General features: G+C 37.5%; 58 protein-coding genes and 3 tRNA genes (1 of these 61 running past the window's edge). 42 read left to right on the top strand and 19 right to left on the bottom strand.

Annotation, left to right across the window (positions count from 1 at the left end; translation table 11 throughout):
- A protein-coding gene (locus ABS768_RS14635; RefSeq protein ID WP_408075688.1) for a translocation/assembly module TamB domain-containing protein crosses the window boundary here: on the bottom strand, positions 1 to 2,114 show its 5' portion. The gene continues 2,338 nt to the left of window position 1, outside the view; 2,114 of the gene's 4,452 nt are visible here — the first part of the coding sequence; its start codon is at positions 2,112 to 2,114; the stop codon falls past the left edge of the window.
- A 180-nt stretch (positions 2,115 to 2,294) separates the two neighbouring features.
- Between ABS768_RS14635 and tsaD the strand changes: the two genes are divergently transcribed.
- From tsaD to ABS768_RS14620, 3 genes are read left to right on the top strand one after another with little or no spacing between them, the layout of a single operon-like run.
- Entirely contained in the window at positions 2,295 to 3,317 is a 1,023-nt protein-coding gene (gene tsaD, locus ABS768_RS14630; RefSeq protein ID WP_035133636.1) for a tRNA (adenosine(37)-N6)-threonylcarbamoyltransferase complex transferase subunit TsaD, read from the top strand.
- A 1-nt stretch (position 3,318) separates the two neighbouring features.
- On the top strand, positions 3,319 to 4,026 hold the full coding sequence (locus ABS768_RS14625; protein ID WP_408075686.1) for a 16S rRNA (uracil(1498)-N(3))-methyltransferase: 708 nt from the start codon (positions 3,319 to 3,321) through the stop codon (positions 4,024 to 4,026).
- A 43-nt stretch (positions 4,027 to 4,069) separates the two neighbouring features.
- The gene (locus ABS768_RS14620; protein WP_408075684.1) at positions 4,070 to 4,426 is read left to right on the top strand and encodes a DUF2200 domain-containing protein; all 357 of its coding nucleotides are present in this window, start codon (positions 4,070 to 4,072) and stop codon (positions 4,424 to 4,426) included.
- Positions 4,427 to 4,431: 5 nt separating this feature from the next.
- Here ABS768_RS14620 and ABS768_RS14615 read toward each other — a convergent pair whose 3' ends face one another.
- A complete protein-coding gene (locus ABS768_RS14615; RefSeq protein ID WP_408075683.1) occupies positions 4,432 to 5,037 on the bottom strand; it encodes a hypothetical protein in 606 nt (201 codons plus the stop codon).
- A gap of 245 nt (positions 5,038 to 5,282) precedes the next feature.
- Here ABS768_RS14615 and ABS768_RS14610 point away from each other — a divergent pair, with 245 nt between their 5' ends.
- Genes ABS768_RS14610 through ABS768_RS14595 form a run of 4 tightly spaced genes read left to right on the top strand, consistent with a single transcriptional unit; the run spans position 5,283 to position 8,762 of the window.
- Positions 5,283 to 5,921, top strand: a complete 639-nt coding sequence (locus ABS768_RS14610) for a DUF4159 domain-containing protein (protein ID WP_408075682.1) — start codon at positions 5,283 to 5,285, stop codon at positions 5,919 to 5,921.
- The gene (locus ABS768_RS14605) at positions 5,921 to 6,430 is read left to right on the top strand and encodes a TrmH family RNA methyltransferase (RefSeq protein ID WP_408075681.1); all 510 of its coding nucleotides are present in this window, start codon (positions 5,921 to 5,923) and stop codon (positions 6,428 to 6,430) included. Before ABS768_RS14610 ends, ABS768_RS14605 begins: the two co-directional genes overlap by 1 nt.
- A gap of 60 nt (positions 6,431 to 6,490) precedes the next feature.
- Positions 6,491 to 7,582 carry an AI-2E family transporter gene (locus ABS768_RS14600; RefSeq protein WP_408075679.1) on the top strand — a complete coding sequence of 364 codons (1,092 nt, stop codon included), beginning with the start codon at positions 6,491 to 6,493 and terminating at the stop codon, positions 7,580 to 7,582.
- A 1-nt stretch (position 7,583) separates the two neighbouring features.
- A complete protein-coding gene (locus ABS768_RS14595; protein ID WP_408075678.1) occupies positions 7,584 to 8,762 on the top strand; it encodes a THUMP-like domain-containing protein in 1,179 nt (392 codons plus the stop codon).
- On the opposite strand, the gene ABS768_RS14590 is transcribed toward ABS768_RS14595, so the two are convergent.
- Positions 8,763 to 10,202 (bottom strand): PQQ-dependent sugar dehydrogenase, encoded by a 1,440-nt coding sequence (locus ABS768_RS14590; RefSeq protein ID WP_408075676.1) that lies wholly within the window; start codon positions 10,200 to 10,202, stop codon positions 8,763 to 8,765.
- Between the two features lie 159 nt (positions 10,203 to 10,361).
- Here ABS768_RS14590 and ABS768_RS14585 point away from each other — a divergent pair, with 159 nt between their 5' ends.
- The 4 genes from ABS768_RS14585 to ABS768_RS14570 all read left to right on the top strand — a co-directional run bounded on the left by ABS768_RS14585 (position 10,362) and on the right by ABS768_RS14570 (position 11,351).
- Positions 10,362 to 10,931: a hypothetical protein gene (locus ABS768_RS14585; protein WP_408075675.1), complete on the top strand. Its 570-nt coding sequence runs from the start codon at positions 10,362 to 10,364 to the stop codon at positions 10,929 to 10,931.
- Between the two features lie 157 nt (positions 10,932 to 11,088).
- Positions 11,089 to 11,172, top strand: a tRNA-Ser gene (locus ABS768_RS14580).
- 8 nt (positions 11,173 to 11,180) lie between these two features.
- A tRNA-Pro gene (locus ABS768_RS14575) sits at positions 11,181 to 11,255 on the top strand.
- Positions 11,256 to 11,277: 22 nt separating this feature from the next.
- Positions 11,278 to 11,351: transfer RNA gene (locus ABS768_RS14570), tRNA-Arg, on the top strand.
- A gap of 55 nt (positions 11,352 to 11,406) precedes the next feature.
- Here the strand turns inward: ABS768_RS14570 and ABS768_RS14565 are convergent.
- Both ABS768_RS14565 and ABS768_RS14560 read right to left on the bottom strand, forming a co-directional pair.
- The gene (locus tag ABS768_RS14565; protein WP_408075674.1) at positions 11,407 to 11,742 is read right to left on the bottom strand and encodes a Cif family virulence factor; all 336 of its coding nucleotides are present in this window, start codon (positions 11,740 to 11,742) and stop codon (positions 11,407 to 11,409) included.
- 12 nt (positions 11,743 to 11,754) lie between these two features.
- Complete coding sequence (locus tag ABS768_RS14560) at positions 11,755 to 12,552, bottom strand: SDR family oxidoreductase (RefSeq protein ID WP_408075673.1); 798 nt, start codon at positions 12,550 to 12,552, stop codon at positions 11,755 to 11,757.
- Positions 12,553 to 12,673: 121 nt separating this feature from the next.
- On the opposite strand from ABS768_RS14560, the gene ABS768_RS14555 reads away from it, so the two are divergent.
- Positions 12,674 to 13,021, top strand: a complete 348-nt coding sequence (locus ABS768_RS14555) for a winged helix-turn-helix transcriptional regulator (protein WP_408075672.1) — start codon at positions 12,674 to 12,676, stop codon at positions 13,019 to 13,021.
- Position 13,022: 1 nt separating this feature from the next.
- On the opposite strand, the gene ABS768_RS14550 is transcribed toward ABS768_RS14555, so the two are convergent.
- A complete protein-coding gene (locus ABS768_RS14550; RefSeq protein ID WP_408075671.1) occupies positions 13,023 to 13,796 on the bottom strand; it encodes a phosphatase PAP2 family protein in 774 nt (257 codons plus the stop codon).
- Between the two features lie 66 nt (positions 13,797 to 13,862).
- Positions 13,863 to 14,633, bottom strand: a complete 771-nt coding sequence (locus ABS768_RS14545; protein ID WP_408075670.1) for a phosphatase PAP2 family protein — start codon at positions 14,631 to 14,633, stop codon at positions 13,863 to 13,865.
- A gap of 242 nt (positions 14,634 to 14,875) precedes the next feature.
- Here ABS768_RS14545 and ABS768_RS14540 point away from each other — a divergent pair, with 242 nt between their 5' ends.
- On the top strand, positions 14,876 to 15,193 hold the full coding sequence (locus ABS768_RS14540; protein WP_408075669.1) for a hypothetical protein: 318 nt from the start codon (positions 14,876 to 14,878) through the stop codon (positions 15,191 to 15,193).
- A gap of 72 nt (positions 15,194 to 15,265) precedes the next feature.
- Here ABS768_RS14540 and ABS768_RS14535 read toward each other — a convergent pair whose 3' ends face one another.
- From ABS768_RS14535 to ABS768_RS14525, 3 genes are read right to left on the bottom strand one after another with little or no spacing between them, the layout of a single operon-like run.
- Positions 15,266 to 16,486, bottom strand: coding sequence for an RNA polymerase sigma factor (locus ABS768_RS14535; protein WP_408075668.1), 1,221 nt, complete (start codon positions 16,484 to 16,486; stop codon positions 15,266 to 15,268).
- A gap of 41 nt (positions 16,487 to 16,527) precedes the next feature.
- Positions 16,528 to 16,866 carry a YciI family protein gene (locus ABS768_RS14530; protein ID WP_408075667.1) on the bottom strand — a complete coding sequence of 113 codons (339 nt, stop codon included), beginning with the start codon at positions 16,864 to 16,866 and terminating at the stop codon, positions 16,528 to 16,530.
- 47 nt (positions 16,867 to 16,913) lie between these two features.
- Positions 16,914 to 17,390, bottom strand: a complete 477-nt coding sequence (locus ABS768_RS14525) for a carboxymuconolactone decarboxylase family protein (RefSeq protein ID WP_408075666.1) — start codon at positions 17,388 to 17,390, stop codon at positions 16,914 to 16,916.
- Positions 17,391 to 17,549: 159 nt separating this feature from the next.
- Here ABS768_RS14525 and ABS768_RS14520 point away from each other — a divergent pair, with 159 nt between their 5' ends.
- Positions 17,550 to 18,026: a GNAT family N-acetyltransferase gene (locus ABS768_RS14520; RefSeq protein WP_408075665.1), complete on the top strand. Its 477-nt coding sequence runs from the start codon at positions 17,550 to 17,552 to the stop codon at positions 18,024 to 18,026.
- On the opposite strand, the gene ABS768_RS14515 is transcribed toward ABS768_RS14520, so the two are convergent.
- Positions 18,018 to 18,989: a hydrogen peroxide-inducible genes activator gene (locus ABS768_RS14515; RefSeq protein WP_408075664.1), complete on the bottom strand. Its 972-nt coding sequence runs from the start codon at positions 18,987 to 18,989 to the stop codon at positions 18,018 to 18,020. The two genes, ABS768_RS14520 and ABS768_RS14515, sit on opposite strands and share 9 nt — an antisense overlap.
- A gap of 112 nt (positions 18,990 to 19,101) precedes the next feature.
- Here ABS768_RS14515 and ABS768_RS14510 point away from each other — a divergent pair, with 112 nt between their 5' ends.
- From ABS768_RS14510 to ABS768_RS14475, 8 genes are all read left to right on the top strand, one after another.
- The gene (locus ABS768_RS14510) at positions 19,102 to 20,127 is read left to right on the top strand and encodes an alpha/beta hydrolase (RefSeq protein WP_408075663.1); all 1,026 of its coding nucleotides are present in this window, start codon (positions 19,102 to 19,104) and stop codon (positions 20,125 to 20,127) included.
- 44 nt (positions 20,128 to 20,171) lie between these two features.
- Complete coding sequence (locus ABS768_RS14505) at positions 20,172 to 20,588, top strand: OsmC family protein (RefSeq protein ID WP_408075662.1); 417 nt, start codon at positions 20,172 to 20,174, stop codon at positions 20,586 to 20,588.
- A 555-nt stretch (positions 20,589 to 21,143) separates the two neighbouring features.
- Positions 21,144 to 22,322 carry an acetyl-CoA C-acyltransferase gene (locus tag ABS768_RS14500; protein WP_408075661.1) on the top strand — a complete coding sequence of 393 codons (1,179 nt, stop codon included), beginning with the start codon at positions 21,144 to 21,146 and terminating at the stop codon, positions 22,320 to 22,322.
- Positions 22,323 to 22,493: 171 nt separating this feature from the next.
- Positions 22,494 to 23,255: a C40 family peptidase gene (locus ABS768_RS14495; RefSeq protein ID WP_408075660.1), complete on the top strand. Its 762-nt coding sequence runs from the start codon at positions 22,494 to 22,496 to the stop codon at positions 23,253 to 23,255.
- 102 nt (positions 23,256 to 23,357) lie between these two features.
- The gene (locus tag ABS768_RS14490) at positions 23,358 to 24,206 is read left to right on the top strand and encodes an alpha/beta hydrolase fold domain-containing protein (RefSeq protein ID WP_408075659.1); all 849 of its coding nucleotides are present in this window, start codon (positions 23,358 to 23,360) and stop codon (positions 24,204 to 24,206) included.
- 82 nt (positions 24,207 to 24,288) lie between these two features.
- Entirely contained in the window at positions 24,289 to 24,978 is a 690-nt protein-coding gene (locus ABS768_RS14485) for a carboxypeptidase-like regulatory domain-containing protein (protein WP_408075658.1), read from the top strand.
- Positions 24,978 to 25,886, top strand: coding sequence for a carboxypeptidase-like regulatory domain-containing protein (locus ABS768_RS14480; protein ID WP_408075657.1), 909 nt, complete (start codon positions 24,978 to 24,980; stop codon positions 25,884 to 25,886). Before ABS768_RS14485 ends, ABS768_RS14480 begins: the two co-directional genes overlap by 1 nt.
- Positions 25,887 to 25,936: 50 nt before the next feature.
- Positions 25,937 to 27,178 (top strand): glycoside hydrolase family 5 protein, encoded by a 1,242-nt coding sequence (locus tag ABS768_RS14475; RefSeq protein WP_408075656.1) that lies wholly within the window; start codon positions 25,937 to 25,939, stop codon positions 27,176 to 27,178.
- 338 nt (positions 27,179 to 27,516) lie between these two features.
- On the opposite strand, the gene dnaK is transcribed toward ABS768_RS14475, so the two are convergent.
- A complete protein-coding gene (gene dnaK, locus ABS768_RS14470) occupies positions 27,517 to 29,427 on the bottom strand; it encodes a molecular chaperone DnaK (RefSeq protein ID WP_408075655.1) in 1,911 nt (636 codons plus the stop codon).
- A gap of 222 nt (positions 29,428 to 29,649) precedes the next feature.
- On the opposite strand from dnaK, the gene ABS768_RS14465 reads away from it, so the two are divergent.
- From ABS768_RS14465 to ABS768_RS14455, 3 genes are all read left to right on the top strand, one after another.
- Entirely contained in the window at positions 29,650 to 30,297 is a 648-nt protein-coding gene (locus ABS768_RS14465) for a hypothetical protein (protein ID WP_408075654.1), read from the top strand.
- Between the two features lie 257 nt (positions 30,298 to 30,554).
- Positions 30,555 to 32,570 (top strand): PAS domain S-box protein, encoded by a 2,016-nt coding sequence (locus ABS768_RS14460; RefSeq protein WP_408075653.1) that lies wholly within the window; start codon positions 30,555 to 30,557, stop codon positions 32,568 to 32,570.
- Entirely contained in the window at positions 32,521 to 32,949 is a 429-nt protein-coding gene (locus tag ABS768_RS14455; RefSeq protein WP_408075652.1) for a response regulator, read from the top strand. The genes ABS768_RS14460 and ABS768_RS14455 overlap by 50 nt, the downstream gene beginning before the upstream one ends.
- Before the next feature lie 205 nt (positions 32,950 to 33,154).
- On the opposite strand, the gene ABS768_RS14450 is transcribed toward ABS768_RS14455, so the two are convergent.
- The 4 genes from ABS768_RS14450 to ABS768_RS14435 are packed head-to-tail and all read right to left on the bottom strand — an operon-like array spanning position 33,155 to position 38,219.
- Complete coding sequence (locus ABS768_RS14450) at positions 33,155 to 34,159, bottom strand: endo alpha-1,4 polygalactosaminidase (RefSeq protein ID WP_408075651.1); 1,005 nt, start codon at positions 34,157 to 34,159, stop codon at positions 33,155 to 33,157.
- A 32-nt stretch (positions 34,160 to 34,191) separates the two neighbouring features.
- Complete coding sequence (locus ABS768_RS14445; protein WP_408075650.1) at positions 34,192 to 35,214, bottom strand: tetratricopeptide repeat protein; 1,023 nt, start codon at positions 35,212 to 35,214, stop codon at positions 34,192 to 34,194.
- 22 nt (positions 35,215 to 35,236) lie between these two features.
- The gene (locus ABS768_RS14440; protein WP_408075649.1) at positions 35,237 to 35,707 is read right to left on the bottom strand and encodes a hypothetical protein; all 471 of its coding nucleotides are present in this window, start codon (positions 35,705 to 35,707) and stop codon (positions 35,237 to 35,239) included.
- 10 nt (positions 35,708 to 35,717) lie between these two features.
- Positions 35,718 to 38,219, bottom strand: a complete 2,502-nt coding sequence (locus tag ABS768_RS14435; protein ID WP_408075648.1) for a M14 family zinc carboxypeptidase — start codon at positions 38,217 to 38,219, stop codon at positions 35,718 to 35,720.
- Between the two features lie 184 nt (positions 38,220 to 38,403).
- On the opposite strand from ABS768_RS14435, the gene ABS768_RS14430 reads away from it, so the two are divergent.
- The 5 genes from ABS768_RS14430 (at position 38,404) to pheT (ending at position 44,062) form a co-directional block, all read left to right on the top strand.
- On the top strand, positions 38,404 to 39,957 hold the full coding sequence (locus ABS768_RS14430) for a hypothetical protein (protein WP_408075647.1): 1,554 nt from the start codon (positions 38,404 to 38,406) through the stop codon (positions 39,955 to 39,957).
- Between the two features lie 38 nt (positions 39,958 to 39,995).
- Positions 39,996 to 40,394, top strand: a complete 399-nt coding sequence (locus ABS768_RS14425; protein WP_408075646.1) for a hypothetical protein — start codon at positions 39,996 to 39,998, stop codon at positions 40,392 to 40,394.
- Positions 40,395 to 40,421: 27 nt separating this feature from the next.
- Positions 40,422 to 40,898, top strand: coding sequence for a hypothetical protein (locus ABS768_RS14420; protein WP_408075645.1), 477 nt, complete (start codon positions 40,422 to 40,424; stop codon positions 40,896 to 40,898).
- 347 nt (positions 40,899 to 41,245) lie between these two features.
- The gene (locus ABS768_RS14415; protein ID WP_408075644.1) at positions 41,246 to 41,434 is read left to right on the top strand and encodes a hypothetical protein; all 189 of its coding nucleotides are present in this window, start codon (positions 41,246 to 41,248) and stop codon (positions 41,432 to 41,434) included.
- Positions 41,435 to 41,635: 201 nt separating this feature from the next.
- Entirely contained in the window at positions 41,636 to 44,062 is a 2,427-nt protein-coding gene (gene pheT / locus ABS768_RS14410) for a phenylalanine--tRNA ligase subunit beta (protein WP_408075643.1), read from the top strand.
- A gap of 48 nt (positions 44,063 to 44,110) precedes the next feature.
- Here the strand turns inward: pheT and ABS768_RS14405 are convergent, their stop codons facing one another.
- The 3 genes from ABS768_RS14405 to gyrA all read right to left on the bottom strand — a co-directional run bounded on the left by ABS768_RS14405 (position 44,111) and on the right by gyrA (position 48,384).
- Positions 44,111 to 44,482: a hypothetical protein gene (locus ABS768_RS14405; RefSeq protein WP_408075642.1), complete on the bottom strand. Its 372-nt coding sequence runs from the start codon at positions 44,480 to 44,482 to the stop codon at positions 44,111 to 44,113.
- A gap of 69 nt (positions 44,483 to 44,551) precedes the next feature.
- Complete coding sequence (locus ABS768_RS14400) at positions 44,552 to 45,817, bottom strand: tetratricopeptide repeat protein (RefSeq protein WP_408075641.1); 1,266 nt, start codon at positions 45,815 to 45,817, stop codon at positions 44,552 to 44,554.
- A gap of 20 nt (positions 45,818 to 45,837) precedes the next feature.
- Complete coding sequence (gyrA, locus tag ABS768_RS14395; protein ID WP_408075640.1) at positions 45,838 to 48,384, bottom strand: DNA gyrase subunit A; 2,547 nt, start codon at positions 48,382 to 48,384, stop codon at positions 45,838 to 45,840.
- A 257-nt stretch (positions 48,385 to 48,641) separates the two neighbouring features.
- On the opposite strand from gyrA, the gene ABS768_RS14390 reads away from it, so the two are divergent.
- From ABS768_RS14390 to ABS768_RS14335, 12 genes are all read left to right on the top strand, one after another.
- A complete protein-coding gene (locus tag ABS768_RS14390) occupies positions 48,642 to 51,194 on the top strand; it encodes an ATP-dependent Clp protease ATP-binding subunit (RefSeq protein ID WP_408075639.1) in 2,553 nt (850 codons plus the stop codon).
- Between the two features lie 232 nt (positions 51,195 to 51,426).
- A complete protein-coding gene (rimK, locus tag ABS768_RS14385) occupies positions 51,427 to 52,791 on the top strand; it encodes a 30S ribosomal protein S6--L-glutamate ligase (protein WP_408075638.1) in 1,365 nt (454 codons plus the stop codon).
- Between the two features lie 12 nt (positions 52,792 to 52,803).
- Positions 52,804 to 53,169 carry a DUF1304 domain-containing protein gene (locus ABS768_RS14380; RefSeq protein WP_408075637.1) on the top strand — a complete coding sequence of 122 codons (366 nt, stop codon included), beginning with the start codon at positions 52,804 to 52,806 and terminating at the stop codon, positions 53,167 to 53,169.
- Between the two features lie 2 nt (positions 53,170 to 53,171).
- Complete coding sequence (locus tag ABS768_RS14375) at positions 53,172 to 53,369, top strand: GldL-related protein (protein WP_408075636.1); 198 nt, start codon at positions 53,172 to 53,174, stop codon at positions 53,367 to 53,369.
- A gap of 3 nt (positions 53,370 to 53,372) precedes the next feature.
- Entirely contained in the window at positions 53,373 to 53,792 is a 420-nt protein-coding gene (locus tag ABS768_RS14370) for a hypothetical protein (protein WP_408075635.1), read from the top strand.
- 75 nt (positions 53,793 to 53,867) lie between these two features.
- Positions 53,868 to 54,665: a hypothetical protein gene (locus ABS768_RS14365; protein ID WP_408075634.1), complete on the top strand. Its 798-nt coding sequence runs from the start codon at positions 53,868 to 53,870 to the stop codon at positions 54,663 to 54,665.
- A gap of 19 nt (positions 54,666 to 54,684) precedes the next feature.
- Positions 54,685 to 55,263, top strand: a complete 579-nt coding sequence (locus tag ABS768_RS14360) for a GNAT family N-acetyltransferase (RefSeq protein WP_408075772.1) — start codon at positions 54,685 to 54,687, stop codon at positions 55,261 to 55,263.
- Positions 55,260 to 55,688 (top strand): hypothetical protein, encoded by a 429-nt coding sequence (locus ABS768_RS14355; protein WP_408075633.1) that lies wholly within the window; start codon positions 55,260 to 55,262, stop codon positions 55,686 to 55,688. Before ABS768_RS14360 ends, ABS768_RS14355 begins: the two co-directional genes overlap by 4 nt.
- 8 nt (positions 55,689 to 55,696) lie before the next feature.
- On the top strand, positions 55,697 to 56,104 hold the full coding sequence (locus ABS768_RS14350) for a DUF1801 domain-containing protein (protein WP_408075632.1): 408 nt from the start codon (positions 55,697 to 55,699) through the stop codon (positions 56,102 to 56,104).
- Entirely contained in the window at positions 56,101 to 56,499 is a 399-nt protein-coding gene (locus ABS768_RS14345) for a hypothetical protein (RefSeq protein WP_408075631.1), read from the top strand. The genes ABS768_RS14350 and ABS768_RS14345 overlap by 4 nt, the downstream gene beginning before the upstream one ends.
- An 18-nt stretch (positions 56,500 to 56,517) precedes the next feature.
- Entirely contained in the window at positions 56,518 to 56,928 is a 411-nt protein-coding gene (locus tag ABS768_RS14340; protein ID WP_408075630.1) for a hypothetical protein, read from the top strand.
- A gap of 17 nt (positions 56,929 to 56,945) precedes the next feature.
- On the top strand, positions 56,946 to 57,596 hold the full coding sequence (locus ABS768_RS14335; protein ID WP_408075629.1) for an XAC2610-related protein: 651 nt from the start codon (positions 56,946 to 56,948) through the stop codon (positions 57,594 to 57,596).
- Positions 57,597 to 57,671 lie beyond the last annotated feature (75 nt).

Below are 57,671 nucleotides of genomic sequence, written 5' to 3'. Positions count from 1 at the left end.
ATATTAATAAGTTCAAAATCAGAAATTTTATATCTCTTCACTCTCATGCTATCCACGTTTACATAAGCATTGTAAAGCGGATTCCTGTTATCTACATCCAGGTTAATATTATAGAAAACGTTTTTAAACGCCTCAATGTTTGGCGAATCAAAATCAAGTTTAAATATACCTTCATCTCCATTTATTCTTCCCTTTAAATGTGTATCCTTACTAATGGAAACTCCCGGCAACAGTATGCCTACAATCTTATCGTAAATATTAAAATGGAAATTTAAAAACTGTCCCGGTTTAATTTTATTTGGCGAATAGTTGGCATAAAGGCTACCCAATGCATTTTCTACCAAATCAGGTATTTCCTTTGTATAAAATTTACCTCTTATCCTACCTTCAATAATATCAGGTGAATTAATAGTAATTGTCCTTACAGCATCTTCATCAAAAACCGACTCTACCTCAAAATCTTCAAAAAAGTAATTACCATAGCTGTTTTGGTATGATAGCTGGGTTACTTCTAACTTACCGGCAAGATCGTCAAGATTATTACCTTTTGCCATAAAGTTAAAATCTCCTTTAAATATGGAAATAGTATCGTTTTTAACCAGTTTAAGCAAAGCTAAGTCGGCATAATCAACAATGGCATGGAAATCATACTCCTTCGTTTTTTTACTCATGTCTACAAGTCCGTTAAACGACATGCGTAAATTTTCATCATTACTGTTTACTATCCCTTTAAAGTATGGCCATTTCATACGGCCATTTATATCTACTTTTTTGTAGTTATAGCCGTTAAACACCATTTGTTTAATATCTCCCTTAACAATGGTATTAAGGGATTGCTTATTAAAACCCCTACCCTCTACTTCTAAATGAGCTGTAGTGCTTTTTAATCCTTTTTGATCAAACAGTCTCCCCAGGTTCAGTCTGTCGGTATCAATAGTACCTGTATAAGTAGCAATATCGGGGTTATTAAAATCTTTGATAGAAAGGTTTGTGGTTGCTTCTCCCAGTTCACTACCCATATACAGGTTAGTAGTAAGATCGGTTTTGGTAAGCACCACATTACCTGTTAGGTTAACCATACCAAGGTTTTCCAGTACCGGAGGCAAACTCTTACCCAATATTCTAGGCATTATATCCCTAAGGTGAAGATAGTTTGATGTGATTCGGTCAAAATCACCATTCATATAAAACCCCGGTCCCGTTTTATCAAACAGATTCCTGAAGTTTACCGTACCTATAATTTCCGACTGCTGTGCATCCAGCAGCTTTAGGTTGTATAATATAAAGTTGTTAAGCGGACCTTTTAGTGTGGTTGACAGATAGAACTTTTGATTCTCGCCAAACTCATCATAAAAATAATTAAGCTCGTTAGACGATACATTTGCCCTGTCTACCTTAAAGTCAAACTCTACCTGATTAAGGAAGTCGCGCATTTTCTCCCGGGTGTAGGTCAGGGTCACATCGCCTTTTAAGGCCGACTCTGCCGTTACAAGCTCCAGTTCTTTTAGTTTTATATTGGTTAAGGTATACGAGAACTGTGCCTTTAGGTTCTTCACAAAAAGCCCCCTGTGGTCCAGTAACGATAACTTTTGAATATCTGCCGATATATCACTCCCCTTAATATAGAAGTCTTTTAGTTCTCCGCTAAGTTTTTTAAAATCGAGTGCTTTTGGAGTATTGGTGTTTTCGTTGGTGAGACGGAATCTGCCGTTTTCAACATACACCTTACCTGATTTAAGCCTGAATTTACCCGATCCCGGTTTTCCATTATCAAACGATTTTACAAAAACATCAAGGCTTGAACTGTCTTCCCCCTTGTAGGTTTTCATGTGCACATTAAGGGCATCGGCTTTTATTTCTCCAAATTCAAGCCTGCTATTAGCTACATTTTTAAAGCTAAGGAGATTAGTTTGTAACCTGTTTGCCGATATAAGCGTATCATTATGGTGATCCATAATAAGTACCCCCTTAAGCTTAACACTACCAAAAATAGTTATGGCAATCTTATCTACAGTAATATGGGTTCCAAACTGTTTATTAAGGCTGTTAGTAGCAATGCGGCCTATTTGTGTTTGTACAAAAGGAAGCGATAACGCAATGGCGAGCAGTAACAAAAACAGGATTATTCCTATTATAGTACGAATAAGTATTTTTTTAAATTTTTTGATACTGCTATTTGTTTTAATTTTGCGTCTGAAAAGGGATTTGTGCAATTTACTGCAAAAGTAGGAATTTTTAACCTTTGTTTAAATTGCTTTAACCCAATTTTGTAATTCAAAATCCGTGCCTAAATTATGCAGGAAAAACCCACATATATATTAGCCATAGAAAGTTCGTGCGACGATACGGCTGCCGCTATATTAAAAAACGACAAAGTACTCTCTAATGTTGTGGCCAGACAGGCCGTGCACGAAGAATATGGCGGTGTAGTACCCGAACTGGCTTCGAGGGCTCACCAGCAAAACATTGTACCCGTTATAGACGTAGCTTTAAAAAAAGCCGGAGTGAAACGCGAAGAGCTATGTGCTGTGGCTTTCACACAGGGTCCCGGGTTAATGGGATCACTGCTTGTAGGTAGTTCATTTGCCAAGTCGATGGCTATGGCTTTAAACGTGCCTCTTATAGCGGTAAACCACATGCAGGCACATATACTTGCCCATTTTATTACCGAGGAAGGCTTTGATAAGCCTGAATTCCCTTTCCTGGCTATGACCATAAGCGGAGGACACACACAAATCGTTAAGGTAACCGATTATTTTACTATGGAAGTAATTGGCGAAACTACCGATGATGCCGTGGGTGAGGCTTTTGATAAAAGCGCCAAAATATTAGGACTGCCTTATCCGGGCGGACCGTTGATTGACAAGTATGCGCAGGAAGGTAATCCAAAAGCATTTCAGTTTACTAAACCAAAGGTGCCGGGACTTAATTTCAGTTTTAGCGGCCTGAAAACCCAAATCCTGTATTTTGTACAGAAACAAACTGCGGAAAATCCCAATTTTATTGAGGAAAACCTACAGGATATTTGCGCATCTATACAGTATACCATTATAAATATCCTTATGGATAAGATAAAACTTGCCGTTAAGGAAACCGGAATTAAAAGCGTTGCCATAGGCGGAGGGGTTTCGGCAAACAGCGGTATACGAAAAACCCTAAAGGATGCCGAAAAGAAATACGGATGGAAAACCTTTATTCCTAAATTTGAATATACTACAGACAATGCTGCCATGATAGGCATTGTAGGTTACCATAAATATCTTAAAAACCAGTTTAATGATGCCACTGTGGTATCTAAAGCAAGGATAGAACTTTAATATGCAGTTATTTTATACCCCACAGCTTACAGCAGAAGATACTTCTTTCTCTTTTGATAAGGACGAAAGCCGTCATATTGTTAAAGTATTACGCAAAAAAGAAGGCGATACCATTAACATTACCAATGGAGAAGGTATTTTATTTATTGCCGAAGTTGCTTTTGCCAACGAAAAAAAATGTGAGGTTAAAATAACCAAAAGGGAGTTTTTTGAACCTATACCCTATTACCTGCATCTTGCCGTAGCGCCTACCAAGATGAACGACCGCTATGAATGGTTTCTGGAAAAGGCAACCGAAATTGGTATCAACGAGATTACCCCTATTATTTGTGAGCACAGCGAACGTACCAATGTAAAGACCGACAGGTTTGAAAAAATACTGCATAGTGCCATGAAACAGTCGGTACAGTTTTATATGCCGAAACTAAACGAACCTATATCGTTTAACGATTTTGTGGAAGCTACCGAAAAGGACTGCAAGCTATACATAGCCCATTGTGAGGAAACCGAAAAGAAACTCCTTAAAAACGAGCTTTCCCCAAAGGAAAAGATTACCATACTTATAGGCCCCGAAGGCGATTTCTCTCCAAAGGAAATTCAGCTTGCCTTAAGCCGTGGTTTTATACCCATATCGTTGGGTAATACCCGCCTGCGTACCGAAACTGCTGCTGTAGTAGCCGCACACAGTGTAGCATTTGTAAATGAGTAGTTAAGTTTTTATATCTTAGCTTAAACAAGAAAACACATTCCAAATGAACGATAAGAACTACCAAAAGATACTTAAAATGTCGTTTGCAAGCGTATATCCTCATTATATAACCAAAGCTGAGAAAAAAGGACGTACTACACAAGAGGTGAACCAAATTATACATTGGCTAACAGGCTACGATGAAAAAACACTACAGCAACACCTCGATAATAAAACCAATTTTGAGGATTTTTTCACTCAGGCAACCATTAACCCAAACGCATCAAAAATTACAGGTGTAATTTGCGGTTACCGTGTTGAGGATATTGAAGTACCCCTAATGCAACAAATACGCTACCTTGACAAACTGATAGACGAACTGGCTAAGGGTAAGGCTATGGAGAAGATTTTGAGAGAGTAAACTATCTAATCGGTATCTGTTATATCAATAAACAGTAATTCATAATTTATTCTGTCAAACAATACCATTGAGTAATCCCATATAACATTATAAAACCACTCAGCCCTCGGGATTACGTTTACAGAGTCAAGCGTCACATCCTGAAACCTGTTTTGAAACTCACCCTCAATAAAGTTTAGCGTAGTTTGCCAGGCGGTGTGTTGATTAACACTGTTATAAGCCCCCCCCTTTCCCATAATTCTGGAAAGCATTCCCGGTAAATCATAAATATCACCCCAACTATTATAGCAGCTTATTCTTGGTTTATCTTCGGTTATCTCTAAATCTTCCCTGTAATTTTTTAAATCAGGGTGCTTAATAACATTCTTTAAAAATTTAATTTGATGCAATTTGTTGTTTTGCACAAACCATTTAAAATCATCATTACCTATAACTTTATACTTATGTAGTTGTACTCCGCCATTACAGTGGGTATAGTTTAAGGTATCCTCAAGTTTCTTTGCCTCTGCACTCCATTGGTCACAAGGCTCAAAACGAATGGTTTTCCATATTTTTGAAATCCTGTCGGCATCAGGCATTTCATCATTATTATTTATATGTAGATTACTCATTTATTTACCATTTTACAGTATGCAATATACTATAAACATTAATAAGAAGCTATGGCATTAGGCTCCGTGGCGTATAGAAAATTATGAATGAAGCGTTAAGAAGCATCCGCTGTTTGAGCGCAGCGAGTTCGGATGGTTTAGCTGAATGATATAATTTTTAGCCTAAGGAGTCATAGCCTTGACTTTTTGGTTCTTTTGTGTCAAGACAAAAGAACACTTAAACCAACTTTCCTTATATTTACATCATGAAAAAACTCCTTACACTACTATTGCTGTCCCCTGCACTGTTAATAGCGCAGGATATTGCGGTATTAAAATATTCGGGTGGTGGCGACTGGTATGGTAACCCAACATCGGTACCTAACCTTGCCAAATTTTGCAACCAGAACATCAATACCAAAATAAACACCAAAATAGCAACGGTAGAACCGGGAAGCCCTGATTTGTTTTCCTATCCCTTTATACACATGACGGGACACGGTAACGTGGTATTTAGCGATAATGATATTACCAACCTTCGCAATTACCTTACCTCGGGCGGTTTTTTACATATTGACGACAACTATGGTATGGATCAGTACATACGTAGAGAGATAAAACGTATTTTCCCTGATAAGGAACTGGTTAACGTACCCATAACACACGAAATATTTAAAGGTCCGTTTAACTTCCCTAACGGAATGCCTAAAATACACGAACACGATAACAAGCAACCCGATGCTTTTGGTATTTTTATAGAAGACAGGCTGGTATTACTGTACACTCATGAAACCGACCTTGGTGACGGATGGGAAGATCCCGAGGTGCACAACGACCCTAAGGAAGTAAGGGAAAAGGCGCTTAAAATGGGCGCTAATATCGTTAACTACGCTTTTAATAATTAATGTCGCAACAGCTTACCCACAACGAATCTGTTTTCAGTAAAAAAACATTTCCCGTAACACTGGTTTGCGATAATATTGTATTCCAGCCTAATATCGGTTCGCTGTTCCGTATAGCAGAGGCTTTCGGTGTAAGCGAAATTATTTTTGTAGGTGAAGATATTGCCCTTACCCCGCGCAAAATAAACCGGACTTCACGCAGTACGCACAATATGGTAAAGCACCGTGTTATCGAAAAAACCGAAGATGTTATTAACCTCATCTCCCAAACCGACAGCCACATTGTAGCACTGGAAATTACCAATAAGAGTATACCTCTTACCAAAGCACATTTTAGTACTGATAAACCAATTGTACTTATTGCCGGGAGCGAAATATCGGGCATTAGTGAAAGCTTCTTAAAGGTGGCGCATCAGGCAGTACATATAGAAATGTTTGGCGATAACAGCAGTATGAATGTAGTACAGGCTGTAGGCATAGCGCTATATGACATAACCTCAAAAATTGGTTAAAGGCTATCGGCATTAGGCTTTTTTTTCTTACATTCACGCTAACAAATCAATCATCAAACAATGATCACATCAAAAACTATAGCTAACGGTATTGTAAGGGCGGTACTTATACTGTCTGTAATCTTTTTAGCCCTGCTGTTTGTATACAAGATAAAACTGTTGTTTGTTTATCTCTTTATAGCTCTTATTGTAAGCCTTATAGCATCGCCGGTGATACACTTTTTGGAAAGGAGACTCAAGTTTAAGCACACACTTGCCGTGATAACTACACTTGCCTTTTTCCTGCTGTTACTAATTGGTTTTATAATGCTTTTTGTTCCGCTTATCATTACACAAAGCCACAACCTTTCCCTGCTTGATACAGCACAGCTGCAACAGGACCTCAACAGTGTGGTGATGCAGGTTAAAAGCTATTTTTCTGATTATAATATAGACACCAGTAAACTGATGAAAGAGGCAGACATTACATCAAGCATCAACTTTAAGTTCATACCAGATTTTATTAATTCACTGGTGGGAATACTTAGCGGATTTGGTGTGGGGTTGGCGTCTGTGCTGTTCATTACCTTTTTCTTTTTAAAGGACACCGAACTGTTTACTAAAAGTTTCAGGAAAATACTTCCGGACGAACACGAAGAAAAAATATTACATTCAATAGGTAAGGTAAATCATCTGTTAAGCCGTTATTTTATTGGACTTATACTGCAAATGAGCATATTGTTTGTAATGTACCTTATTGTACTGCTTATTTTTGGCGTTGAAAATGCCTTTATTATCGCCTTTATTACGGCATTGCTAAATATTATACCATACATTGGCCCGTTAATCGCTACCGTACTGGTTATAGTACTTACCATGCTGGGACACATAGGCCCAGAAACTCAGGGAGAAATGCTTTCTACAACCATTTATGTACTTATAGGGTATAGCATTGCTCAGGTAATAGATAACAATGTGAGTACGCCTCTTATATTTTCTAACAGCGTAAATTCGCATCCGTTGGAAATATTTATAGTAATTTTGGGCAGTGGTTTTGTTTTCGGGATACTGGGCATGATAATCGCCGTACCTATGTACACCATAATTAAAGTGGTTGCAAAAGAGTTTTTCCCACAAAACCCGATAGTAAAAATACTAACGAAAGATTTATAGTTTGCCTCTTACCATTTTAAGTCCGCAGGTTCAGGAGTTTATTTTAGAGAATACCAATACCGATGTGACCAAACTCGCATTGCAGAAAAACCCGTTCCCCGATGTAGAATGGACTGATATACTAAACCAGATAGCTGCACGCCAAAAAGCAAAGGACAAACTACCTACATGGTTTGAGAGCAGTAATATTATTTACCCTTCAAAAGTATCGGTAGAGCAAACCTCATCAGAAATCACAGCACAATACAAAGCTTCCCTTATATCGCGCGAAAGCCTTATTGATCTTACCGGAGGTTTTGGTGTGGACGATTACTATTTTGCTAAAACCGTTAGCAAAGTAGCCCATTGCGAAATGAATGAACAACTCTCGCAAATTGTTGCTCATAATATTAGCAACATGGGAGTTAACAATATACAATGCTATACTGGCGATAGCCTTGATACTCTTACCGAACTTAAACAACAGTGGGACTGGATTTATATAGACCCATCGCGACGTAGTGATGTTAAGGGAAAAGTTTTTATGCTAAAAGACTGCCTTCCTAACGTGCCCGAACTTTTAGGCACTTACTTTAACTACAGCAGCAATATACTCATTAAAACAGCTCCGTTACTGGATATAGCTGCCGGATTAAGTGAACTGCATTCGGTGAAGGAAATATATATTACAGCCCTAAATAATGAGGTTAAAGAGCTGCTTTGGCACCTTGAAAAAGGATTTACAGGAATACCTTCCATACATGCAGTAAACCTCAGTAAAGACGGTGAACCGGAAGTATTCACCACTACAGTGGAAGACGAACCCGATGCTGCCTATTCCCTACCGTTAGATTACCTGTATGAGCCTAATAGTGCCATAATGAAATCGGGCGCATTTAATGACGTGGCAAAACAGTTCAACCTTTATAAACTGCACAGGCATACCCAGCTTTATACAAGCAATGCATTGATTGATTTTCCGGGGCGCAGATTCGTTATTAATGAGATTATACCTTATGGTAAGGCCGAAATGAAAAAACATGCTACAGGGCAAAAAATGAACATTACCGTGCGTAACTTCCCTATATCGGTAGAAGAACTCCGCAAAAAATGGAAAATAAAGGACGGGGGCGACACCTACGCCTTTTTCACTACCGATAAGGATAACAACAAACTAATGCTTATTTGCAGTAAGGCCTGATTACTGTACCGGAACCAATCTAAGCACACTGGTATCGGTATCTTCAACAGCTACATAAATATAACCGTCAGGCCCCTGCCTTACATCCCTAACACGACCTATGTTTTTAAGTAATTTTTCTTCGTGAGTAACCTTAGTCCCGTCAAGATAACAAAGGTTAAGGTACTTAAAGCGTAAGGATCCTACAAGTAAAGCACCCTTCCACGGCTTATAAACATCGGAAGTTACAAAAGCCATTCCGCTTGGCGCAATAGACGGTATCCAGTAGTGTAACGGATCCTGTATACCCAGCGCTTCTGTTTTATCGGTTATTACCTCTCCGTTATAATTAATACCGTAGCTTACCAATGGCCACCCGTAATTGGTACCCGGAGTGATTATATTAATCTCATCGCCACCGCGAGGGCCATGTTCAGTTTCCCATAATTCACCTGTAGAAGGATTGATAGCCAAACTCTGTGGGTTACGGTTACCATAGCAATATAAACTGGTAGGCTTACCGTTATCATTCTTAAACGGATTATCTGCCGGAATACTTCCGTCGTCCTTTATACGATGTATTTTACCCAACTGGTTATCACCAAGTGTTTGCGGGTTTCCGTTTTCGTTACCCCTTTCCCCTACCGATATGAACAGGTAACCCTTATCGTCAAACACAAGCCTGCTACCATAGTGATGGCGTGTAGGTGCATACGGATTGGCTTCAAAAATTATCTTTTGTTGTTTTAAGCTATTCCCCTCAAGTATAGCAGTCATAACTGCTGTGGTAGCCAGTTTCCGTCCATTTTCCTTTTTCCCTTTGGAATACGAAAAATAAATACGATGATTGTTTGCATAATCAGGATGCAAAATAACATCCAGTAATCCGCCCTGACCTTCGGCAACCACTTCCGGCACGCCGCTAACTTCGGTATTCTTCCTGTTCTTTACCCTGTAAAGCTGCCCACCTCTATTGGTCACCAGTAGCTCATTATCAGGTAAGAAGGCAATACCCCAAGGAACAGCAATTCCGGTTGCTACAGTATCAATCCTTACGGTAAGTTTTTCGCTTTCAAAAATGTTAGACTCGACAGAGTCGTCAAAATAATATTGTTCAACATTCTTAATTCCGGCAAGTATATATTGGGCAAGTTCTTCGATTTCCTTATCAGTAAAGGTTGCCGCAAAAGCCGGCATACCATCGTTACTGTAACCGGTTTTTATACCGAAAACCAAATCTTTCAGCTCACTGCCATGTTTCCACTGCCTGTCCACAAACATATCCATTTTCTCGCCGTGGCAGCCACTACAATAGTTTTGGTAGTTTTGTGCAGCCCTCTCCTGATTACCTGTAGCAGTGACCTCCTGAGCCACGGTATAAGCTTCCTTTTTATCCTTGCAGGAAAACAATATAACAGAAGCTGCTACCATTACCGGAAATATAAATGTTCTAAAAGTCATTATGCGGATTTTTAAGATGTCAAAGTACAAAAACATAGTGGCTCATACAACACAAAACCCAAAGGCTGTTATTAAATTAAACCTAAAATTTAAAAGCATGGCTATATCATTTTAATTATATTTGGCTCTTATCTCATTAATTTAAAGCACACCGCATACATGAAAAAATACTTACTGATGCTATTATTGGCTTCAGGCCTTACAGCAAAGGCTCAGCAGGACGACTGCAATTTTACCGTTGTAACTACCGAGAATGGAGAAACAAAATCGACTCCCGAATATTTAATGCACGAAAAGGTATTTGCCGGAACATCAAGCTTTGTATTCTTTTCAATGACACTACATGACGACATACCCGTGCTTAATTTCCAGTTACTGGCAAAAAGTGATGATTTCCCCAAAGCCTATTGCTTTACCAAAAAATCACGCATACACCTGCAGCTTACCAACGGGAAAGTTGTAACCCTTTTTTGTATAGATGAAGATGCCTGCTCACAACTGTTGTATGACGAAGCCGAAAAGAAAAACCTGAGAATGCTTAACGGACATTTCCTATTCACCAAAGGATCTATTGAAGATTTAGAGGCATCTCCCATACTTTTTATGAGGGTACTTTACTCGGCTGAAACCGTAGATTACCCTTTAAGAAGCAACCTTGAATCAGAAACTATGGGTAAAAATTACAAGCCCGACAGCTATTTTATACAATACCTGAAATGTATTAAGTAAAAAACTACAATTTTTTAATATTGCTATAATGCTGACTGTTAAATACTTTAAATTAAAGTTTCAAAAAAATTAAAAAAACCTTTAAAAATAGTTGCAGAAAAGAGAATCATCATCTACATTTGCAACCGCAAAAAAGGCTTAACGTCTTGAGCAAAGAGGAGAGGTGCCGGAGTGGTAACGGAGCAGATTGCTAATCTGTCGGCGGGTAACCGTCGCCAGGGTTCGAATCCCTGTCTCTCCGCTTCTTTTCGGGGTGTAGCGTAGCCCGGTTATCGCGCCTGGTTTGGGACCAGGAGGTCGCAGGTTCGAATCCTGCCACCCCGACAAAAAAACTAACACAAACTTCGGTCGCGTAGCTCAGCTGGATAGAGCACCTGCCTTCTAAGCAGGCGGTCACAGGTTCGAATCCTGTCGCGATCACAAAAAGCCTTTGAGAAATCAAAGGCTTTTTTGGTTTATATAAGTATCTAAAAATTTAGCTCGTTATTTCCAGTGAATGTATCTGTTCATTTACAATATTAAGATGATATTGTAATACAAGAGGACTCCCGGGAAAAGAACCGGAAATTTCTGCACTTAAAACATTGTTAGTGTCACCTGCTTTGGTAAAAGCAACTGGATTCATCGTAACCTGATACCTTTTATTCGCATCCTCTATCCAGGCTTTAATCTCATCTTTTCCTTTATACGTTTTTCCTTCATCCAAGACCTCTGCGTTTTCAGAAAAACAGTCTGCATACGCTACAGCATCAAAATCATTTTGAGCTTTTACTAAACCTAATACTACTTTTGGTAAATCTATTGTATCCATAATATAAATTTTTTAAACGGTAGGTATAGTACCTCCATCAATTATAAACTCTGTTCCTGTTAAATAATTCGCTCTATGTGAAACTAAAAAACCTATTAACTCTGCCACCTCTTCAGGTTTAGCTGGTCTTCCGTAAGGTATTCCTCCTAAACTGTCCATTACTTTTTGTACTGCCGCGTCAAAAGTAACACCTGTTCTCTCTGCAATTTCATTCATCATGGATGTAGCACCGTCTGTTTGAATCCAGCCGGGAGAAACCGTTAATACACGAACACCCTTTGGCGAAACCTCATTAGACAGGTTTTTACTGTAATTAATCAATCCTGCTTTTGCAGCCGCATAAGGCAAGGTAGAATCATATAAGGGTAATTTTCCCTGAATAGAGGCTATATGAATAATAACACCTTTTTTTCGTGCTATCATTTGAGGTAAAAAAGCCCTATCTAAACGTACAGGCGCAAGCAAATTGGTTTGAATGGTTGTTTCCCAATCATTATCATTAAGCGAAACAAAACCACCTCCCTTAGTATCAGACCCGCCCAGATTATTAATCAAAATATCAAGCTTGCCATATTTAGCCATAACCTCATCAACAACTTTTTGAGTTCCATCTGCCTTACTTAAATCAGCGGCAATGAAAAACAAATCTTTATTTTCCTGAGCAGGACTGTTCCTAGCAGTAATAACTACTGTAGCACCGGCAGCATATAACCTTTCTGCTATTGCTTTTCCGGTTCCCTTAGTACCTCCTGTTACTAAAGCCACTTTGCCTGTAAGCTCCTCATTAAAATTTAATTGCTGTGTCATCATTTATTATTTTTATACAAAGTTCAGGAGTATGTATTGTTTGTACAAGTACGGAAAACCGAATTGCATAGGGATAAATTATTCCCCTATTGTACACTTTGGAACATTAGGGTAACTTTGTAATATGTATGAAAGAAAAATACCTTTAAACCTAAATTGCGGACTGGATTTAATTGGAGAAGTCCTTTATGGTAAATGGAAAATCCGTTTACTGTGGTTTATTAATGAAGGAAATAAACGCCCAAGTGAATTGCAACGTAAAATCCCCGATGCTTCACGCAGGGTTTTAAATATGCAGTTAAAGGAGTTGGAAAAACATGAGTTGATTATCCGAAAAGTATATGCCGTTGTTCCCCCAAAAGTTGAATACTCCCTAACTGATTTTGGAAAAACTTTAATTCCTGTTATTAGCCTTATGGGAGAATGGGGGGATAAAAATGAAGAACGGTTACGAAATGTGATTACTAAATAATCTAAAACCTCACAACAACACTACCGCCAAACTGCTCTCGGTTATAAAACGGCATTGCCATAGCGGTTATGTTACTTTCTGAATCACCTCCTTTAAATACCTTATTCTTTAAAAAAGGATACACCCAGTAGGCTATTTTAGTGCTCAGTATACCAATACCTGCACCGGCAGCTACATCGGTAAGCCAGTGTCTGTTATTGTAAACACGCATCAGTCCGGTTCCGGTAGCCACTACATAGCCTGATATACCGTACCAAATTGATTTGTGTTTATATTCCTGCATTAAAAACTCTGCCCCCGCAAAAACAGTAGCCGTATGACCTGACGGAAACGAATTGTAAGAGGTAATATCAGGACGCTGTACATTGGTCATTGCTTTAATACTTCTAACACTTGTAAAAGTAATCAGTAACGATGTGGTCAGGATAATGGTACGGTCGCCAAAATTATGCTCCCCTTCTACTCCAACTAAATTTAAGGCGTACACCGAAAGCATAGGCACAAAACGGGTAACATCGTCTATTCTGCTTTCCTTGTGTTCGTTTTCCAAAACCTTAGTCCTTATATCGGTATTCAGCTTTTTAATATCATCGCTATGCAAACCAATCACTCCATAAGCTATAAGCGTACTTGGTATTATAATCTGTTTTACGTTAAAGTGATACTTAGCAGCCGAAAAATCGTTAACCTTAACCGTATCATTAACAGCCGTATTTTCCTGCGCTGTGAGCCATAGCGGAAAAAACATCAAAAGCAAAAACAGCTTTTTTATCATAGTTTGGGGATCATATTAGCATCTGTAAGGCGCTAAAATAAAGAAATAAATTCCTATTAAACAAAACTAAAATTTTATGGTTACAGCTGCACCCATTTGTTCTCCGTTATAATAAGGCATTGCCATGGCAGAAACTTTTTTTTCGCCTTTTTTACCTTTAAACACTTTATCTCTTAAAAACGGATAAACCCAGTAGGCAAACTTTGTACTTAGTATCCCTATACCTGCACCGGCAGCAACATCGGTAAGCCAGTGCCTGTTATTATACATCCTGAACATACCTGTACCGGTAGCCACAAGATAGCCCGATATACCATACCATATAGACACATCTTTATACTCCTGCCATAAAAACTCGGCCCCTGCAAAAGCAGTAGCAGTGTGCCCCGAGGGGAACGAGTTATATGAACTGCCATCAGGTCGCAACTGATGTGTAACCGATTTAAGGGAAAGCACAGTACTACTCATCACAAGGTATGATGTCGCCATGATAATGGTCCTGTCCTTAAAATTATGCTTCCCTTCTACCCCTGTCAGGTTAAGGACATAAACCGATAGTGCAGGAGCATATTGCATAAAGTCGTCAATAGTAATTTTTTGGTCAATATCCTCAACCACTTCATTGCGGATACTGTAATTAATTTTTTTACACTGTCCGTTATCCAACCCTATTACACCATAGCCAACCAGTGCCACAGGTATTACCAGTTGACGGAAATTATAACGGCTGTGTTTTGTTGCTGTCGAATCGGTTATGGTGTCGGTTTGGGTCAGCTGTGCTTTTACTACGTAAGGGCAAAGTAGTAAAAGTAAAATCAGTTTTATTATCCTCTTCATTTTTATAGTACGGTATTTACCTCTTTAACGTATAGCTACTTAAAAAAATTGAATACCGACACGAATCTTAAGCCAATCTTAAATTTGGAAATACTCCGTAAAAAACTGTAGAACCTCTACACACTACACTAAACCATTCCCCATAAAAACAGTCAAAAAGCCCCCATATTCCCTTAAAAAACGTAACGGCACAGTTATTTCACTATACTAAGCGTAACCGAAAAATATAAATAAGAAAGACTATGAAAAATCTATTTTTATCGGGCGCTTTAATGCTGGCTTTAGCACTAAACGCCACAACACTTAACCCAACTATAAACAATAACGAATTTACAACGGTAGCAAACCACCAGGAAAAAGAGTATAAAGCAATTGAACAGGGCGACATTGCACCGGAAGTGCTTAAAAGTGCCGTAGACAAATACGGAGGATATTCATTAGTAAACGCTTATGTGGCTGCTGATGGTACCGACTATAAATTTGTACTTACAAAAGACGGTAAAGATCTTACCGCGTACTTTAAAAATAACGGCGAATTTATTAAAGAGGAAACAGCATAATCCATAATCCTTAAATATTAATTAACACAACCAGAGAGAGGGGGCTTTGCCTCCTCTTGCCTTTTTATACCCCTATAGTTTACTTATCTTTAAGGAAATACCTGTTTTTTCGGCTGAAGTTTTTGCCAGGTTGTAAGCTTTTTCAAAATTCATTCGGGCTTTTGTACTATCAATACCTGTATACAGTTCGCCAAGCAGTATATGATAAAAATGATTGTTTTGCAACTTTAGTTTTTCTGCTTCAACAAGAGCTGCTTGTTTCCCGTCTGCCCTGTACAGGGCATAAGTACGGTTTAACGCAACAGCAGGAGAATAGTTAATAAGCAACAACTTATTGTACAACTGCAATATTGACTGCCATTTGTTGGGAGTATCATCTTTAAGGCAATGATGATAGGCTATTTGAGCTTCAATATGGTAAGAAGTAATCTCATCACCTTCCATAGAGGCGTTTAGGTAATACAATCCGCGTTGAATCATATCATTATCCCATAAGTCGGGATTTTGTGCCTCATACAATATGTGGGCATTCTCGTTATCCTGACGCGCATCAAACCTTGAGGCATGAAAACACATTAAGGCAATCAGAGCATTGGTTTTTGGCTCATTGGTAATTTCGTTATCCCTAAGCATAAGTCCCAAGCGTAAAGCCTCTATGCAAAAATCTTTTCGTAAAATACTACTTTCAGTTTTAGAGTAGTAACCTTCATTAAAAAGCAGATAAATAATATGCAGTACGTTATCCAGTCTGGCATTTATTTCATTTTTTGGCGGAAGTTCCATAACAACAGCTTCGGTGCGTAGGTTTTCCTTTGCCCTAAAAAGCCTTTTATTTATGGTTTCTTTGTTAGACATAAAAGCCTCGGCAATCTCATCAATACCAAAACCACACAGTATACGAAGTGCCAAACCTATTTGTGCTTCACTGGCTATAGCCGGATTACAAATGGCAAACAGCATTTGCAGCTGACTGTCCTTTATGTGTTTTGGAGAAAAATCAGGTTCATCTGTCATCTTTTCAGCATTATGCTTTACATGTGGGGCCACCCTCTCATCAAATATCTTATTTCGGCGAAAATAATATAGTGTTTTCTGTTTTGCCACAGCATATAGCCAAGCTGTAGGATTATCAGGTATTCCTTTGCTTTCCCAGGTTTCGGCAGCTAACAGAAAGGTATCGCTTACCACATCCTCGGCAATCTCTATATATGCCAGTCCATACAGCTTACTGATAACCGACACCATCTTGGAGAATTCCTGCTTAAAAAGTTCTTTTAGGTTTATGTTTTCCATACAAAGGAGAAACCCGCCTGTAAAGCGGGTTTATTTATTTACTAAATCATTATCGGGCGTACCTCAACACTTCCACCCCTTTCCATTGCAGGGCAGCCGTGCGCCAGTGTTACGGCCTCTTCAAGAGTATCTGCTTTTACCACTATCAAACCGCCAAGGCATTCTCTTATTTCCACAAAAGGGCCGTCGGTCATAACCCCAGCCGGTTTAAGTATTTTTCCTCCCGATGCCAGTCGTATTCCTTTGTCTCCTTTTAGTTTACCCTGAGCGGCAATACTACCTATCCAGTCCTGCCATTTCTTTTCAACAAGTGTTTTTTCACTTTCAGGCAAGGCCTCAAAGTCGCCTACATGACGGAATAATAATGCAAATTCTTTCATTATTCTGATTTTAAGGATGAATATATAAATTTTAGGGATACTATTTATTAATTATTTACATGATGTGCATGCATACCCGGCACATAATTACCTGCTGGTGTACGAAAGGCAACATTTAACCTGTTAAAGCCATTTATAGCAATTATTGCTATAGTAAGATCTATAAGCTCTTCCTCATTAAACTCTTCCCTTGCATACGCATAAACAGCGTCCTTAACATGACCGTCGGCAAGGTTGGTTACCGCTTCAGCCCAGGCAAAAGCTGCACGTTCCCGATTAGTATACACCGGAGATTCTTCCCAGGCAGAAAGCATATACAGTCTTTGTTCACTCTCCCCCAGTTCCCTTAAATCTTTTGCATGCATATCCAGGCAATAGGCACACCCGTTTAGTTGTGACACCCTAAAGTAAATAAGATGCAACAACTCTTTCTCAATAGACGATTTCGCCAAATAAGCCCCAAAGCTAAACAGTGGCTTTAATGCATTGTAACGTTTTTCAAAAGGATTTGTTCTCTGTTCCATTTTTCTTAATTTTTGATTGATTAATAATTGAACTACACCCTAATGATGACTGAAAAGAAACAAATTGGACACGACTTTGAAAAAAATTTAAAAATAAATTCGATAAACCTGTAAACCACTGTATTCACTATCTTTACATAAGAATTATTTTTCACGAAAATGAGTACTGATACCGTAATAATTACCGATTTCTCTCCCGAATACAAACAGGCTTTTAAACAACTTAACGAAGAATGGATATCCAAATACTTTGTAATGGAGGAAGCCGACTATAAAGCGCTAGATAACCCTGAAAGCTATATATTAGATAAAGGCGGTTACATTATTATGGCATTATATAATAATGAAGCCGTAGGTACCTGCGCCCTAATTAAAATGGACGATGAGAAATATGATTTCGAACTCGCCAAAATGGCAGTATCACCAAACATACAGGGAAAAGGCATAGGCAAAAAACTGATGCAGGCCGTAGTTGACAAAGCTAAAAGCAAAGGAGCCAAATGGCTATATCTGGAAAGTAATACCATACTAACCCCTGCCATCACGCTATACGAAAAAACCGGGTTTGTAAAGGTTAAAAGAGCTGCAACTCCTTATGAGCGTTGCAATATCCAAATGGAACTGGAATTAAAATAACCCTTTAACCGACTCTACAAAGTAAGGCGAATCATTCCATTGTATTTTTTTGTATTTAAAGTCCTGCTTCATACTATCGGGCAGGCAGCTATATAGTGATTCACTTATTTTTTGTAATAACAGCTTACGCGAAAAGGTTTCGGCTACCACGAGGCTTATTTCCCTTACCGGCTTTGGATCGTTAAACTCTTTGTAAAGAGGATTCTCCTTTTCGTTAATCACACTTAATAAAGGCAGTATAGCAAATCCTAAGTCGGCCTTTACAAGATTCTTTAAAGTTTCAATCGAACTTATATCATAGGTAAATCCGTCGTGCTTATCAGTACTGCCTGTTAATCCGCAAATATCAAGCAGCTGTGCATTATAACAGTATTCATGCTCCAGTAATAACAACTGAGGCTTATCCTGTGGTTGCAATTCATAATGAGTCGCCCCTGCCATAGGGTGGTTACTGTTAAGGTAAGCCACAAACGGTTCGTAGAACACAGGGTGTTCCTTTAACCCGTTTGCTCCGGTAGGTGTTGCCATAAGAGCAATATCTATATCACCTGTAAGAGCATCATTTATTAATAGTCCTGTAGGGAGCTCTTTTATGGTAAAATGCATTTTTGGAGCCACCTCCTTCATCTTCTTAATAAACTGCGGAACCAAATAAGGCGACAGTGTAGAGATTACCCCAATGGTACACTCCCCTTCCAGTTGGTTCTTTTCATGAATCACAAAATCTCTTATATCGTCTACCTCCCTCAATATCTTTTTAGCGCGGTTTATAATTTCTTTACCCGGTGTGGTAGGTTTTAAGGGCACTTTGGTTCGGTCAAATATTTTGATACCTATTTCTTCTTCTAGGTTTTTAAGCTGAATGGTAAGTCCGGGTTGGGTTACCATACACTCCTCGGCAGCCTTTACAAAGTTGCGGTGCTCATCTAGTGCTACTATATATTTTAATTGCTGAATTGTCATTATTATAAAATATTTTTATAAAGTTAAAAAATTATTAATTTGATTTATATATTATACTGCAATAATTTTGACTCATCAAATCGAACAAAATATAAATTTAAAACTGAATACGATGAGAACAATACTTTTATCAGCAATCATGTTACTGGGAGTAACAGGTGCACAAAGTCAAACAGACATTACTCTTGCAGGGAATTACAGCGTAGAAAAAAACACCCGCAAATTTTTAAAAGCAGTACACAGCGGTAACGGTCCGCAAATTTATGAGCTATCTATAGCAGATGCCCGTAAGGTACTTATCAATGCACAAACAGGCGACTATAAAAGGCCTGATGCCGATGTAGAAGAACGTACCATTACCCAGGACGGAAGAACAGTTTCCATAAGAATAGTAAAACCAAAAGGAACCAAAGAAAAACTACCCGTACTTATGTATTTTCACGGAGGCGGATGGATATTAGGTAATGCCTTTACTCACAACAGATTGGTTAAAGAACTGGCTGTAGGTGCTAATATAGCCGTAGTATTTGTAAACTACACTCCGGCACCCGAAGCACAATTCCCGGTAGCTAACGAAGAGGCTTATGCAGCAACCAAATGGATTAAACAAAACGGAGGATCAATAGGACTTGACACCACAAAACTTGCTGTAGGCGGAGACAGTGTGGGTGGAAATATGGCTATAGCCGTAACCCTTATGGCTAAAGAGCGTAAAGGACCTGAAATTGACTTTCAGCTACTGTTCTACCCTGTTACCAATGCTGAGTTTGACACTGCCTCATACCAACAATTCTCTACAGGGCATTTTTTAACCCTTAATGCTATGGTTTGGTTTTGGGATGCTTATGCTCCTAATAAAGCCGACAGGAATAATATTACCGCATCTCCTCTAAGAGCCGATATAGAACAATTAAAAGGATTACCGGAAGCACTTGTAATAGTAGCCGAAAATGACGTGCTAAGGGATGAAGGCGAAGCCTATGCTAAAAAACTGAATGCTGCAGGGGTTAAAGTAACCGCTACAAGATACATAGGTACCATACACGATTTTGTAATGCTAAACCCTATTACAAATACACCGGCACCAAGAGCAGCCATTAAACAGGCTATTGATGCCTTAAAAGAAAAACTGAATTAATTATCATAAACAAATAATAACAACAACTTTTAAAATTTAATATCATGAAATTTACAAGAAAAGCAACAGCAAACTGGAAAGGAACAGGAATGGAAGGTACTGGTAAAGTATCTACACAAAGTACCGTATTAAACGACACTCAGTTATCTTTCAAAACCCGATTTGCAGATGGTGTAGGTACTAACCCTGAAGAGTTACTGGCAGCAGCACATTCCGGATGTTTTACCATGCAGCTTAGCTTCCTGCTTAATGAAGCCGGATTTACAGCCGATAATCTTGATACCGAAGCCAAAGTAACTTTTGAAGACGGAACCATTACTACTATAGTATTGGATCTTACAGGAAGTGTACCCGGTATAGCAGCACAACAGTTTAGCGAAATAGCCGATAAAGCAAAACAGATATGTCCTATATCAAAAGCTATAAATGCTGCTATTAGCCTAAATGTAACACTGGTATAAAAAAGAACAGGGCTAAAAACGAAAATTCCCCTGGTAAGGAGGGGAATTTAGCAATTTTTAATCCTGCATCTATTAATAAAAAACTACTTTCAAAAATTTGGAAACGAGTTTAAAATAAAATCCCTCCTTTCGGAGGGATTTTCCCACCATAAACTCAAATATTGAGCAGGTACTACCTGTTCGTTAGAATACACATGCAAATATCCCTTCTTTCTACAATGTGTGAAATACCACAAAACACTGATTTTACCATGTGGAAAACACGTAGTCATTGTAAGAAATCACGTAAACTCGTGATGTAAACGTAATATTAGAAAGTATTTTCTTATAATTATAGGTTTTAAAACTATTTTGTTTTAAAAAAACTCATCGGTTAAGTGTAAAAATAAATCGTCAACGTGTGCAAACACCAGTGTTTTTATACAAAAACTACATATCCTCAAATCATTCCCAATAAAACACGTTATTTGTTGTTTATTTTTAAATAGTTTGTTTTTTTTAGTCTAAAAAATCATTAAATTCGCAACTTAAACAAATATATTAAAGATAATAGCAATGAGTAAAAAAGTAGTAATCGTATCGGCTGTAAGAACTCCTATAGGAAGCTTTATGGGATCTCTTTCTACCGTGTCTGCTGCACACCTTGGTGGTGCTGCCATTAAAGGCGCTTTAGAAAAAATAAACTTAGACCCTAAGCATATTGACGAGGTGTTAATGGGTAATGTGGTACAGGCAGGTGTTGGTCAGGCTCCGGCAAGACAGGCTTCAAGATTTGCAGGCTTACCTGATAACGTAATAGCTACTACTGTAAATAAAGTATGTGCCTCTGGTATGAAAGCTGTTATGCAGGGTGCGCAAAGCATTATGTGTGGTGATGCCGATGTAATTGTTGCGGGTGGTATGGAGAACATGAGCCTTATACCTCACTATGTACACATGAGAAACGGTCAGAAATTCGGACCGGCTACTATGATTGACGGATTGCAGAAAGACGGACTTACAGATGCTTATGATAACAATGCAATGGGTGTATGTGCCGATCTTTGTGCTACAGAATATAAAATTACAAGAGAAGAGCAGGATGCTTTTGCTATAGAGTCATACAACCGTTCGGCTGCTGCATGGGATGCAGGTAAGTTTGATAACGAAGTTGTACCGGTAGCAGTTCCGCAAAGAAGAGGCGAGCCTGTTATGGTTACTAAAGATGAGGAGTATACTAACGTAAGGTTAGATAAAATTCCGTCTCTAAACCCAGTATTCACTAAAGAAGGTACTGTGACTGCTGCAAATGCTTCTACCATTAACGACGGTGCTGCTGCACTTATATTAATGAGCGAAGAGAAAGCAAACGAACTTGGCCTTAAGCCTCTGGCTTACATCAAGTCGTATGCCGATGCAGAGCAGGAACCAAAATGGTTTACCACTTCTCCTGCTAAAGCGCTACCAAAAGCGCTTGATAAAGCAGGTATAACAAAAGACGATGTAGATTTCTTTGAGTTTAACGAAGCCTTCTCGGTAGTTGGTATCGCTAACTCAAAAATATTAGGCCTTGACGCTGCTAAGGTAAACGTAAACGGTGGTGCTGTATCACTGGGTCACCCTCTGGGATGCTCTGGTGCACGTATCATTGTAACGCTTATTAATGTATTAGAGCAAAACAATGCTAAAACCGGTGCTGCTGCTATTTGTAACGGTGGTGGTGGTGCTTCTGCAATCGTGATTGAACGTTCATAATAATTGGTTATTATACTGTAGGCTGTTATTAACTTTTGTGAAAACAGCCAAACCTTGTAACGCTGCTTCAGAATTAACCTTTATATTTGTGGTTATGCTTGGAGCAGCGTTACTTTTTTAATGCTGCAAACAACCAACTTAAAATAAACAACAAATAATTAATTACTATAAATGTTTGGTATTTGTAATCTTGCTATTGTCCCTCTTCGTTTAGAACCGAATGACAGAAGCGAAATGACATCACAGGTTTTATTTGGTGAACATTTTAAAATTTTACAGCAAAAGGCAAAATGGACACATATACAACTGGCTTACGATGGTTATAAAGGATGGATAGACAATAAACAGTACAAAACAATTACCGAGGAAGATTACAAAAATCTGTCCTCATGCCCTGCCGTATTAAATTCTGATTTGGTAGAGTATGTAACTACACCAAACAATTTACTTATTCCCATACCTATGGGAGCTTCATTATCTTTCCTTGAGTTCACTGAGATAAATACTGAGGCTTTTTCGTTTGAAGGATTAAAAACATCGGGCGTAACAGCAAAAGAAAACCTGCTTAAAACAGCCTTTATGTACCTTAACGCTCCTTACTTATGGGGCGGAAAAACACCTTTTGGCATAGACTGTTCTGGCTTTACACAAATGGTATACAAGCTAAACGGATACCACTTAAAGCGTGATGCCTCACAACAGGCAACACAGGGTGAAGCATTAAGTTTTATTGAGGAAAGCGAACCGGGCGATCTTGCCTTTTTTGATAACGACGAAGGTAATATTATCCACGTTGGTATTATAATGGAAGACAACTACATTATACACGGGCACGGTAAAGTACGTATAGACAGATTGGACCATTTAGGTATCTATAACAATGAAACCCGAAGGCATACGCATAAACTAAGAGTAATCAAGAAAATTATATAACACTGGTTATAAACAATATAAAATAAAATCCTGTTTTAATTAACAGGATTTTTCATTTTAGGCACGATGCTTGTTTAGTTTGTGGCAACTAAATAAAACCACATGAAAAAACTATTATTCTTGCCTTTTATGCTGCTGTTTCTTGTAAGCTGCAGTAACGACGATGATTCACAAACAACACAAACCGAACAACCCTTAACGGAAGTAACGTATCTTGATGTTGCATATGGTGATGACCCCGAGCAGACCATGGATGTGTACCTGCCTGCTAACCGAACCGAAGATACCAAGGTATTCGTTTTAATACACGGAGGCTTTTGGTATGCCGGAAGTAAAGAAGACTTTAATCAGGCTGTACCTATTATTAAACAATACTTCCCTGATTATGCCATTGTAAACATCAATTACAGGCTTGCAGATATAGGCAGTCCTGCTTACCCTAAACAAATTGAGGACATACAGCAAATGTTTCAGTATCTTGAAAGTAGTGATTATACTATTTCAAACGATTATGCATTAGTAGGCGTTAGTGCCGGGGCTCACCTGTCAATGTTGTATGCCTATAAATATGATACCGAACATAATGTAAAAGCCATTTGTGATATTGTTGGCCCTGCTGATTTTACAGATGAAGCTTATACCGACCATCCGCAATATGAAAATGCAGCACTGGCATTAGTGGGTACGGCATCTCCTACTCAGGAACAGTTACAGGAGGTAAACCCTGTTAATTTTATTACCGGTATGGCACCGCCAACAATCAGTTTTTATGGAGGTCAGGACGAACTAATACCAAGCTCGCAAGGACCACTGCTTAAAGCAGCTCTTGATAATGCCGGAGTATATAACGAATATACCCTTTACCCTAACGGAGGACACTTTGACTGGGACTTAGCTACCCTAACAGACATGTACAGTAAGCTTATCCCTTTTTGCCAGAACCATTTTTAACCAATTATAATAACCTACCTTAAATGTAAAGCAGGCCTAAAAAGCCTGCTTTTTTCTTACATTTTTTATTTATATTTACCTCATGCACAAACCTGTACAAATAACCATACCTAGACCATGCCATGAAAAATGGGATGAAATGACGCCTACCGATAAAGGAAAGTTTTGTGCCGCCTGCCAAAAAAACGTAATTGACTTTACAAAAGCAACCGACATGGAAATCGTAGAGTTAATTAACGGCAACAAAAATCTTTGCGGACGTTTCTCCCCTTCTCAACTAAACAGGGATTTAATTGTACCGAAAGAAAAAAGTACAGCATGGACTGCCATTGCTGCCGGAGTAATTAGTTTTATTACACTGGGCTCATATAAAGCCACAGCACAGGAAACTGTAAAAACTGAGCAAACTGATGTAAAATCCGATTCCATTACGCAAGAAACTGTTCCTGAAAAATGGATTGTAACAGGAACAATAAGTGATGAAATGGGACCTATGCCTAGTGCTAATATTGTAAATTTATCAAGATCTACCGATACAATTAGTGATTTAGAAGGGAGGTTTAAAATGACTGTTTTTGAAGGTGATATTATTGAAGTACAATATGTAGGATATGAAACTTACTCCTTTAAAGCAGAAAACAAAAAATATGATATTCTACTTGAAGAGCCAAAATCCTTAAGAGAACTTCAAAAAGACGTATATGGTGTAATTGAAGTTAAAAGAACTTTCTTCGGGCGAATATTTCATTCAATAGGTAATATATTCAGATAGTGAGAAAACCAATTCAAATATCAATCCCACAGCCATGCCATGAAAAATGGGATGAAATGACACCTACCGATAAGGGAAGGTTTTGTGCCGCCTGCCAGAAAAACGTAATTGATTTAACAAAAGTATCCGACAGGGAAATTGTACAGTTAATTAAAAGCAATAAAAACCTTTGCGGACGCTTCTCCCCTTCTCAACTAAACAGGGATTTAATTGTACCGAAAGAAAAAAGTACAGTATGGACTGCTATTGCTGCTACAGTAATCAGTTTTATTACACTAGGATCACATAAAGCCACAGCCCAAGAAACATTAAAAACAGAACAGACTGAAAACATCAACAGCTACGAAACTATTGGAATACTCACTGGTGTTGTTCGTGATAAAAATGATGTGCTACCCGATGTTACTATTATAAACAAAACGAATAACGAAACCACCGTTTCCCTATTAAGCGGAAATTATGAAATACTGGCTGATAAAGGCGATATTATAGAGTTTTATCTTGACGGATATATTACCCAAACCATAACTGTTAAATCAAATCCTCATAAAAACGTAAAACTTAAAAAGGATAAAAACTATAATGAACAGGAACAAAAAACAGGACCTTTTGTTATAACCGGAACTGTAAATGATGAAACCGGGCCTTTACCTAGTGCGAATATCGTTATAAAAGGTACATCAATAAGTACACAGGCAGATATAAACGGAAACTACTCTATCGAAGTAAAAAAAGGGGATATACTAGAGTTTTTATATGTAGGATATACTACTAAAGAAATAACGGTAAATAATTTATCGGAAATTAATATAACTATGACTAGTGCAATTATGGGCATGGGTGCAATTGAAGTTAGAAGATCATTCATCGGGCGTGTATTTCATTCCATAGGTAATTTTTTTAGATAGTAATTTTTACATTCTTTATCTTTAGGGCACATTTAAAAATTCGCATCTAAATGATTTTAAAGAAATCCTCTAACCTGCTGATCGCAGCAATTACCTTATGTATGGCATTTACCTCTCCTGCCATAGCACAAAAGAGTAAAGTAGCAAAAACAAACGGCTCACAAATTATTGAGCCAAACGGAAATCCAATAACCCTTAAAGGTACAAACCTGGGTAACTGGTTGGTTCCCGAAGGCTATATGTTTAAAACGGGCAAGGTAGCCTCGCCAAGGCAAATAGACCAGTTACTTTATGAAATGATAGGTCCGGATAGCCTAACCACCTTTTGGCACAAATATCTGGACAATTACATTACCCAAAACGACATTAAATACCTTAAACGAATAGGCTGTAATCACATTCGACTGCCGTTTCACTACAAGATGTTTACTAATGAAACTTATATGGGAACCCAAAATGCAGGGTTTAAATATTTTGACCGTGCTATTGAATGGTGCAGGCAGGAAAACCTATATGTACTACTGGACATGCACTGCGCACCAGGTGGACAAACAGGTGATAATATTGACGACAGTTATGGCTACCCGTGGCTGTTTTTCAGTAAATCATCTCAAGACCTTATGAGTGAGGTTTGGATGAAAATCGCTAAAAAATACAAGGGTGACCCTATTATTATAGGCTATGATGTGATTAACGAACCTATTGCCCATTATTTTACAGAACAGATACCCGACTATAACCACAGGCTATTTATGCTGTACCAACGAATGGTAAAAGACATCCGTTCAGTTGATAAGGAACATACCATTTTCCTAAACGGATCGGTTTGGGCGGGAGATTTCGGTGTGTTCGAATCTATTTTAGACGATAATATTGTTTATGAGTTCCACAAATACTGGTTTGATGTAGAACAGGGCGCTATTCAAAAATATGTTGATTTCCGTGACGAACACAAGATACCCATCTACATTGGGGAAACCGGAGAAAATACAGATGAATGGGTAATGGACTTCAGGCTATTACTGGATCAAAATAATATTAACTGGTGCTTCTGGCCCTACAAAAAGATGGATAATACCAAAGGAATAATGAACTTCACTATGCCCGAAGATTATGCTTTTATTGTACGCTACTCACAAAGCGACCGTAGCTCATTTGAAAAAATACGCGAAAACATGCCCGACAGAACTTTGATACAAAAGGCATTAAACCAGTTTCTTGAAAACTGCCTGTATGAAAACTGCTTCCAAAACAAAGGCTACATTGAAGGTTTAGGACTTACAGTGAAGTAATTATTCTAAATGATAAATTTTAAATTAAGATTCACTACTGTCATTCTGAACGTAGCGATAGCGTAGAGAAGAACCTGTTTTTATTGAACATGGGAAGATATTTCACTCCATTGCATTTCGTTGAAGATGACATCCAGTATCGGAGTAGTTGTCATTTCGACCGCAATGAAATGGAGTGGAGAAATCTCTTTTAATATAATTTAGATTTTTCACTTTGCTATCGCTACGTTCAAAATGACAATTACAAACTATAAGAAACACATACAAACAAAAATGCCCCGCAAATTGCGGGGCATTTTTTTATCTAAATACTTTGTACTAATATCTTAGTACTCGGATTATTTTACTTCTTCAAAGTCTACATCCTGTACGTTGTCACCTTCCGGCTGAGCATCGCCCTGTGGCTGACCTTGGTCTGCGCCACCCTGAGCACCTGCACCAGCTTCGGCCTGTGCTTTATACATTTCTTCAGATGCATTTTTCCAAGCCTCATTGATTTTATCAAGAGCAGGTTGGATAGTAGCAACATCTTTAGTTTCGTAAGCTTTTTTAAGTTCTTCAAGAGCCGACTCAATTGGCTGTTTGTTACTGTCAGATAGTTTGTCACCAAACTCTTTAAGCTGTTTTTCTGTTTGGAAAATCATAGCATCAGCCTCGTTTAGCTTATCTACTTTTTCTTTAGCAGCTTTATCGGCATCAGCATTAGCTTCTGCTTCCTGACGCATTCTTTCGATTTCTTCCTGAGTTAATCCTGAAGAAGCCTCTATACGAATGTCGTGTGACTTACCTGTACCTTTATCTGTAGCCGATACTTTGATGATACCGTTAGCATCAATATCAAATGTTACTTCGATTTGAGGTACACCTCTTTGTGCTGGCGGAATACCGTCTAAGTGGAAACGACCAATTGTTTTGTTATCCTGTGCCATTGGTCTTTCTCCCTGTAATACGTGGATTTCTACCGATGGCTGGTTATCTGCAGCTGTAGAGAACACCTGAGATTTTTTAGTAGGGATAGTTGTGTTAGCCTCAATTAATTTAGTCATAACACCACCCATAGTCTCAATACCTAATGAAAGCGGAGTAACGTCTAACAGAAGTACGTCTTTCACGTCACCTGTTAATACACCACCCTGTATAGCAGCACCAATTGCCACAACCTCATCAGGATTAACACCTTTAGAAGGTTTTTTACCAAAGAATTTCTCTACTTCTTCCTGTATTCTAGGGATACGTGTAGAACCACCTACAAGAATAACCTCATCAATATCTGATTTAGATATACCTGCATCTTTAAGTGCTTTTTCACATGGTAACATAGAACGTTTTACCAAATCATCAGCAAGTTGCTCAAACTTAGCTCTTGTAAGTGTTTTTACAAGGTGCTTAGGCCCGCTTGCAGTTGCAGTTACATATGGTAAGTTTATTTCTGTTTGTGTAGAAGACGAAAGCTCAATTTTAGCTTTCTCTGCAGCCTCTTTTAAACGTTGTAATGCCATAGCATCCTTACGCAGGTCTACACCTTCATCATTGTTAAATTCGTTAGCTAACCAGTCAATAATCACTTGGTCGAAGTCATCACCACCTAGGTGCGTATCACCATTAGTAGAAAGTACCTCAAACACACCGTCACCTAACTCAAGGATAGAGATATCAAAAGTACCACCACCAAGGTCATATACGGCAATTTTCTGATCTTTACCTGCTTTATCAAGACCGTAAGCAAGGGCAGCCGCAGTAGGCTCGTTAATAATCCTTCTTACTTTAAGTCCGGCAATTTCACCTGCTTCTTTAGTAGCCTGACGCTGAGCATCGTTAAAGTAAGCCGGTACGGTAATAACCGCTTCGGTTACAGACTGTCCTAAATAATCTTCAGCAGTTTTTTTCATTTTCTGAAGTGTCATAGCCGAAAGTTCCTGCGGAGTGTAAAGACGGGCATCAATATCCACACGTGGAGTATCGTTATCACCTTTTACTACTTTATAAGGAACGTTGCTTGCTTCTTTTGAACTTTCAGAAAATTTGTTACCCATAAAACGTTTTATGGATGATATTGTCTTAGTTGGGTTAGTAACCGCCTGACGTTTTGCAGGGTCACCTACCTTAATTTCACCACCTTCTACAAAAGCGATAACCGATGGCGTTGTTCTTTTTCCTTCAGCATTAGGAATAACTACAGGCTCGTTACCTTCCATTACGGCTACACACGAGTTGGTTGTTCCTAAGTCAATTCCAATTATTTTACTCATATCGTTTAATAGTTATTATTTTGGATTTTCGATTTATATTTATTGTTTGGTTGTAAATAGTCAATCATTATGCCAAGAGAAAAAAAACATAAAAATGACAGAACAATATGACAAGATGTCATTTTAATTTTTATTACTTTTAGAAAACTTTAAAATGTTTTTAGAAAATTATGAACTTCTGTCTTATTAAAAATAAAATCTAACAACTTATAGCACCTTACCATGAAAAGCATTTACATTGCGCTAATAGTAACGACTATATTATATGGTCCCGGGCTTTATAAATTCCTAAAGGAAAATGTACATAAAATATCTAAAGCCAGTTTTGAAGAACAGCTAACCGCATTTAAACAACTTGGATATACTTTTAATAAAAATATGGATAAGCACGACCTTCTTTCTGTATATAATGAAGACGATTATGAAGCTGAACCTTATAGTTTGCTATACCTCGCTTGGGCAGAAATTGCAGATACTAAAGATAAACCTATATCAAACAACTGCTGGTATTTTGATTATGAGTCTATCGAAAATGAAGGTGACTATGTGGCTATTATTAAAAATCTTGAAAGGATTAGCGATGGTCAACTCAACTTTACCAATGTACACGATAGTATAGACTTTGATAATGAGACAGCATGGGTTTCATTTGACATTAACGGAACTCACTACAAATATGACCTAACATTTGATAACGACTGGGCAGACCATACTCTATTTGAAAACATTCAGGAGCTTGCTGCAAAGCATAATACAACAGGAAAACTCACAGTGTACCCATTGGGACAAAGCGTAATTTTTGACTTTATGACAGAAGCCGAATTAGAACAGTTTAAGAAAGTGACTAAATTAGCTCCTGAGTGGCTTTAAAATGTTTTTTATCGTAAAAAAAAAACAAGTTAATCAGTAAGTATTTAAATCAAAACATAACAACTGATTATCAAGTCACTATAAAAAACGAATCTTATTTTAAGCTACACAAAACCATTTATCTACACAAAACTGCATTTTAAAGTCAAAATACTACTATTCAAAAACAAAATAATTAAATTTTAACTAAATAATTATAATTTAGCATCCAAACCCTATCTTATATACGTATGTATTAATTTTATTCTGGTTTAACTATGCTAAGCAAAAAGATTAATCAAATTCGTTTTGTTACTATTGGAGGGCTGATTGTTTTTATTCTTGCAATAGCAGTTTTAATAGGTTGGTTTTTTAATATCGATATATTAAAAAGTATTTTGGACGGATATATATCCATGAAGTTTAACACAGCACTTTCATTCTTAGTACTGTCGTTTTGTCTTTTAACCTCTACCTCTATTAAAAAAATTTCGGCAACTCTCCTATTAATGGAGATTTTTGTGGTAGTATTTGCCATAGCATCTTTATTACAGGAAATTCTATCTGTAAACTTTGGAATAGATCAACTCTTTTTTCTTGATTTAAAAGGTATAGAAAAACAGGAAGCCTATCCGGGACGTATGTCTCCCATAACATCTTTTTTATTCATAATAATGGGAGCCGGGCTATTTTTTGCTGCCTTATCTCAAAAACTTAGAATTTACTGTCAATATGCTTTTCATTTTGTAACGATAATATCTTCTATATGTATTATAGGATACTTTTTTAGTGTACCCAGTCTTTATAAATTCAGCTTTTTAACACCTATAGCAATACATACAGCTATAAGCTTTTGCATTTTATCTATGAGTGCCAGTATGCTTTATCCCGAGCTAGGATTTACAAGAATATTCACAGTTAAAGAAACAGGGAATATAATTGCAAAGCGGCTTTTTTTACAATTGTTTGCATTAATAATAATAGTAACATATCTAAGACTGCAATTTTTTGAGCATTCCAATTTTAGTATAAATTCCGGATCAATTATGGGATTAAAGCCAAGTTTAGCCATCACATCAATCGGGTTTATTCTTATATGTTTTGTATTTATATACAAAGCTGCCAATGCCATTAACCAATCAGGAAGAAAACAAAAGCTGGCAGAACTACACTTTAAAAGTGTCATTGAGTCGGCTCCCAATGCCTTCATCATATCCGATGAAACAGGTACCATTACCCTTGTAAACAAACAAACCGAAAAAATATTCGGCTATACCAAAGAAGAGCTTGTTGGACAAAAAATAGATTTGCTTGTACCTACAAAATTTAGGCATGGACATCCTAAAAACAGAAATACCTATCACTCTGCCCCAACAGCACGCTATTTTGGTGCCGGTAGGGATTTACACGGTATGAGGAAAGACGGTACCGAATTCCCTGTAGAAATAGGGCTTAATCCGCTAACCACAGCAGACAGTACCCTTATACTGGCCTCTGTAATAGATATTACAAAACGTAAGGAACAGGAAGCTACCATAAACCAGCAGGTTTTAGAGCTACAAAACAAAAATGAAGAACTGGAACAGTTTAATTACATAGCTTCACACGACCTACAGGAACCGCTTAGAACCGTAAACAACTTTATAAAGATTATAGAAGAAGATCACGGTAAAGAACTTAATCACGAAATAAAACTTTATCTTGAACATATAGATCTCGCTACAAAACGTATGAGTATGTTAGTTAGATCACTGTTGGATTTTGCCCGTTTGGGTAAAAACAGACAACTGGTTTATATTGACTGTAATGATATACTTAAAGATGTGGTATCTGACCTAAACGGACTTATATCATCATCGGGGGCAGAAGTGCGCTATGGTGTAATGCCCCACCTTTATGCCTACAGGCTGGAGTTACGACTGGTTTTTCAAAACCTTATAAACAATGCTATTAAATTCCGTAAAAATGACATTCCCCCTATTATTAAAATTCATTGTCATGAAGAGAAAAATTATTATGAATTTTGGGTTAGTGATAACGGAATAGGTATTAACCCAAGGTATTTTGAACGTATTTTCCAGATTTTTAAAAGCCTGCACAAAGAAGGGCATTTTGAAGGGCATGGCATTGGGCTGGCGCACTGTTACAAAATAGTAGGACTGCATATGGGAAAAATATGGGTAGAATCAGAACCCGGGGAAGGAAGTACATTCAAATTTACAATCTCAAAATTTATAGATAACAATGAGCAACGAAGTGATGAACAGGCAGGTAAATTGCATAATGCTGGTTGACGACAATAAGGTTGACAACTTTTTTCATGAAAGGGTGATTAGAAAAAATCATGCCGCTAAGCATGTTGTAATAAAAGAATCGGCAGAGGAGGCTTTGGCTTACATTAGACAAAAAGATCAAAACGGTGAAATGCATCCTGATCTTATTTTTCTTGATATTAATATGCCCGGGATGAACGGATGGGAATTCCTTGAGGAATATACTGCTCTTGATGAAAGGCTACATTGCAAAATGATTGTGGTAATGCTTACCACTTCTGAAAATCCAGATGATATGGAAAAAGCAGAGTTACTTGGTGCACTTTCGGCATTCAAAACAAAGCCTTTAACGGGAGATATGCTGGAAGAAGTACTGGAACATTTTTTTGATATTCACTAAAACATAAATCCTGTTTTAGTTAATTGCAATGCAAAAATGAAACACAAATCAGGAAAAAAATTGGAATGAAAAAGCTGTCACAAAAGTGTCATTCTTAATGTAACGCTGTGAAATGAAGAATCTCTAAATTATTTATAAGAGATTTTTCCTATCGTCAAAATGACAAAGCGTTACTAATAACTACTTTTAGGACAACTTTTATGTGTTACTGTTCAAAATATTCAAAGGCTTCTATTATATCGAGGTAAACCCCGTTAAAACCTGTATTTAGTATTTTATCAAGGTATGAGTCCTGAGTGTTATAAATTATATTTTTCCAATCCTCGTTCCAGTATTGTACGGTATAATTACCCGCCCAGTTAGGATTTTGGGCTTCAAGCCACTCGGGTGTACCTGTTGTCCAGCCACTTTGCCAGTAGTAACGGTAGTCCTCGGCCTCTCCTATAGACATATAACAGATTACCATACGGTTACCACCGTTTGCCTTTGTTTTAAGCTGGGTGATTTCCTGTTGGGTAAAACTCTCCCCACCAAGAAACATATCCATTAACACCACATCATAATTGGTTGCTGCCACAGCAGTGATAAATTCCTGCTTTGTAGTAAAATTTTCAGGATTAATTAGATAAAGGAAATTTTTGGCATCAGTAAGATGGTTTATATCATTAGCGTTCTCGTTGTGCGGAGCCTGTTGTGGTATAACATTAAGTTCCCTTTGCGGAGCCGCCATAGATATATAACCGTTATCTTCATTACGGGTGTATGAATCTGTCACTTTAGATTCACTGGTACAATAATCAGTAACCAGTATTGCTTTACCAAACTCTTTAGACCTGTCTAAAAACTCCATAAGATAATTACTCTCATCTGTAGGAGTAGCCGCATCATCAGAATTGTATCCGTAAAGCAAATCTTCCTGTCCGTGGCCATCTATAGCATTTAGGTATGGGATGTTAAGTGACCCAAACGGATCTCCGTCGTTGGTAAGCAGTTCAATACCGTTTTGAGGTATTATCGCAAAGTTACCGTTTGAAGCTTTACCTTTTTGACTGATACTCATTACAAGCTGACGCATTTCCTGTCTGTAATCAATAATAGTCTCCCCTGGGGTTTCGCCTGTGTTATTATTATTTTCCGGTCCGGCATCATCCATATCGTTATGGCATGCCAGTAGTAAAATTGCTGTGATAGGCAACAAAAGTTTTTTCATTGTTTGGTGTATAGTGGTTGTGGTGTATTTGCTTATGCTCTTTTATAATTGGAAACCCACTCTAAAAAAGCATCTATCTTTTCTGGATTGTCCTGTAACCATAATTCTACCTGTGTATTTTGTATATCCTGATGGATGTAGTAAATAAAGGTTTCATACATCTCTTCATTTTTAGCTAAATCGTAGAAAAAATCTACATAATAATCCCACCAAAAACCTTTCTTTTTATCGTTCTCCTTAAGCTCACCCAAAACCATAAAAAAGGATTTGGTATTATCGGCAAAAAAATCAAAATCTGATTTATCGGCATATTCTTCGTCTCTCCTTAATGCCTGAGACATAGAAAGTAATGCCTCTGCGCCTCCAAACTCACTATCAATAGCTAACGAGCTCAATGTAATATTTACATTATTATCATCTTTAAACTCCACGCCAAGGCTATGATGTTTTTTAACAAGAGTAAGCGCCTCGTTTGCCCTTTTCCCTGTTGGCTCAATAATAAGGAAATTGTACAGCGCCAAAAGCGATTTGGTTCTTTCCTCATAATTTAATTTCCCTAATAACAAATGACTGCTACCGTATAAAGGATTTTGCTGTAACCCCTCCTGAAGGTACTCTTCGGCCTCATCATACTCTTCCAGCCTGCAATCTACTATTGCAAGGGAGTAGTATAGCGAATGAAACTCCGGGGCTGCCTTAATACCTTTTTTAAAAACTTTTATGGCTTCCTTGTGCTTACCTGAGTAATCGAGCGCTATTCCTTTAATGTAATAGCCCTTAGGCATCATATCACTATCTGAATCAATAATGATATCAGCATACTTAACAGTTTTATCAAACTCTCTCAATGATACGTATGACAGACACATTTCATAATAAGCCTCCCAGTTCTTATCATCTTCTGCTATTACCTCTTCGTAAACTGCAATAGCTTCACGATAGTTACCCTCATCATGGAGTTCTACCCCTCTATGGATCTTTTCTTTAGCCGTTTCCTGAGAAAAAGAAGAAAAAGGGACTGCCACAAAGGCAAGGAAAAACAAAAGTTTCTTCATAGTAGTTGGTTTGATATTTGGTTTAAGCGCTTTCAGTTTTCTGTTTTTTACCTACATATATAGCCAATGCTACAACGGCAGCCTCAAATGCTATAAACAGGTAATAACCCATTTTTATTGTTACACCAAAACTACCCGTTGATATATAAATAAGTCCGCCTAAAAGGAAAACAAAAACAGTAAGGGCTGCAAAAAGCACCTGTTTGCGCTGCCTGAATAAAGCTCCCACAAACTGAAATACTGTTGCTGCAAGCACTAAGGCCGAAAACACTATAAGCACTTTAAAAAACGGAGCTATGGGTACTTTTGCAAACCTTGGCAAGCCTCCTGTAACTACATCCAGTAAATTAAAATCACCCCATATAAACCAGTTTTCACTGGCCGCTCCTGCCCCTTCAACCGTTGGTTTATAATTAAAAAACGGACTCGTTAATGTGATTGCGGTAACCATTGCAAAGATGTAAAACACCTTATCTAATAATTTATTTTTCATTTTATATTAATTAGTCAACTAAAAATACGGCATTACTAAACAGTAGGTTCCCGTTTTCCCAGAAACCTCTGAACAACGGATTATCTATCATATAAATTACCTGTCCCTTACCTTTTTGCTCTACAGCAAACGTTACGGTATTCTCCAGGTTTTGCCTTAAATTCTTACCTATAAAACCGAAACTGATATAGTTTTGAGGTACATAAGCCACATTCCAAACATCTTTTAACAGCTGATAATGCATATCGCTGGTTTTAAGGCTGAAATACTTATTACCCAAACCATAAGAAAGCGGGTGGCTTTTATCGATAACATTTTCAATAACAGCTCCGGGTACTGATTCAGAAATTGATCTTCTTTCTGCATTTTTATAATCCATAAAACGGGCTTCAAGAGTTTCCTCTTCCCTGCGTTCCATTTCGGCTATCTTATCAGCTTCAGATGCAAAACGGGTTAAACTGTATCCTTCCCTGTCTTCAAAAACAGTAAGCGCGTTACCAATAGCAATAACCTTACCACCTTCCTCAATAAAACTATCTAATTTATCTTTCTGGTTTTCATCTAAATCATAATAACCATCTGCAAGCACTATAGTACTAAATTGGCTAAAGTCTACTCTGTTTACATTTCTTATATCCACAATGCTTAAAGGATATTCTATCATCTGATCAAAATAGAACCACGCCTGTCCAAAATCGGTAGCACTAATTCCTTCTCCTGCAAGCAATAAAACTTTTGGCGCACTCAGTAACGGATAAGATTCCCCGCCAAGATCACCACCTTCCAGTGAGAAGCCACTTTCCATAACCTCATAATCAGGTTTATTTTCCAGCAGCATATCCATACTGTTTTTAAAGTCATACAGGTTTTGATTATCCCCTTTTAATACAATAAGGTCACCCGGGGTTATTTTAATCCCTCTAAAGGAAGATGCCTTTCTGGCAGAACGAACCTTTATACCGGTTTTTAAAAGACATGACAGAGTTTTTGCCGATGCCCTGCCATTCCAAGGAATATAATAAGCATATACCCTTTCAAAATCCAATTTTCCCTTATAGTTTACTTCAGCTTTTGTTTTAAGTTTCGGGCTGGTCTTTAAGGCATAGCTTTCCACTCCATAAGCATAAGGCAGTGCCCATGCCGTAATATCATACGAAAGACTGTCGGTCAGTTTTGGTGCCGACTCAAATAATACCTGAGTTAGTATAGCTTTCGGTTGTTTTACGTTAATGATAAGGTCATTTGGCTCCACCGAAAAATCCTTATCATCGTTATCCATATAACTGTAACCGTTAAGCTTTTTAGTATCGTTGGCATATGCAAACTGAATGTTATTGCGTTCCAGTAATTCGGCTAGCTGTTGAGTTTTTCCGCCATTTTTAATAATATAGGTACTGTATTTTCCTTTAGGCTTTTCCTGAGCTTCTTTAAAATACTCCCTGAAGTTTTTAACCAGTTTGTCTTTTTGCCATGAGGCAGTTTCTACAGCTGTTAGTACCGCTTCTGTATGATGGTCTATCCTATCCTGTAAAGTCAGCACATTTCCGTTACTCATTACTACTGCCCTTCCGGCACCAATACCACCCTGCTCATAAGTCATCCCCACAGCTCCGTTAAAGCTTGGGTAAGTATCACCATAACTAGGGTAAAACAAATCAAAGCGTTCACGAGTATAGTAATTCCAACCTTTAAGGTCAAACCTTTTTGAGGTCATTTCCCCTATAGCCATGTGGAAATCTTTTTGCGCCTGTGTAATATACTCATGCATAGGCTCTGCCGCAGGGGGAAAGAAATACGGTTCGTTATAGCCCATTTCGTGTACATCTACGTGTACCATTGGCATCCATTTATTATACAGCCTAACACGCTGTTGCGATTCGGCCTGAGTTTGCCATGCCCAGTCACGGTTAAGGTCGTAAGCATAATGGTTTTGCCTTCCTCCCGGCCAGGGCTCCATGTGTTCCCTGTCGGTATGCCCTGGGTGAAGCATTTGCCCTGTTACATCCCTAAGCCAGTTTCCATAGCGGGAGTATCCGTCAGGATTTAAGCAGGGATCCAGTATCACTATGGTGTTTTCAAGCCATTCCTTTGTTCTTTTATTGTTAGGGTTAATAAGCTCAAAAGCTACGCTCATGGCGCTTTCGGCTGCTCCCGGTTCGTTACCGTGTACATTAAAACTAAGCCATATTATAGCCTTATCGTTAACCTTTGCAGGCTTTTCGGCAAGCATCCCTATTTGATATAAGTGATTCTTCCTTATATCCTCTAATTCCTTTAGATTTTGAGGAGTAGATATATAATAAGTATTAAGGCTCCTGTCCTGATAAGTATAGCCGTATTGCTTTTTAAGTATATAGTCTGAATTTTCTGTTAAGTGGTTAAAGTAGTTTTCCAGTTCATGGTAATAGCTTACCTGACTTCCGTAACCGGGAATAAATTCGGCCGGACTTTGTAGTTGCGCCTGTAGGGTTATTGTAAAAAAGAAGAACAGATAAAAAAATAGTTTTTTCATATAATAAGGGGTTGAATCATCAAATTTAGATAATTTAATTTCAATTTGTAGTTAATATTTTAAATACTAAAAAAATGTTAAACAATAAACCAAATACAATAAAAAAATATAAAAACTTGTTTTTAAACATATTAACTAAATAATAAAGATTATAAAACGCACCTTACCAAAAAGAATCATTTTATTGATAACTACTGTTACAATATTATTCGGATGCCAAAATGATTATGTTAATACCGATTCCACTAACACTACACATAGTCATACTACAGAACCAAAAATTCTAAATTTAAATCAGGTAATTAGTGAAATTACTAACGACAAAATTTTAGAATCTTTAAATAAGTTTAAAGAAAGTCCATCCATATTAAAAAATAATTTTCCTGATTTTGAAAATGGAGAAACTTACTTCGAAAAGTTTGAATTTCCTGAACTTATTCAATATCAAGCTTATTTAAAAGGCATAGATCGTAAAGATTCAGTCCCCTATGTCCTAAATTATCTGATTACTAAGGATATTAAAAATGGCTTGGAATACTCAGGTTATATAAAATATATACCTACTATCATACCCGAAGACAACACTATTCAAATTAGAAATTTCACAGGTACGATGCAACTACTTTCTGATGATATGATTCAGGTTGGAGAAGTCATATACGATCAGGGTAATATGGTCTCTAATACTTTTGGCACAACAACATGCTATACCGAAATAGTACAGGTAACTCATGTATGTTCAAATGGTGGCAACCACACTCCTGGAGAGGATTGTCAGCCAGGTTATATAAACGATGCATCCTATTCTTATTTTGCTGTTACAACATGTACAACAGAATTTGATTACCATACACCTCCAAATTTTATTGGAGGAGGCGGAGGCGCTACTATGACTGAAGTAGAAAAGTTTTATTCCTTAAAACTCAACAATGATCAAAGGGCTTTTCTAGACCAAAACTCAACAGTCAAAAATAAAGTTTTTGAATACATAGAGCGTACTGGATCTTTTATTACTGGGGTAAGACTTGTTGATATTTCAAGAAATAACAATCAGTTGTCAAATAGTTTATTTAATTATTTGGAGGTTAATAATTATTCCCTGAATAGTACACGAGCAATAAGTGAAATAGCAAACTATGTTACTCGTACAGGTCAAATAACACAAGAAAAAATAAATACAGGTATTAATATGATTAATAGCCTTAACAATAACACGGCATTAAGTATTAGTCCTTTTTTTAAATACCCAACAGGAAGTAATTACGCTACACTTTATCCTAAATTAACTGAATATCTAAAATTCAGAATACCTCAACTAAAATATAACCAATTTATTATCGATAAATTAGTTCAATACAGTGAACTACCCGAAAGTCAAGTAATAGAAGATTTACAATGGGGAGTAGGTCCTGAGATACAAATCGTACAGCTTGATAATGCTTGTCCAACTTGTTCTACAACTACATATGGTATGTTCGACCCAACTACTCCAAATGTATTATATGTAGACGTTGATTTCGCTAATCTCTTGGAAAACTCAGAACCTGGTCAAGAAGGAAATACACTAGCATTTCTTATTGGAGTTACCTTACTTCATGAATATGTTCACCTTGGAGATTTTGTAGATGGTATTGATCAACCAGGCGAAGAAGGTATACTTTTTGAAGAAGCTACTTACGGTGAATCGATTTGGATTACTAATGCTGGAAGGGTATTATGCAAATGGGAAAATGATTAAAAACATTACAAATAATAACCTATTAAAATCAAATTATTATGTACAAGCTTTTAATACCCTTTACGATACAAATATTAATTTTAATTAATTTTCCTTTTTGCAAAAAAGAAAAGCAATGTGATATCATAACTGAGATCATAAACCACAAGCAAATACAGCATTTTTTACATCCTGAAGTCAAAGGGAGAGACACACTTTATATTGAAAAATCGCAATTATGTGATTCCTATAACCAAAAGGTTAATAATATTGTAGTAATAACTATAGACAATACAGAAATTGCAAGAAAAAGTAACTACATGCAAATTCTTAAAATTGACAAGAAAGATGGTAAATTAAATGCTGTCAGCCTAGGTTACCCTATTGAAGGTGCTTCTTTCGTAGTACACTTCGACAATCATCAAAAAATTATTAACATAAAAGCTTATGAAAATTAATTAAGTCCCTAATTAAAATTCTATTAAATGAATAAAATAGCAATTTTAATTATAGCCTTTTTCTGTAGTAGTATTATATATTCTCAAGATATTGAAAGCCTTAAAAACCACGATACAATTTATCTGGTTTTAAAACACAGTATTGAGAGAGAAGTTCAAGATTTTAAAACCTTTACCTTTTCTGCTTCTGGTAATAATTCTTTATTTGAGTTTAATTTTAGGGAAAAGGCTGACAAACATAAAATAGTTAATATAACTACTGAATTAAAACATAAACCCATAAAAGTTTGTAACAAAAAAAATCAATTTATAGAAGAAAACAAGAAAAATATAATTGATATCTCTTTAATTGAAAAATACGGAACTAATAAACTATTTAATGAAATTCTACAAGTAAACAAATTGAATAAGGTTTTTTATGTAATCGATGAAAAAGAACTAAAAAAAAGAAAAATACACCTGAAAAAAGCAAGAGTCTTTGCTGTAGGATATATAGAAATGTAAATAACCGCTCTTCTGTTTTCATAAATAGAGGAGCGTTTTTTTTAATACTAGTTTTTATATAGATTCTTAAACAACATAGACAAATATAGTTACTGTGACTTACTCCCTATGCAAATTAGAAACAGCCGTTAGAAGAAAAGTAATAAAAACCGATGAACTACATCTTTCACAATTAAATTCTGATTGATTCATTCATTTTTTAATTATATTATTAATTTTCGTTAAAAATTTAAATTAAAAATAACATTCAAAGCTTTTTATATATAAATTTGCTTTACCCCAACCACATTCATACTGTGAAGATTAGCCAAGTAAAAGTAAACTAAGTACAGTAAATTTAAAACATTATGAAGCGCACCTTCCGACTAATTACTGCCCCCACGGTAATAGTTCTGATAATGGTAGTAGCTGCATGCAGCAGGTTACCCCATGAACAGGATAACGACGGGAAAAAAGAAATAAAACAACAGGAAAAGGCATTAACCAACTCTCCTGAACATATTAACGACCTAAAGCCAATAAAACCTAAGGCTTAGGCTGCCTGTTACAAAAAATTAAAACAATATTAATACTAAAGTAAAACCTGTTGGGCATCCAACAGGTTTTATCATTTTAAGGTAAAAATTAAGAAAATTTTAGTCTGAATATTTTTTATTTTTTATTGCTAAACATAGGCTTAGGGTTCTGTGGTTTCAATCACAATTATTATCTTTGCATGCTTTAAAACAAAAAATACAATGCGTATATCCTACAATTGGTTAAAACAATTTATAAAATTAGACTGGAACTCAGAGGAAACTGCCAACCTGTTAACAGATCTTGGCCTTGAAGTAGAAGGTGTAGATAAGTTTGAGTCGCTTAAAGGCGGACTGGAAGGTGTAGTGGTAGGCCATGTACTTACGTGTGTACAACACCCTAATGCCGACAGGTTAAGGGTTACAACTGTAGACCTTGGCGATGGCAATGCTCCCGTACAAATTGTTTGTGGCGCACCAAACGTAGCAGCAGGACAAAAAGTACCTGTAGCAACAATTGGTACCAACCTTTATGATAAGGAAGGTAACCCGTTCCAAATCAAGAAAGGAAAAATACGCGGCGAAGAAAGCTTCGGGATGATTTGTGCCGAAGATGAACTTGGTATAGGTGAAAGCCATGACGGTATTATGATTCTTGATGAAGACCTTAAACCGGGGACTCCGCTTTCTAAGGTATTTAATATTGAAACCGATGAGGTTTTTGAAATAGGACTTACGCCAAACCGTGCCGATGCAATGAGCCACTGGGGTGTTGCCCGCGACCTGCGTGCCGGTATGGTTCAGCGTAATGTAAACACCGAACTTATTACTCCATCGGTAAGCAATTTCAGGATAGACAAACGTACCCTTAAAATTGATGTTAAGGTAGACGATAATAAACTTACACCTCGTTACTGTGGTGTTACCATATCAGGCGTTACAGTACAACCTTCACCTGCATGGTTACAAAACAGGCTTATGGCTATTGGTATTACACCAAAAAACAATATTGTAGACGTTACTAACTATGTAATGCACGAATTGGGTCAGCCGCTACATGCTTTTGATGCAGGTAAAATAAGGGGTAATAAAATCATTGTTCAGACTGCTGAAGCCGGAACTAAATACATTACGCTTGATGATGTTGAACGTACACTGCATGAGGACGACCTTATGATTTGTGACGAAAACGGACCAATATGTATTGCAGGTGTTCTTGGCGGAAAAAGATCGGGGGTTAACGAAAATACAGCTTCCATATTTCTGGAAAGCGCATACTTTAATCCGGTATCAGTTAGAAAGACAGCAAAAAGACATGGTATAAATACCGATGCTTCTTTCCGTTTTGAAAGAGGTATTGACCCTACTATTACCGAATATGCCCTAAAAAGAGCAGCCCTGCTTATACAGGAAACTGCCGGAGGCGAAATCACATCTGATGTGATAGACATTTACCCTAAAAAGATGGAAGACCATCAGGTATTTGTAAACTTCAAAAATGTAGAGAGAGTAATTGGTCAGGAAATAAACAAGGAGACTATTAAAAAGATATTAGTATCGCTGGATATTAAAATCAACAGTATGTCTGACGCCGGTATTGGTCTTGTTATTCCTTCTTACCGTGTGGATGTAGAAAGAGAAATAGATGTAATTGAAGAGATATTAAGGGTATATGGCTACAATAATGTGAGTTTCTCACAAAAGCTTAATGCCTCTATGTCAAACGCAGCGCGTACTGAAGATTACAAACTGCAAAACATAATCGCAAACCAGTTGGTATCTGTTGGCTTTAACGAAATGATGGCTAATTCCCTTACCTCTCCTGATTATGTTAAGCTAAGCGAAAACCTGAAAGAAGAGTTTAACGTTTTAATGCTTAACCCACTTAGTAGTGATCTTTCGGCAATGAGACAATCATTACTGTTTAGCGCACTGGAGGCTGTTTCCTTCAACATAAACAGAAGAAGAAGCGACCTTAAGTTCTTTGAGTTTGGTAAATCGTACCACAAGCTACCTTCAGGTTATGACGAGAACAAACACCTAACACTTACCCTAACGGGTAACCGCATGCAGGAAAGCTGGACTCAGGCACAAAAACCTTCAGACTTCTTTATGTTTAAAGGTTATGTAGATATGGTATTACAACGCTTAGGAATTAATAAAATACAAACACAGCCCGCTACTAATGATGTGTTTAGCGAAGGCCTAGCTTACACGCTTGGAAGCGAAACTTTAGTTGAAATGGGTGTGGTTAAAAAACAGGTTTTAAAGCACTTCGATATTAAGCAGGAGGTTTTCTTTGCCGATTTTAACTGGAGCGCTGTAATAAAAGTGGTTTCTGCAAAAATAAAATTTACAGAAATTGCCAAGTTCCCTGAAGTTAGGCGTGACCTTGCCCTTCTTGTAGATCAGGAAGTATCGTTCCAAAATATTTATGCCATTGCAAGACAAACAGAGAAATCGTTACTTAAAGACATTAGCCTGTTTGACGTATATGAAGGTAAAAACCTTCCGAAAGGCAAAAAATCTTACGCAGTAAGCTTTATCCTTCAGGATAACACAAAAACGCTTACAGATGCTCAGATTGACAAAATAATGGATAAAATAAGACAGAATCTGGAAACTCAAACCGGTGCCCAGTTAAGATAATACCAAACAATAAATAAAAGAGCCTCCCTAAACAGGAGGCTCTTTTATTTAATTTACTTTTTGACCATTGTAAGGAGGCATGTTAAGAAAATCTCTCCACGCAATAAGCAAATCTTTAAATTCATCTAAAGGACACACTGGAGGTAAAACATTTATACCATCCTCATCGTAAAACTCAATACCATTAGGTGTAATAAAAGCTATACCGCCACCATCAGTGCTAATATCGTTGTTAGTCATCAAATCATAATTTCCCGATAAAGCCTTATCAATATCATCAATAATCTCATTAATTGTATCAATATGTCTATATTCAACTATAAAGCCTGCATCTGGATCTACTCCATTACTGCATTTATAATTAAAACCTTCAACCTCTTTATTAACCAGTTTAATACCTCTCTTTTTTAAAATATCCATAACGTAAAAAATTAAAAAAAGGACTACCTGTATAAGTAGTCCTTTAGAATATAAAACTGAAATGATTTATTATTTTTTAAGTGCTTTAGCTTCGTCCATCATTTCAAGCCCCATGTAAAGGTTACTTAAAAGTGTTCTGAACTCATCCCTCTCAGGATCTAAATCATAAGCTTTCTTAACATTTACAAGAGCAGCCTTGTAAATATTATCTCTTTTCTTTTTAAGCTCGTCATAACGCGCCATATCCTTTTTAGAAGTACCAAGGCCGTTCATTTCCTCAACAATAACATCTTCTCCAGCAAGCTGTACAATACCCATATTGTAGTATGCATTAGCATATTTAGGATCTAACTCTACAGTTTTTTTATAGTACTGCATAGCCTCGTCATTTTGACCGGACTGAGCCGAAGTAACACCAAGGTTAAAATACAGGTTAGGATCTTTAGAACCTTTATCTAATATGCTCTGGATTGTTCTTTTATAACCCTCCATATCACCAGACTCATAATATATTTGAGCTTCTGCCTGTAATAAACCTATATCATCAGGGTTTTCCTTCTTAGCTTTTTCAATCGCTTTCATCGCCTTAGCATTATCACCATTATGGATATAGATAAGCGCAATGTTTTTGATGATATCACCTTTTATTGAAGGATCCTTATGAACTCCAGGATCTGTATATCCCTGACCTTTTACATAAAGGTCTCTTGTTGCTTTATCAGAAAAATACTGAACTTCTCCTTCTGGGCTTTTTGCAGTATAACTTAGTCTTTTATTTGTAAAACCTAACTGGTCTAACTGTTCAAAATACCTAAGTGCAGTATCATAATCTTTAGCATTAACTGCAAAAGCAGCTGCGTTATAAAGATTAATAGTATCCTTTTTGTTTAGATTATAAGCCGTTTCATACAATGGCACAGCAGCTTTGTAATTTTGTTGCTGACCAAAATTCTTTGCTATTTTTAAAACAGTAGCACTTACCTCCGGGTAAATTTCTTTAGTAATTTCCGGAGTGTACTCTCTCTTACCGTTTTTTTCAAGCTCAATCACCTTGTCAAAATCAGCAATAGCACCATTTAAGGCATTTTGATCCATTTTGGTCATAGCCATATAAAGATCATAGTTCCCTTTATAATAGTAAAAATCTGCTTTTTGCTTATCATCAGCACTTCCCAGTAATGGTTCAGTCTTATCAATAAGCGATTTCATCTCCTGCATAATTTCCGGAGAAGGATCTTTTTTCATTAGTTTCTTCATAGCCTTAAGCTCATCTTTTTGAGCAAAAGCACCAACAGAAATTAATAAAGATGCAGCAATTGCATATTTAGCTTTCATTGTATTCTGGTTTTTTAAGTTTATTCCTGTTCCTGATTGTTTTCGTTATCATCCTGAGCAGTAGCTTCGCCTGTTACGCCATCAATGTTTGTGATATCTTCTGCCTCAGCATCAATAATATCCTCATCTTCCTCACGTAAAACTTTTGCTACAGCAGCGATAGAGTCGTTACCTTTAATATTAATCAGCCTCACACCCTGAGTGGCACGCCCCATAACCCTTAGGTCAGAAACACGCATCCTGATAGTAAGCCCTGATTTATTGATAATCATTAAATCATCATTATCGGTAACATTATTAATAGCAACTAATCCTCCGGTCTTATCGGTAATATTAAGGGTTTTAACCCCTTTACCACCCCTGTTGGTTATCCTGTAATCCTCCAGGCTTGAACGCTTACCATAACCTTTTTCAGACACCACAAGGATTTCGCTTTCCATATCATTTACAGAAACCATACCAATTACCTCATCATTGTCATCTTTAAGGGTAATACCACGCACACCCGATGCATTACGTCCCATTGGGCGTGTTTTACTTTCCTCAAAACGAACTAGTTTACCCGACTTAACAGCAAGCAGCACATGGCTGTCTCCTGTAGTTAGTTTAGCTTCAAGCAACTCATCGTCTTCACGAACGGTAATTGCGTTAATACCATTTAACCTTGGGCGTGAGTACTGCTCTAAAAGGGTCTTTTTAACAATCCCTTTTTTAGTAGCCATAATCACATAGTGGTTATTAATGTACTCTTCATTTTTAAGATCCTGTGTACAGATGAATGCCTTAACCTTATCGTCATTCTCTATATTAATTAGGTTTTGTATAGCACGTCCTTTACTTGTTTTACTACCTTCAGGAATTTCGTAAACCCTCATCCAGAAACATTTACCTTTTTGGGTAAAGAATAACATATACTGGTGGTTAGTAGCAGTAAACAGATGCTCCAGGAAGTCCTGATCACGGGTAGATGATCCTTTTTGACCTACTCCACCCCTGTTTTGGGTTTTGTATTCAGAAAGCGGAGTACGCTTAATGTAGCCGGCATGCGAAATAGTAATAACCACATTCTCATCGGCAATAAGATCTTCAATGCTTACATCGGCACCAGAGTACTCAATTTGAGAACGGCGTTCGTCACCATATTTTTCTCTAACCTCTGTAAGCTCCTCTTTAATAAGCTGCATTCTCAGCTCTTTGCTTTCTAATAACGCTTTCAATTCGGCAATCAGTTTCATGATTTCCTCATATTCAGCTCTCAGTTTATCCTGCTCCAGTCCTGTAAGCTGCCTTAAACGCATCTCTACAATAGCTTTAGCCTGGATTTCACTAAGTTTAAATCGTTCTATTAATTTTTCGCGAGCCTCTTCTCCGTCTTTAGAACCACGGATAAGCGCAATAACCTCATCAATATTATCTGAAGCTATAATAAGACCTTCTAATATGTGCGCACGCTCTTCAGCCTTGCGAAGTTCATATTTTGTTCTTCTTACTACTACATCATGCCTGTGCTCCACAAAATAATGGATAAGCTCTTTAAGGTTTAATGTATGTGGTCTTCCATTTACAAGCGCAATGTTGTTTACACTGAAAGAAGACTGTAATTGAGTATACTTGTAAAGCATGTTAAGCACCACGTTTGGCACTGCATCCTTTTTAAGGATATACACAATACGCATACCTTTCCTGTCAGACTCGTCACGTATGTTGGATATACCTTCAATTTTCTTTTCGTTTACAAGGTCGGCAGTCTTTTTAATCATCTCTGCCTTGTTCACCTGGTAAGGTATTTCGGTAACAATAATACATTCTTTACCGTCTACCTCTTCAAACCTTGCCTTACCGCGCAGTACCACACGGCCACGACCGGTTTTAAAGGCTTCACGAACTCCTTCATAACCATATATAACACCTCCCGTAGGGAAATCAGGTGCTTTTACATAGTTCATCAGCTCGTCTATCTCAATTTCGTTATTGTCAATATATGCCAGGGTACCGTCTACCACTTCACAAAGGTTATGAGGCGGCATGTTTGTAGCCATACCTACTGCAATACCCGATGCACCGTTAATTAAAAGATTGGGTACACGTGTAGGCATTACGGTTGGTTCCTGTAAGGTATCGTCAAAGTTTAACTGGAAGTCAACAGTTTCCTTTTCAAGGTCGGCCATAATATCCTCAGATATTTTTCGCATCCTTGCTTCAGTATAACGCATTGCTGCAGGACTGTCTCCGTCAATCGATCCGAAGTTACCCTGACCGTCTACCAAAAGATACCTCAAACTCCAATCCTGCGCCATACGCACCATAGCGTCATAAACAGAGGAGTCACCATGAGGGTGATACTTACCTAATACCTCTCCTACAATCCTTGCCGATTTTTTATAGGCCCTATTAGAAAGAACCCCAAGTTCGTGCATTCCATAAAGTACTCTTCGATGTACGGGTTTCAAGCCATCTCTAACATCAGGAAGGGCCCTCGATACAATTACTGACATTGAATAGTCAATATAGGCCGATTTCATCTGGTCCTCGATGTTAATAGGAATTAACTTTTCTCCTTCAGACATAAATAGTTATATTAAAAATTATTTTTATTACAAAACGTGCCAATATACGCATTTTTATTGGCATTGTCGAGCTAAAAAACAATTAATTTCCAACATTTATTAACACCTTAAATACGTTAAACAGTTAATAAAGTAATGCTATATAATTTCTTTTTCTGCCTTTTTTTTTGTCACTTAGCATGACAGGACCTTCAGTAGGTATGGTTTTTGTAAAATCTTATTTAAATAGTTAAATTTACAGTATCAATTCTTTTATTATGGATGATAATTTTTCACCAAGGGTCAAAGACGTAATTACCTACAGTAAAGAGGAAGCTTTACGACTGGGCCACGACTTTATTGGTACAGAACATTTGATGCTGGGGATATTGAGGGACGGAAACGGCAAAGCAATTTCTATACTTAACAATATATCTGTTGATTTAGATCTTTTAAGAAGAAAAGTAGAAATATTAAGCCCTGCTAATCCTAACGCGGAGCGCGGGAACGATAAAAAGAACCTGCACTTAACGCGCCAGGCAGAACGTGCCCTAAGAACCACATTTCTGGAAGCCAAGGTTTTCCAGAGTACCTCTATCAGTACGGCACATTTACTGTTGTGTATTTTGCGCAACGAAAACGACCCTACAACAAAATTGCTTAATAAGCTAAAAATCGATTACGAAACAGTTAAAGAACAATTTATCAACATGACATCAAGCGAAGAAGACTATATGGAAAACCAGCCAAGGGCTGAGTCTTACAATGATGATGCAGGACAGGATGACAGTATGCGCGAGAGCACCTTTAATAACCCTACCCCGCAGGGTGGCAAAGCCAACAAAAAATCTAAAACACCTGTTTTAGACAATTTTGGCCGAGACCTTACCGAACTTGCCGAAGAAGGCAAACTGGACCCTGTTGTTGGTCGTGAAAAGGAAATTGAGCGTGTTTCGCAAATACTTAGTCGCAGAAAGAAAAACAATCCGCTGCTTATTGGTGAACCCGGTGTGGGTAAATCGGCCATAGCAGAAGGACTGGCCCTGCGTATCGTACAGAAAAAAGTATCACGCATACTATTCAACAAACGTGTGGTAACATTAGATCTTGCCAGCCTGGTGGCAGGTACTAAATACCGTGGTCAGTTTGAAGAACGTATGAAAGCGGTGATGAACGAACTGGAAAAAAATGATGACATCATTTTATTTATAGATGAGATTCATACCATTGTAGGTGCAGGTGGCGCTACAGGTTCGCTGGACGCCAGTAACATGTTTAAACCGGCACTGGCTCGTGGCGAAATACAATGTATTGGTGCCACTACCCTGGATGAATACCGACAGTATATAGAGAAAGACGGTGCATTGGAAAGGCGTTTCCAAAAAGTAATGGTTGAACCTACATCTGTAGAGGAAACCATCATTATACTTAATAACATTAAAGGTAAGTATGAGGAACACCATAATGTTAACTATACACCGGAAGCTATTGATGCCTGTGTGAAGTTAACCAACCGTTATATGTCTGAACGTTTCCTTCCGGACAAGGCTATTGATGCACTGGATGAGGCAGGATCTAGAGTACACATTACTAATATTAATGTACCAAAACAAATTCTTGACCTTGAAAGACAACTGGAAGAAGTACGTGAGCTTAAAAACTCTGTAGTTAAAAAACAGAAATATGAAGAGGCTGCAAAGCTTCGTGACGACGAGAAACGCATTGAGAAGGATCTTGCCATTGCTCAGGAAAAATGGGAAGAAGATGCTAAAAACAATCGTGTTACCGTTACCGAAGACAATGTGGCAGATGTTATCTCTATGATGACAGGTATCCCTGTAAACCGTATTGCGCAAACCGAAAGCAACAAACTTGCCGGCCTACCGGAACTTATTAAGAGTAAGGTTATAGGTCAGGATGATGCTGTTGTCAAGATTTCAAAATCAATTCAGCGTAACCGTGCCGGACTTAAGGATCCTAACAAACCGATTGGGTCATTTGTTTTCCTTGGTCAAACCGGTGTAGGTAAAACACAGCTGGCTAAGGTATTGGCTAAAGAACTGTTTGACTCTGAAGATGCCCTTGTACGTATTGACATGAGTGAATACATGGAGAAATTTGCCATATCAAGACTGGTAGGTGCGCCTCCGGGGTATGTAGGTTATGAGGAAGGCGGACAGCTTACCGAAAAAGTACGCAGAAAACCTTACTGTGTTGTGCTTCTTGATGAGATTGAGAAAGCGCATCCTGATGTATTTAACATGCTTTTACAGGTACTTGACGATGGTTACCTTACAGATAGCCTTGGTAGAAAAATTGACTTTAGAAACACTATTATAATAATGACATCAAACGTGGGTGCAAGACAGCTTAAAGACTTTGGTCAGGGAGTTGGTTTTGGTACTGCTGCCAAAAAAGCACAGGCCGATGAGCACAGCAAAGGTGTTATTGAAAGTGCTCTTAAAAAGACATTTGCGCCGGAGTTTATTAACAGGATAGACGATATTATTGTGTTTAATCCTCTTGAGAAAGAAGACATCGACAAAATTATCGATATCGAACTGGCTAAACTATATGCCCGCATTAAAGACCTTGGGTATAATATTACCTTGTCTGAAAAGGCTAAAAACTTTATTGCCGACAAAGGTTTTGATAAGCAATATGGTGCAAGGCCACTAAAAAGAGCCATACAAAAGTATGTTGAAGATACACTTGCAGAAGAGATTATCACTTCTAAAATAGGTGCCGGAGACGAAATTTTTATGGATCTTGACGACAATGAACAAGAACTTGCTGTGACTATTAAAAAAGCGGAGAATCCGACTAGTTAATAGTTTAGGATATATATTTAGAAAATCCCCGGCAGTTGTTACTGCCGGGGATTTTTGTTTAACTACTTTCTGTTTGTCTATTAAATATATTTAATACCCTCACAAAAACAAACAACTAAAAACCTCATAGTCAATTTGTGAGGATAGTTATATTAAATTTTAAATAAAAATACCGCTACCTCTTTACTTATTTAAAAAAAGTAGTACTTTAGAAGTATATAATTATACTAAAATGTTCGACAAAGTTATTGTAGGCAGTGAAGAATGGTGCTCATTTCCGGCACTTGGCATACCGGCTATTAAAGCCCGTGTAGACTCGGGTGCAAAAACCTCTGCCCTTCATGCCATTAACATCAATCCGTTTATAAAAGATGGTGACAACTGGGTTAAGTTTGACATTAACCCTATACAAAACAATACCAAAACCATTATTCATTGTGAAGCTCCGCTTATTGACAAGCGAATTGTAAAAAGCTCCAGCGGATATAGGGAAAAACGTTATGTTATAAAAGCCAGCCTTCAGGTAAGTGATACCACATGGGAGGTTGAGGTTACCCTTACCAACCGCGACTCAATGGGTTTCCGTATGCTGTTAGGCCGTGAGGCTATGAGCGGACGCCTTTTGGTAGACCCGGAACAAAAATACCTGTTGGGACAACCTACAACCGAAAAGCTTAAAGAATATTACAGCACTAACGACGAGCCTAAAAAAGGACTTCGTATAGGGCTTTTAGCCAGTAATCCTGAACTGTACAGTAACAGGCGTATTATAGAGGCAGGTGAACTGCGCGGACACGAAATGCACTTTCTTAACCTTAAGTACTGCTACATGAAACTGGATGCCGAAACTCCCGAAATACACTACAGGGGCGGCAGGGTACTTAATGACTTTGATGCTATTATACCGCGTATTCGTCCAAGCATGACGTTTTATGGTTGTGCACTTACACGTCATTTTGAGGCTTTAAAAGTATACAGCCTTAACTCGGCGGCAGCCATAAGTCAGTCGCGAGATAAACTGTTCTCATTACAGTTATTGCTTAACAGTGGTATTGACATCCCTACCACAGGGTTTGCTAACTCCCCTCTTGATACTAACGACCTGATTAAAATGGTAGGTGGTTCTCCGCTTATCGTTAAGCTGCTTGAAGGTACTCAGGGTAAAGGCGTTGTACTGGCCGAAACCAAAAAGGCGGCCGAGAGTGTTATAAATGCCTTTAAAAGCCTTAACGCCAATATTTTGGTACAGGAGTTCATTAAAGAGGCAAACGGTAAGGATATACGCTGTTTTGTAATAGACGGCAAAGTGGTAGCTTCCATACAACGTGAAGCACTACCGGGAGAGTTTAGGGCAAATATTCATTTGGGTGGTACGGCCTCTGTTATTAAAGCCACTCCCGAAGAAAAAAGAATTGCCATTAAAGCCACCAAAGCTATGGGGCTTAAAGTGGCGGGTGTAGATATTATCCGTTCCTCTAAGGGTCCGCTATTACTTGAGGTAAACTCTTCACCGGGTCTTGAAGGCATAGAAGGCGCTACCAATAAGGATATCGCCGGAGAGATGATTCTCGCCATCGAAAAGAATTTTAAAATCTAAAAACATAAAACTATGGCAATAATTTCTTCTTCAATAATAGTTATAGTGTCAATGCTGCACCTTTACATTTTTTGGCTAGAAAGCTTTGCCTGGACAACAAGAGGCAGGAAAGTTTTTAAAAAGTTTCCTGCCGAACTTTTTGAAAAAACAAAACCTATGGCTGCCAACCAGGGCTTATACAATGGTTTTCTTGCCGCCGGGCTGTTATGGTCGCTGCTTATTGAAACTCCCGATTGGAGATTTAATGTAGCGATGTTCTTTTTAGGATGTGTTGCGGTTGCAGGATTATTTGGAGCGGCAACGGTGCAAAAAAGTATTTTTTACATCCAGTCGGTTCCTGCAATTGCCGGTATGGTTTGCCTTTATTTTAATATTTAATTATGAAGTATATTACTATTATAGTATTATTTTTATTGGGTTCGATAATCATGATTGTGGGTGCTCTTTTTAAACTAATGCACTGGCCAAACTCACAACTAATGCTCATATCTGCCTCAATCCTACAGGTTATCGCCGTTATTATACTAATAATAAAATTGTTAACCAATAAGGATAAAAACAGTTTTCTAAATAAATAAGCTATGAAACTTAAAACAGCTATACTAACACTTGGGCTGCTCCTGCCCCTATGGGGCTTTAGTCAGGATGACGGCTGTTTAAAATTTAAGAACGGTACCTTTAAAGTAACCGATCCCGAAACCAAAAAGGTTTGTATTATTACCCGTAAGGGAGATACACAAACCGAAAGAATGGAAAACTCTGACCAAACCTATGATTTTAAAATCACATGGATAGATAACTGTAAGTATACCGTTAAGCCTACTGCTACTACTATTGAAAGGAACAGGGAGGTGCTTAAAGCCGGAATACTTACTGTTGAAATTATAAAAACAACCGACTCTTCTTATACACAAAAGGTAATGGTAGAAACCAATCCTAAGTTTACCCGTTATGATGAGGTTTACATTGTAAAGAAAAAGGAAAAGAAAACCCTTGATTAATGGTAAAAAAATTACACCTTATACATTAATATATGTTTTTGTTGACTCACTAGCAGTCATCTAATCATACCATATATGGATATTGTTTTTATAATCGTTTTTATACTTACCCTTCTCATTATAATAAGCAACTTCAGTTCGGGAGCTAAAGCAGTGCGTGAGCGTACTCCTAAAGGCATTAAAGAAAAAAAACAGAAAGAGCTTGTAAAAGAAAAACAGAAAGCCTGGATAGAGGACGACCTGATATACGACCCTGAAACAGGTGCAAAAATCACTTTAGAACAGGCACAGTCGGGAGTTTGGGATTTACCATCAGAAGAAGAAAAAGCTAAACATGAAGAAGAACAAAAGGCTTCTCTTAACGAGGCAGGTATTGAATCAGGCTATCTTTTCGAACTTTTAAAAACAAAAGGCTATAAAACCAAAAAACTCAACGATGAACAAATCGATTTTTTAGAACAATCGGCACTACTTGCCCAATATGACAACTGGGGATATACCGATTGCTACATCCTCAATGATGAAACAGTCGTTTTTTCTCCTTATGTAAAGCTAGAAAGACTTCATTATGAAGAATCGCAGCTTATGGTTTGGGTAAAAGTAAATAACGCATCGGGACATTACTTTATGGAACCAAAAAACACTTCCAATAAGCTTTTAGGCAGCTTGGTTCATAAAGAAGACATCAAAATAAAAAATTATAGTGTACACACCATAAAAAAAGGCTTTGATATTACAAATACAAAGAAAATACTGCAAAAGTTTAGTAATGAAAAAGGACTGCAGGTAGAACTAAATAATAATAACCTGCTTATTAAAACCCTCGTTCAGCCAAACAGAAAAGACTTTGAAAGAATAGAAAAGTTACTGTAACAAAAAATTCCATAACTTGGTGGTAGATAATAACAATCAATCACCAACCGAAATGGAAATTTTGGAAACCAGCAGACTACGCCTCAGGAAACTTACCCCTATGGTAATGGATCAGGTTTTTACCACAATGAACGATCATTCCATAATCGACTTTCTGGGTCTTGCCGATTTTGAATCTCTCGAAAAAGAAAAGGAACGTTACAAAAAAGGTCTGCAAACCTACAACAGGAGCTTTGTAAATTTTCAGCTTTTGGAGAAAGAAACCAATCGTGTAATAGGCAGTTGCGGCTTTCATACCTGGTACCCGCTGCATGATCGTGCCGAATTAGGCTACGGCCTGTTTTATGACGGTGATAAGCAAAAAGGATTAATGACCGAAGCGGTTACCGCAGTACTGGATTATGGTTTTACTAAAATGAACTTACATCGTGTGGAAGCACTTACCGCAACCTACAACACAGGTTCTCTCAAAATACTAAAACATTTCAACTTTACTTTTGAAGGCACTTTGCGTCAGCATTATAATGTAAACGGTAAAATGGAAGACTCTGTAATGTATTCGCTTTTAAAACATGAATATCAAAACCATACGTCATGAAAAAAGCTATTCTGATACTAACAGTATTCACACTACTTTCATGTGCTTCCGACAGAAATGTACCAAGAAACGCTATGCTCTACTCGGAGGAACTGGAAACCATTGCCGACAAAATATTTCCGCTTTTTGACTACGAGATAGAAATAGGAGAAAATTATATGGATAGTTTACCCCTAACTAAAAAAGAAATAAGGTTGTTAAAATATAAACTCAAATGCCCTGAGATCTATATTAATTATGACGAAAAACCAGATGAGAATATAGACAGTCTTGTAGTTTTTAAAAGTGGCGGTTACTGGGTAAAGCAACGAGAGGTAATTATTGATATGCGAAAAAAACCACGAACCACCCTACCCTGCGACTGTCCTGCCATTAAAAACAGAACGTATTATAAAACCGGTAAAGCTATAATACCAATATCATAATATAACTTATGAGTAAACCAACACCAACCGAACAGGTAACACAATACATAGCCAAAATGACTCCACAGGTGGCTCAAACCATGCAGGCCATACGCGAGGCAATACTAGAAACCTCTAAAGAAATTGGCGAACATATAAAATGGAACTCTCCCGCCTTTTATTATACAGGCGAAATGAAGGCTTTTGACGCTAAAGAATACAAAAGGGATCTTGTGGTATACAATTTGAGGAAGAATGGCAGTATTATGCTTGTTTTCCCTACAGGAGCAACTATTAATGATACTACGGGGATACTGGAAGGTAATTATACTGATGGACGCCGTATGGTAACCGTTACTGATATTACCGACCTGCAAAACAAAAAGCAGGCTTTACAAACCGTAATTAAACAATGGTTAGACCTTATTGAAAAATGAAATTTGAAAAATACCTAATCATACTGCTAACCGTTTTCCTGTTTTCTTTTCAGTCGGATAAAAACAGTAGCAATATTATTGCTAAATGGGTATGGGTAAAGTTTACCGCAGATATGAATATGGAGTTTATAAAATCTGATAAACTGGACGAGAACAGATGGGGTTTTGAATTAAAAGAAAACGGAAATGCCATATACATGCACAAAGACCCCTCCTCTTCTGCCTGTGGGCATCCCTTATTTCTTCCTCATTTTATTCCTACAGCGGCAAAATGGTATTGGGAAAAAGATTCGGTTATCTGTTTTAAGTATACTTACAATGAAACGCTAGAAAACACATGCTGGAAAATAATTGAAAAGAAGGATGACCAAATGACTCTGTACGAAATTGAATAACGTTAAAATACAACAGCTATGAAAACACACAAACACACCTTTCTCTACATTACCTTTCTGTTGATTTCCGTATCCGGATTTGCACAAAACTCAAACTTATACAAAGCATGGGTACCTACCGGAAAACATGGTAATGTTTACACCTATGAAGCCATTAATGACATTGGTGCTTACCCTAATGCCTTTATATTTGATAAAAGCGGAACTTTACTTGAAAAGTATAAAGGTATTAATTGTGGTACCAGTAAGGTCCGTGGTACCGATAAAGACGTTAACACTAGTCCTAAAACACAGGTATCGGGTAAATGGCGCTGGTTAAAGCCATCGGTTATAGAAGTAGAAACAAAAGAAAGAGGCACACTTATCAGAAAAAAATATAAGGTCTCAAAAGTAGATGACAAATCCTTAATACTTATCGACTTACATTAATTCTATAATAGCTATAAATGCAATTTAAACACTATTACTACCTGGGGCTAACAGTGCTTTTATATAGCTGTAATAATAAAGGAAGCATAACAAATGATGAACAAGAGGTTAACATCAACCCTACAACTGCCATTACCGAAACACACGAGGAAAATACTGTAATTGTAAACTGCGATACGTTACAATTAAAAAACTCTAAAGCTACTCTTTATCTATTTGGAAGCTTTGAAGATGAAGACAGTAATAATACTATTTTTACACTCATACAAAACGGTAAAACAATAATACATGACAGTATTATAAGTAATCGTTTTAAACTACTGTATAAAGATTTTACAGGCGATTCTATAAACGATTTACTGATTCATCATTATACAGGTACGCGTAGTAATGAATTTTACAATTTATATATTACTGATACCTTAAACAACAGGCTGAAAAGAATAAAAGGATTCGAGAAAATCCCTAATCCCAGGTATGACAATGGCTACAGCCTTATAACCTGTTACGGATTAACCGGTACAAACTATGTGAAGTTCTACCACATTGAAAACGACACCATACTAGATTATGGTATTACTGTTGAAGATGATTTAATGCCCGAAAATAATTTTGAAGAACGATACCAGCAGGCCGTAAACAAAATAAAAACGAAACAACATCAATAAAAAATCCCCAACCATTCGGTTGGGGATTTTAATTTTATATCGGTTCAGGTTTATGGCCTGTACTTGATTACTTTT

The sequence above is a fragment of the Flavobacterium rhizophilum genome, from assembly GCF_046000485.1.
GTDB lineage: Bacteria > Bacteroidota > Bacteroidia > Flavobacteriales > Flavobacteriaceae > Flavobacterium > Flavobacterium rhizophilum.
Note: the sequence above shows the minus strand (reverse complement) of the source record. Positions and strands in the feature narration are given on the sequence as shown.

What these genes read in the sequence shown, in the direction of transcription:
- dnaK (WP_408075655.1), bottom strand. Translation starts at nt 29,427, where the DNA reads ATGAGTAAAATAATTGGAATTGACTTAGGAACAACCAACTCGTGTGTA.
- ABS768_RS14600 (WP_408075679.1), top strand. Translation starts at nt 6,491, where the DNA reads ATGATCACATCAAAAACTATAGCTAACGGTATTGTAAGGGCGGTACTT.
- ABS768_RS14350 (WP_408075632.1), top strand. Translation starts at nt 55,697, where the DNA reads ATGAGTAAACCAACACCAACCGAACAGGTAACACAATACATAGCCAAA.
- ABS768_RS14500 (WP_408075661.1), top strand. Translation starts at nt 21,144, where the DNA reads ATGAGTAAAAAAGTAGTAATCGTATCGGCTGTAAGAACTCCTATAGGA.
- ABS768_RS14530 (WP_408075667.1), bottom strand. Translation starts at nt 16,866, where the DNA reads ATGAAAGAATTTGCATTATTATTCCGTCATGTAGGCGACTTTGAGGCC.
- ABS768_RS14495 (WP_408075660.1), top strand. Translation starts at nt 22,494, where the DNA reads ATGTTTGGTATTTGTAATCTTGCTATTGTCCCTCTTCGTTTAGAACCG.
- ABS768_RS14540 (WP_408075669.1), top strand. Translation starts at nt 14,876, where the DNA reads ATGAAAAATCTATTTTTATCGGGCGCTTTAATGCTGGCTTTAGCACTA.
- ABS768_RS14435 (WP_408075648.1), bottom strand. Translation starts at nt 38,219, where the DNA reads ATGAAAAAACTATTTTTTTATCTGTTCTTCTTTTTTACAATAACCCTA.
- ABS768_RS14525 (WP_408075666.1), bottom strand. Translation starts at nt 17,390, where the DNA reads ATGGAACAGAGAACAAATCCTTTTGAAAAACGTTACAATGCATTAAAG.
- ABS768_RS14345 (WP_408075631.1), top strand. Translation starts at nt 56,101, where the DNA reads ATGAAATTTGAAAAATACCTAATCATACTGCTAACCGTTTTCCTGTTT.
- ABS768_RS14520 (WP_408075665.1), top strand. Translation starts at nt 17,550, where the DNA reads ATGAGTACTGATACCGTAATAATTACCGATTTCTCTCCCGAATACAAA.
- ABS768_RS14440 (WP_408075649.1), bottom strand. Translation starts at nt 35,707, where the DNA reads ATGAAAAATAAATTATTAGATAAGGTGTTTTACATCTTTGCAATGGTT.
- ABS768_RS14485 (WP_408075658.1), top strand. Translation starts at nt 24,289, where the DNA reads ATGCACAAACCTGTACAAATAACCATACCTAGACCATGCCATGAAAAA.
- ABS768_RS14590 (WP_408075676.1), bottom strand. Translation starts at nt 10,202, where the DNA reads ATGACTTTTAGAACATTTATATTTCCGGTAATGGTAGCAGCTTCTGTT.
- ABS768_RS14565 (WP_408075674.1), bottom strand. Translation starts at nt 11,742, where the DNA reads ATGGATACAATAGATTTACCAAAAGTAGTATTAGGTTTAGTAAAAGCT.
- gyrA (WP_408075640.1), bottom strand. Translation starts at nt 48,384, where the DNA reads ATGTCTGAAGGAGAAAAGTTAATTCCTATTAACATCGAGGACCAGATG.
- ABS768_RS14460 (WP_408075653.1), top strand. Translation starts at nt 30,555, where the DNA reads ATGCTAAGCAAAAAGATTAATCAAATTCGTTTTGTTACTATTGGAGGG.
- ABS768_RS14380 (WP_408075637.1), top strand. Translation starts at nt 52,804, where the DNA reads ATGGCAATAATTTCTTCTTCAATAATAGTTATAGTGTCAATGCTGCAC.
- ABS768_RS14615 (WP_408075683.1), bottom strand. Translation starts at nt 5,037, where the DNA reads ATGAGTAATCTACATATAAATAATAATGATGAAATGCCTGATGCCGAC.
- ABS768_RS14605 (WP_408075681.1), top strand. Translation starts at nt 5,921, where the DNA reads ATGTCGCAACAGCTTACCCACAACGAATCTGTTTTCAGTAAAAAAACA.
- ABS768_RS14340 (WP_408075630.1), top strand. Translation starts at nt 56,518, where the DNA reads ATGAAAACACACAAACACACCTTTCTCTACATTACCTTTCTGTTGATT.
- ABS768_RS14550 (WP_408075671.1), bottom strand. Translation starts at nt 13,796, where the DNA reads ATGATAAAAAAGCTGTTTTTGCTTTTGATGTTTTTTCCGCTATGGCTC.
- ABS768_RS14510 (WP_408075663.1), top strand. Translation starts at nt 19,102, where the DNA reads ATGAGAACAATACTTTTATCAGCAATCATGTTACTGGGAGTAACAGGT.
- ABS768_RS14475 (WP_408075656.1), top strand. Translation starts at nt 25,937, where the DNA reads ATGATTTTAAAGAAATCCTCTAACCTGCTGATCGCAGCAATTACCTTA.
- ABS768_RS14505 (WP_408075662.1), top strand. Translation starts at nt 20,172, where the DNA reads ATGAAATTTACAAGAAAAGCAACAGCAAACTGGAAAGGAACAGGAATG.
- tsaD (WP_035133636.1), top strand. Translation starts at nt 2,295, where the DNA reads ATGCAGGAAAAACCCACATATATATTAGCCATAGAAAGTTCGTGCGAC.
- ABS768_RS14445 (WP_408075650.1), bottom strand. Translation starts at nt 35,214, where the DNA reads ATGAAGAAACTTTTGTTTTTCCTTGCCTTTGTGGCAGTCCCTTTTTCT.
- ABS768_RS14335 (WP_408075629.1), top strand. Translation starts at nt 56,946, where the DNA reads ATGCAATTTAAACACTATTACTACCTGGGGCTAACAGTGCTTTTATAT.
- rimK (WP_408075638.1), top strand. Translation starts at nt 51,427, where the DNA reads ATGTTCGACAAAGTTATTGTAGGCAGTGAAGAATGGTGCTCATTTCCG.
- ABS768_RS14365 (WP_408075634.1), top strand. Translation starts at nt 53,868, where the DNA reads ATGGATATTGTTTTTATAATCGTTTTTATACTTACCCTTCTCATTATA.
- ABS768_RS14545 (WP_408075670.1), bottom strand. Translation starts at nt 14,633, where the DNA reads ATGAAGAGGATAATAAAACTGATTTTACTTTTACTACTTTGCCCTTAC.
- ABS768_RS14490 (WP_408075659.1), top strand. Translation starts at nt 23,358, where the DNA reads ATGAAAAAACTATTATTCTTGCCTTTTATGCTGCTGTTTCTTGTAAGC.
- ABS768_RS14400 (WP_408075641.1), bottom strand. Translation starts at nt 45,817, where the DNA reads ATGAAAGCTAAATATGCAATTGCTGCATCTTTATTAATTTCTGTTGGT.
- ABS768_RS14370 (WP_408075635.1), top strand. Translation starts at nt 53,373, where the DNA reads ATGAAACTTAAAACAGCTATACTAACACTTGGGCTGCTCCTGCCCCTA.
- ABS768_RS14390 (WP_408075639.1), top strand. Translation starts at nt 48,642, where the DNA reads ATGGATGATAATTTTTCACCAAGGGTCAAAGACGTAATTACCTACAGT.
- ABS768_RS14610 (WP_408075682.1), top strand. Translation starts at nt 5,283, where the DNA reads ATGAAAAAACTCCTTACACTACTATTGCTGTCCCCTGCACTGTTAATA.
- ABS768_RS14515 (WP_408075664.1), bottom strand. Translation starts at nt 18,989, where the DNA reads ATGACAATTCAGCAATTAAAATATATAGTAGCACTAGATGAGCACCGC.
- ABS768_RS14425 (WP_408075646.1), top strand. Translation starts at nt 39,996, where the DNA reads ATGTACAAGCTTTTAATACCCTTTACGATACAAATATTAATTTTAATT.
- ABS768_RS14585 (WP_408075675.1), top strand. Translation starts at nt 10,362, where the DNA reads ATGAAAAAATACTTACTGATGCTATTATTGGCTTCAGGCCTTACAGCA.
- ABS768_RS14420 (WP_408075645.1), top strand. Translation starts at nt 40,422, where the DNA reads ATGAATAAAATAGCAATTTTAATTATAGCCTTTTTCTGTAGTAGTATT.
- ABS768_RS14355 (WP_408075633.1), top strand. Translation starts at nt 55,260, where the DNA reads ATGAAAAAAGCTATTCTGATACTAACAGTATTCACACTACTTTCATGT.
- ABS768_RS14415 (WP_408075644.1), top strand. Translation starts at nt 41,246, where the DNA reads ATGAAGCGCACCTTCCGACTAATTACTGCCCCCACGGTAATAGTTCTG.
- ABS768_RS14560 (WP_408075673.1), bottom strand. Translation starts at nt 12,552, where the DNA reads ATGATGACACAGCAATTAAATTTTAATGAGGAGCTTACAGGCAAAGTG.
- ABS768_RS14455 (WP_408075652.1), top strand. Translation starts at nt 32,521, where the DNA reads ATGAGCAACGAAGTGATGAACAGGCAGGTAAATTGCATAATGCTGGTT.
- ABS768_RS14535 (WP_408075668.1), bottom strand. Translation starts at nt 16,486, where the DNA reads ATGGAAAACATAAACCTAAAAGAACTTTTTAAGCAGGAATTCTCCAAG.
- ABS768_RS14555 (WP_408075672.1), top strand. Translation starts at nt 12,674, where the DNA reads ATGTATGAAAGAAAAATACCTTTAAACCTAAATTGCGGACTGGATTTA.
- ABS768_RS14375 (WP_408075636.1), top strand. Translation starts at nt 53,172, where the DNA reads ATGAAGTATATTACTATTATAGTATTATTTTTATTGGGTTCGATAATC.
- ABS768_RS14465 (WP_408075654.1), top strand. Translation starts at nt 29,650, where the DNA reads ATGAAAAGCATTTACATTGCGCTAATAGTAACGACTATATTATATGGT.
- ABS768_RS14450 (WP_408075651.1), bottom strand. Translation starts at nt 34,159, where the DNA reads ATGAAAAAACTTTTGTTGCCTATCACAGCAATTTTACTACTGGCATGC.
- ABS768_RS14625 (WP_408075686.1), top strand. Translation starts at nt 3,319, where the DNA reads ATGCAGTTATTTTATACCCCACAGCTTACAGCAGAAGATACTTCTTTC.
- ABS768_RS14620 (WP_408075684.1), top strand. Translation starts at nt 4,070, where the DNA reads ATGAACGATAAGAACTACCAAAAGATACTTAAAATGTCGTTTGCAAGC.
- pheT (WP_408075643.1), top strand. Translation starts at nt 41,636, where the DNA reads ATGCGTATATCCTACAATTGGTTAAAACAATTTATAAAATTAGACTGG.
- ABS768_RS14405 (WP_408075642.1), bottom strand. Translation starts at nt 44,482, where the DNA reads ATGGATATTTTAAAAAAGAGAGGTATTAAACTGGTTAATAAAGAGGTT.